At 56.0% G+C, this 57,010-nt stretch carries 54 protein-coding genes (2 of these 54 running past the window's edge); 31 read left to right on the forward strand and 23 right to left on the reverse strand.

Annotation, left to right across the window (positions count from 1 at the left end; translation table 11 throughout):
• On the reverse strand, window positions 1–459 hold the 5' portion of the coding sequence (locus LQK91_RS17550) for a DcrB family lipoprotein (RefSeq protein WP_003852180.1). Its footprint begins 96 nt before the window's first position; 459 of the gene's 555 nt are visible here — the first part of the coding sequence; the start codon lies at window positions 457–459; the stop codon falls past the left edge of the window.
• 322 nt (window positions 460–781) lie between these two features.
• Window positions 782–1,447 carry a 7-cyano-7-deazaguanine/7-aminomethyl-7-deazaguanine transporter gene (locus tag LQK91_RS17555; RefSeq protein ID WP_003852182.1) on the reverse strand — a complete coding sequence of 222 codons (666 nt, stop codon included), beginning with the start codon at window positions 1,445–1,447 and terminating at the stop codon, window positions 782–784.
• A 204-nt stretch (window positions 1,448–1,651) separates the two neighbouring features.
• Between LQK91_RS17555 and tusA the strand changes: the two genes are divergently transcribed.
• A complete protein-coding gene (tusA, locus tag LQK91_RS17560) occupies window positions 1,652–1,903 on the forward strand; it encodes a sulfurtransferase TusA (RefSeq protein ID WP_003852184.1) in 252 nt (83 codons plus the stop codon).
• Window positions 1,904–1,956: 53 nt separating this feature from the next.
• Here the strand turns inward: tusA and LQK91_RS17565 are convergent, their stop codons facing one another.
• Both LQK91_RS17565 and LQK91_RS17570 read right to left on the reverse strand, forming a co-directional pair.
• Window positions 1,957–4,242, reverse strand: coding sequence for a zinc/cadmium/mercury/lead-transporting ATPase (locus LQK91_RS17565; RefSeq protein ID WP_105099960.1), 2,286 nt, complete (start codon window positions 4,240–4,242; stop codon window positions 1,957–1,959).
• A gap of 95 nt (window positions 4,243–4,337) precedes the next feature.
• Complete coding sequence (locus LQK91_RS17570; protein ID WP_003852187.1) at window positions 4,338–4,967, reverse strand: lysoplasmalogenase; 630 nt, start codon at window positions 4,965–4,967, stop codon at window positions 4,338–4,340.
• 145 nt (window positions 4,968–5,112) lie between these two features.
• On the opposite strand from LQK91_RS17570, the gene LQK91_RS17575 reads away from it, so the two are divergent.
• On the forward strand, window positions 5,113–5,469 hold the full coding sequence (locus LQK91_RS17575) for a DUF2500 domain-containing protein (protein ID WP_039660845.1): 357 nt from the start codon (window positions 5,113–5,115) through the stop codon (window positions 5,467–5,469).
• A 26-nt stretch (window positions 5,470–5,495) separates the two neighbouring features.
• Here LQK91_RS17575 and LQK91_RS17580 read toward each other — a convergent pair whose 3' ends face one another.
• Window positions 5,496–5,768 (reverse strand): DUF1145 family protein, encoded by a 273-nt coding sequence (locus tag LQK91_RS17580; RefSeq protein ID WP_003852192.1) that lies wholly within the window; start codon window positions 5,766–5,768, stop codon window positions 5,496–5,498.
• Entirely contained in the window at window positions 5,758–6,357 is a 600-nt protein-coding gene (gene rsmD, locus LQK91_RS17585; protein WP_003852194.1) for a 16S rRNA (guanine(966)-N(2))-methyltransferase, read from the reverse strand. Before rsmD ends, LQK91_RS17580 begins: the two co-directional genes overlap by 11 nt.
• Before the next feature lie 232 nt (window positions 6,358–6,589).
• Between rsmD and ftsY the strand changes: the two genes are divergently transcribed.
• The 4 genes from ftsY (at window position 6,590) to rpoH (ending at window position 10,953) form a co-directional block, all read left to right on the forward strand.
• Entirely contained in the window at window positions 6,590–8,209 is a 1,620-nt protein-coding gene (gene ftsY / locus LQK91_RS17590; protein ID WP_105099961.1) for a signal recognition particle-docking protein FtsY, read from the forward strand.
• Window positions 8,210–8,214: 5 nt separating this feature from the next.
• Entirely contained in the window at window positions 8,215–8,883 is a 669-nt protein-coding gene (gene ftsE, locus LQK91_RS17595) for a cell division ATP-binding protein FtsE (protein ID WP_003852197.1), read from the forward strand.
• On the forward strand, window positions 8,873–9,856 hold the full coding sequence (ftsX, locus tag LQK91_RS17600; RefSeq protein ID WP_105099962.1) for a permease-like cell division protein FtsX: 984 nt from the start codon (window positions 8,873–8,875) through the stop codon (window positions 9,854–9,856). The genes ftsE and ftsX overlap by 11 nt, the downstream gene beginning before the upstream one ends.
• A gap of 239 nt (window positions 9,857–10,095) precedes the next feature.
• Complete coding sequence (rpoH, locus tag LQK91_RS17605; RefSeq protein WP_003852201.1) at window positions 10,096–10,953, forward strand: RNA polymerase sigma factor RpoH; 858 nt, start codon at window positions 10,096–10,098, stop codon at window positions 10,951–10,953.
• A gap of 60 nt (window positions 10,954–11,013) precedes the next feature.
• Here rpoH and panM read toward each other — a convergent pair whose 3' ends face one another.
• Window positions 11,014–11,409: an aspartate 1-decarboxylase autocleavage activator PanM gene (panM, locus tag LQK91_RS17610; RefSeq protein ID WP_008926293.1), complete on the reverse strand. Its 396-nt coding sequence runs from the start codon at window positions 11,407–11,409 to the stop codon at window positions 11,014–11,016.
• A gap of 395 nt (window positions 11,410–11,804) precedes the next feature.
• Here panM and LQK91_RS17615 point away from each other — a divergent pair, with 395 nt between their 5' ends.
• From LQK91_RS17615 to ugpQ, 10 genes are all read left to right on the forward strand, one after another.
• Entirely contained in the window at window positions 11,805–12,932 is a 1,128-nt protein-coding gene (locus LQK91_RS17615) for a branched-chain amino acid ABC transporter substrate-binding protein (RefSeq protein WP_003852205.1), read from the forward strand.
• Between the two features lie 71 nt (window positions 12,933–13,003).
• Entirely contained in the window at window positions 13,004–13,930 is a 927-nt protein-coding gene (gene livH / locus LQK91_RS17620) for a high-affinity branched-chain amino acid ABC transporter permease LivH (protein ID WP_008926292.1), read from the forward strand.
• Window positions 13,927–15,198 carry a high-affinity branched-chain amino acid ABC transporter permease LivM gene (locus tag LQK91_RS17625; RefSeq protein WP_003852208.1) on the forward strand — a complete coding sequence of 424 codons (1,272 nt, stop codon included), beginning with the start codon at window positions 13,927–13,929 and terminating at the stop codon, window positions 15,196–15,198. Before livH ends, LQK91_RS17625 begins: the two co-directional genes overlap by 4 nt.
• Window positions 15,195–15,962: a high-affinity branched-chain amino acid ABC transporter ATP-binding protein LivG gene (livG, locus tag LQK91_RS17630; RefSeq protein ID WP_003852209.1), complete on the forward strand. Its 768-nt coding sequence runs from the start codon at window positions 15,195–15,197 to the stop codon at window positions 15,960–15,962. Before LQK91_RS17625 ends, livG begins: the two co-directional genes overlap by 4 nt.
• 1 nt (window position 15,963) lies before the next feature.
• Window positions 15,964–16,677: a high-affinity branched-chain amino acid ABC transporter ATP-binding protein LivF gene (gene livF / locus LQK91_RS17635; RefSeq protein WP_008926291.1), complete on the forward strand. Its 714-nt coding sequence runs from the start codon at window positions 15,964–15,966 to the stop codon at window positions 16,675–16,677.
• A 615-nt stretch (window positions 16,678–17,292) separates the two neighbouring features.
• Window positions 17,293–18,609, forward strand: a complete 1,317-nt coding sequence (ugpB, locus tag LQK91_RS17640) for a sn-glycerol-3-phosphate ABC transporter substrate-binding protein UgpB (protein ID WP_105099963.1) — start codon at window positions 17,293–17,295, stop codon at window positions 18,607–18,609.
• 55 nt (window positions 18,610–18,664) lie between these two features.
• The gene (gene ugpA / locus LQK91_RS17645) at window positions 18,665–19,552 is read left to right on the forward strand and encodes a sn-glycerol-3-phosphate ABC transporter permease UgpA (RefSeq protein ID WP_003852215.1); all 888 of its coding nucleotides are present in this window, start codon (window positions 18,665–18,667) and stop codon (window positions 19,550–19,552) included.
• Window positions 19,549–20,394 (forward strand): sn-glycerol-3-phosphate ABC transporter permease UgpE, encoded by an 846-nt coding sequence (gene ugpE / locus LQK91_RS17650; protein ID WP_105099964.1) that lies wholly within the window; start codon window positions 19,549–19,551, stop codon window positions 20,392–20,394. The genes ugpA and ugpE overlap by 4 nt, the downstream gene beginning before the upstream one ends.
• A gap of 1 nt (window position 20,395) precedes the next feature.
• On the forward strand, window positions 20,396–21,469 hold the full coding sequence (locus LQK91_RS17655) for a sn-glycerol-3-phosphate import ATP-binding protein UgpC (RefSeq protein WP_003852219.1): 1,074 nt from the start codon (window positions 20,396–20,398) through the stop codon (window positions 21,467–21,469).
• Complete coding sequence (gene ugpQ, locus LQK91_RS17660) at window positions 21,466–22,209, forward strand: glycerophosphodiester phosphodiesterase (RefSeq protein WP_003852221.1); 744 nt, start codon at window positions 21,466–21,468, stop codon at window positions 22,207–22,209. The genes LQK91_RS17655 and ugpQ overlap by 4 nt, the downstream gene beginning before the upstream one ends.
• Here ugpQ and LQK91_RS17665 read toward each other — a convergent pair.
• Window positions 22,206–22,487: a DUF2756 domain-containing protein gene (locus LQK91_RS17665; RefSeq protein ID WP_003852222.1), complete on the reverse strand. Its 282-nt coding sequence runs from the start codon at window positions 22,485–22,487 to the stop codon at window positions 22,206–22,208. The genes ugpQ and LQK91_RS17665 overlap by 4 nt on opposite strands.
• 207 nt (window positions 22,488–22,694) lie before the next feature.
• Between LQK91_RS17665 and ggt the strand changes: the two genes are divergently transcribed.
• Window positions 22,695–24,446 carry a gamma-glutamyltransferase gene (gene ggt, locus LQK91_RS17670; RefSeq protein ID WP_033743311.1) on the forward strand — a complete coding sequence of 584 codons (1,752 nt, stop codon included), beginning with the start codon at window positions 22,695–22,697 and terminating at the stop codon, window positions 24,444–24,446.
• Window positions 24,447–24,696: 250 nt separating this feature from the next.
• Here ggt and LQK91_RS17675 read toward each other — a convergent pair whose 3' ends face one another.
• Window positions 24,697–25,191 (reverse strand): GNAT family N-acetyltransferase, encoded by a 495-nt coding sequence (locus LQK91_RS17675; protein ID WP_105099965.1) that lies wholly within the window; start codon window positions 25,189–25,191, stop codon window positions 24,697–24,699.
• A gap of 500 nt (window positions 25,192–25,691) precedes the next feature.
• On the opposite strand from LQK91_RS17675, the gene LQK91_RS17680 reads away from it, so the two are divergent.
• On the forward strand, window positions 25,692–26,135 hold the full coding sequence (locus LQK91_RS17680) for a helix-turn-helix domain-containing protein (RefSeq protein ID WP_003853070.1): 444 nt from the start codon (window positions 25,692–25,694) through the stop codon (window positions 26,133–26,135).
• A 78-nt stretch (window positions 26,136–26,213) separates the two neighbouring features.
• On the opposite strand, the gene LQK91_RS17685 is transcribed toward LQK91_RS17680, so the two are convergent.
• Complete coding sequence (locus tag LQK91_RS17685) at window positions 26,214–27,581, reverse strand: L-serine ammonia-lyase (protein ID WP_003853069.1); 1,368 nt, start codon at window positions 27,579–27,581, stop codon at window positions 26,214–26,216.
• A 60-nt stretch (window positions 27,582–27,641) separates the two neighbouring features.
• Window positions 27,642–28,925 (reverse strand): HAAAP family serine/threonine permease, encoded by a 1,284-nt coding sequence (locus tag LQK91_RS17690; protein ID WP_003853066.1) that lies wholly within the window; start codon window positions 28,923–28,925, stop codon window positions 27,642–27,644.
• Window positions 28,926–29,423: 498 nt separating this feature from the next.
• On the opposite strand from LQK91_RS17690, the gene LQK91_RS17695 reads away from it, so the two are divergent.
• The 4 genes from LQK91_RS17695 (at window position 29,424) to gntU (ending at window position 33,237) form a co-directional block, all read left to right on the forward strand.
• Window positions 29,424–30,119 (forward strand): pirin family protein, encoded by a 696-nt coding sequence (locus LQK91_RS17695; protein ID WP_003853063.1) that lies wholly within the window; start codon window positions 29,424–29,426, stop codon window positions 30,117–30,119.
• Between the two features lie 102 nt (window positions 30,120–30,221).
• A complete protein-coding gene (gene gntR / locus LQK91_RS17700; RefSeq protein ID WP_105099966.1) occupies window positions 30,222–31,217 on the forward strand; it encodes a gluconate operon transcriptional repressor GntR in 996 nt (331 codons plus the stop codon).
• A 140-nt stretch (window positions 31,218–31,357) separates the two neighbouring features.
• Window positions 31,358–31,894, forward strand: a complete 537-nt coding sequence (gene gntK, locus LQK91_RS17705; RefSeq protein ID WP_003853059.1) for a gluconokinase — start codon at window positions 31,358–31,360, stop codon at window positions 31,892–31,894.
• A 2-nt stretch (window positions 31,895–31,896) separates the two neighbouring features.
• Window positions 31,897–33,237 (forward strand): gluconate transporter, encoded by a 1,341-nt coding sequence (gene gntU / locus LQK91_RS17710; protein ID WP_008926287.1) that lies wholly within the window; start codon window positions 31,897–31,899, stop codon window positions 33,235–33,237.
• A gap of 24 nt (window positions 33,238–33,261) precedes the next feature.
• Here the strand turns inward: gntU and LQK91_RS17715 are convergent, their stop codons facing one another.
• The 3 genes from LQK91_RS17715 to LQK91_RS17725 all read right to left on the reverse strand — a co-directional run bounded on the left by LQK91_RS17715 (window position 33,262) and on the right by LQK91_RS17725 (window position 34,511).
• Window positions 33,262–33,579, reverse strand: coding sequence for a DUF805 domain-containing protein (locus LQK91_RS17715; RefSeq protein ID WP_003853056.1), 318 nt, complete (start codon window positions 33,577–33,579; stop codon window positions 33,262–33,264).
• Window positions 33,576–33,737 carry a hypothetical protein gene (locus tag LQK91_RS17720; RefSeq protein WP_003853055.1) on the reverse strand — a complete coding sequence of 54 codons (162 nt, stop codon included), beginning with the start codon at window positions 33,735–33,737 and terminating at the stop codon, window positions 33,576–33,578. The genes LQK91_RS17715 and LQK91_RS17720 overlap by 4 nt, the downstream gene beginning before the upstream one ends.
• A gap of 180 nt (window positions 33,738–33,917) precedes the next feature.
• Window positions 33,918–34,511, reverse strand: a complete 594-nt coding sequence (locus tag LQK91_RS17725) for a YhgN family NAAT transporter (RefSeq protein WP_003853054.1) — start codon at window positions 34,509–34,511, stop codon at window positions 33,918–33,920.
• 217 nt (window positions 34,512–34,728) lie between these two features.
• Between LQK91_RS17725 and asd the strand changes: the two genes are divergently transcribed.
• The 7 genes from asd (at window position 34,729) to LQK91_RS17760 (ending at window position 46,778) form a co-directional block, all read left to right on the forward strand.
• Window positions 34,729–35,838, forward strand: coding sequence for an aspartate-semialdehyde dehydrogenase (gene asd / locus LQK91_RS17730; protein ID WP_003853053.1), 1,110 nt, complete (start codon window positions 34,729–34,731; stop codon window positions 35,836–35,838).
• A gap of 359 nt (window positions 35,839–36,197) precedes the next feature.
• Window positions 36,198–38,381 carry a 1,4-alpha-glucan branching enzyme gene (gene glgB, locus LQK91_RS17735; protein WP_003853052.1) on the forward strand — a complete coding sequence of 728 codons (2,184 nt, stop codon included), beginning with the start codon at window positions 36,198–36,200 and terminating at the stop codon, window positions 38,379–38,381.
• A complete protein-coding gene (glgX, locus tag LQK91_RS17740; RefSeq protein WP_003853051.1) occupies window positions 38,378–40,360 on the forward strand; it encodes a glycogen debranching protein GlgX in 1,983 nt (660 codons plus the stop codon). The genes glgB and glgX overlap by 4 nt, the downstream gene beginning before the upstream one ends.
• A 10-nt stretch (window positions 40,361–40,370) precedes the next feature.
• A complete protein-coding gene (gene glgC, locus LQK91_RS17745; protein ID WP_003853050.1) occupies window positions 40,371–41,663 on the forward strand; it encodes a glucose-1-phosphate adenylyltransferase in 1,293 nt (430 codons plus the stop codon).
• Window positions 41,664–41,726: 63 nt separating this feature from the next.
• Window positions 41,727–43,160 carry a glycogen synthase GlgA gene (glgA, locus tag LQK91_RS17750; RefSeq protein ID WP_003853048.1) on the forward strand — a complete coding sequence of 478 codons (1,434 nt, stop codon included), beginning with the start codon at window positions 41,727–41,729 and terminating at the stop codon, window positions 43,158–43,160.
• 19 nt (window positions 43,161–43,179) lie between these two features.
• On the forward strand, window positions 43,180–45,627 hold the full coding sequence (glgP, locus tag LQK91_RS17755; RefSeq protein WP_008926283.1) for a glycogen phosphorylase: 2,448 nt from the start codon (window positions 43,180–43,182) through the stop codon (window positions 45,625–45,627).
• A gap of 215 nt (window positions 45,628–45,842) precedes the next feature.
• Window positions 45,843–46,778 (forward strand): LysR family transcriptional regulator, encoded by a 936-nt coding sequence (locus LQK91_RS17760; RefSeq protein WP_008926282.1) that lies wholly within the window; start codon window positions 45,843–45,845, stop codon window positions 46,776–46,778.
• Here LQK91_RS17760 and mdcH read toward each other — a convergent pair.
• From mdcH to glpD, 9 genes are all read right to left on the reverse strand, one after another.
• Complete coding sequence (gene mdcH / locus LQK91_RS17765; protein WP_008926281.1) at window positions 46,759–47,661, reverse strand: malonate decarboxylase subunit epsilon; 903 nt, start codon at window positions 47,659–47,661, stop codon at window positions 46,759–46,761. The genes LQK91_RS17760 and mdcH overlap by 20 nt on opposite strands.
• The gene (locus LQK91_RS17770) at window positions 47,658–48,275 is read right to left on the reverse strand and encodes a malonate decarboxylase holo-ACP synthase (RefSeq protein ID WP_003853042.1); all 618 of its coding nucleotides are present in this window, start codon (window positions 48,273–48,275) and stop codon (window positions 47,658–47,660) included. The genes mdcH and LQK91_RS17770 overlap by 4 nt, the downstream gene beginning before the upstream one ends.
• A 1-nt stretch (window position 48,276) precedes the next feature.
• Window positions 48,277–49,236: an AEC family transporter gene (locus LQK91_RS17775; RefSeq protein WP_039660834.1), complete on the reverse strand. Its 960-nt coding sequence runs from the start codon at window positions 49,234–49,236 to the stop codon at window positions 48,277–48,279.
• A gap of 135 nt (window positions 49,237–49,371) precedes the next feature.
• A complete protein-coding gene (gene mdcE / locus LQK91_RS17780) occupies window positions 49,372–50,172 on the reverse strand; it encodes a biotin-independent malonate decarboxylase subunit gamma (protein WP_039660833.1) in 801 nt (266 codons plus the stop codon).
• Window positions 50,172–51,005 (reverse strand): biotin-independent malonate decarboxylase subunit beta, encoded by an 834-nt coding sequence (locus tag LQK91_RS17785; RefSeq protein ID WP_003853038.1) that lies wholly within the window; start codon window positions 51,003–51,005, stop codon window positions 50,172–50,174. Before LQK91_RS17785 ends, mdcE begins: the two co-directional genes overlap by 1 nt.
• Complete coding sequence (gene mdcC / locus LQK91_RS17790) at window positions 50,998–51,297, reverse strand: malonate decarboxylase acyl carrier protein (protein WP_008926277.1); 300 nt, start codon at window positions 51,295–51,297, stop codon at window positions 50,998–51,000. Before mdcC ends, LQK91_RS17785 begins: the two co-directional genes overlap by 8 nt.
• An 8-nt stretch (window positions 51,298–51,305) precedes the next feature.
• On the reverse strand, window positions 51,306–52,166 hold the full coding sequence (locus LQK91_RS17795) for a triphosphoribosyl-dephospho-CoA synthase (protein WP_039660832.1): 861 nt from the start codon (window positions 52,164–52,166) through the stop codon (window positions 51,306–51,308).
• The gene (mdcA, locus tag LQK91_RS17800) at window positions 52,166–53,821 is read right to left on the reverse strand and encodes a malonate decarboxylase subunit alpha (RefSeq protein WP_003853034.1); all 1,656 of its coding nucleotides are present in this window, start codon (window positions 53,819–53,821) and stop codon (window positions 52,166–52,168) included. The genes LQK91_RS17795 and mdcA overlap by 1 nt, the downstream gene beginning before the upstream one ends.
• Before the next feature lie 358 nt (window positions 53,822–54,179).
• Window positions 54,180–55,685 carry a glycerol-3-phosphate dehydrogenase gene (gene glpD, locus LQK91_RS17805; protein ID WP_003853033.1) on the reverse strand — a complete coding sequence of 502 codons (1,506 nt, stop codon included), beginning with the start codon at window positions 55,683–55,685 and terminating at the stop codon, window positions 54,180–54,182.
• A 227-nt stretch (window positions 55,686–55,912) separates the two neighbouring features.
• Between glpD and glpE the strand changes: the two genes are divergently transcribed.
• Entirely contained in the window at window positions 55,913–56,239 is a 327-nt protein-coding gene (gene glpE, locus LQK91_RS17810; protein WP_039660831.1) for a thiosulfate sulfurtransferase GlpE, read from the forward strand.
• A 29-nt stretch (window positions 56,240–56,268) separates the two neighbouring features.
• Window positions 56,269–57,010, forward strand: the 5' portion of a protein-coding gene (gene glpG / locus LQK91_RS17815) for a rhomboid family intramembrane serine protease GlpG (RefSeq protein WP_033743324.1). 80 nt of this gene lie beyond the right edge of the window; only the first 742 of its 822 coding nucleotides appear in the window; it begins with the start codon at window positions 56,269–56,271; the stop codon falls past the right edge of the window.

A 57,010-nucleotide genomic window follows, 5' to 3' on the forward strand; every position in this document is an offset into this window, starting at 1 on the left:
GCCATCGACTTTAGCCAGCACCACGGAAGACCATGAGGTCTGATTGTTGGCAGAAATCACCGTATCCAGCTGCTGTGCGGGCTGATCTTTCAGCGTCACAGATTTGTTCGACACCACCTGCAGCTGCGGGTCGCGGTTACGCTGCTGCTGTTCCATGCGCTTCGACAGCACATCCAGCCCATCACTGGTCGGGTCGCCGGCAATCACAATGATGGCGCGGGCACCGGTTTCATCTGCGTAAACGTGCATGTTCGTGGTCTGCGAACCCAGTTTACCGCTTTTATCTGACATGCCTGGTGGCAGTGAGAAGCTCAGTTTGCCATCCATCAGCGTGACAGTCTGCGCCGACTGACTGGCGCTGACGCCGTTGTCATTCGCCGCTTCATCTTTCTTCTGGTCACAGGCGGCTAAGCCCAATACCAGTAAACCCATTCCTACATATTTCACCAGATTGCGCATCAGAATCCCTTTTTAAGTTTCCAGTCAGGCAGTAATACAACAGGAATCAGGCTGCAAACGCAACCTGATGATTGTCAGAAGATCTTAGCGGGTAATGGCGGAAATGGTATGGGCTCTTAGCGCCTGGCCAATCAGACTATTTTTTTGTCATTCTGAACCTGGGCAGTGCTCACACAGGCTGCTTTAGCAACCTGAACGCCCGTCAGGGCGGCCCTGAAGGGGCGAGCGCAGCGAGTAATCCTCACGAACTACGTGTACTACGGATTGTTCCGCGCTGTCCGTGTCCAGACAGCCTGCAACAATAACGTCTGATAAACCCGGCTCAGCCGAAATTGACCTGGCGGGCGGTCTGGCGTTCCGCCAGACGCTTCAGCGCGGCGTTGAGCAATACGCCGTAGGCGGGCAGGAAGAAGACCATGCAGATAAGCACTTTGAAGCTGTAATCCACCAGTGCAATCTCAACCCAGTGCTGCGCCATAAAGGCATCAGGACTTTTGTAGAAGGCGATGAAGAAGAAGGCCAGCGTATCGCTGATATTTCCCAGGAACATGGCACAGCCGGGTGCTATCCACCACTGTGGCAGACGACGCAGACGGTTGAATACATGAACGTCGAGGATCTGACCCAGCGCGTAAGCCATGAAGCTGGCGCAGGCGATACGGGCAACAAAGAGATTCATGACTTCCAGTGCCTGCCAGCCCTGCCATTCACCCTGATAAAACAGTGCCGAAACGCCGTAAGAGATAAACAGCGCCGGGATCATCACAGCCAGAATAATGCGTCGGGCCAGCGGTGCGCCAAAAATACGCACGGTGAGATCGGTCGCCAGGAAGATAAAGGGAAAGCTGAATGCACCCCAGGTGGTGTGGAAACCAAAGACAGAAATTGGCAGCTGTACCAGATAGTTACTTGATGTGATCACCAGCAGGTGAAACAGCGACAACCAGAAAAGCGCATGCATGCGCTGACGTGAAGAAAATGCGAGCATATTCAACCTTTTTAATGTTGGGGTGAGGGAACCCATTGCGGGACGCCGTTCGGGCAGCGCCTGGCAGTTTTATGAGCAAAAAGCGGCGGCATCTTACCGCGTTGTGCTTTTTATGCAATGGTTAATTTTAACGCAATCGTTATCGCCTTGCTTCACCGCCAGCACGCGCTAGAATAGGCGCCCTTTTGCTGAACCGAGTTGATTATGAGCGATGCTTTTTCCTCTGCCGATCATCAGCTGGATGCCCGTGGCCTGCGTTGCCCGGAGCCGGTGATGATGGTGCGCAAAACCGTACGCGGCCTGCAGGATGGCGAGACGTTGCTGATTATCGCCGACGATCCGGCGACGACGCGCGACATTCCCGGCTTCTGCCGCTTTATGGAACATGGCCTGCTGGCGCAGCAGACCGACACGCTGCCTTATCAGTTTCTGATCCGTAAAGGCATGGCGGGTTAACGACAGCCGTTCGGGCCGTCGTTAACTTTACTCATCGATCAGAAGCCTCACACTCAGGCGCGACGACGCAGTAACCGCAAGGCGTTGGCAGTGACCAGCGCGGTCGCACCGGAATCTGCCAGCACCGCCAGCCACAGTCCGGTCAGGCCCATCAGGGTAGTGACCAGGAAAATCGCCTTCAGACCCAGCGCAATACCGATATTCTGGCGGATGATGCGCCGTGTCCGGCGTGCCAGCGCAATCATCGGGGCCAGATTGCTGAGCTGATTTCGCGTCAGGGCCGCATCGGCTGCTTCCAGCGCGACATCAGTGCCGCTGCCCATGGCAATGCCCAGCGTCGCCGCTTTCATCGCCGGGGCGTCGTTAATACCATCTCCGACCATCGCCAGCGGCTGCTGCTGACTCAGTTCACGGATGGCCGCCACCTTATCGGCGGGCAGCAGGCTGGCGCGATAATCGATATCGAGCTGGCGGGCAATGGTTGCTGCGGCGCGAGGATTGTCACCCGTCAGCATCAGGCTCTCAATGCCCAGCTTTTTCAGCGCCTTTAACGCCTCCACGGCGTCGTCGCGCAGTTGATCGCGCAGGGCCAGCGCACCCAGCGCGTCGCCATCGCGCATCAGCACTACCAGCGTTTCACCTTCGGCTTCCTGTTGCGCTATCTGCGCATTTTGCTTCGGCGTCAGACCGGGAGCATGGCCTGGCGTCAGCAGCTGAATCTGCTGGCCTGAGACCTGCGCACGGATACCACGTCCGGCCTGCACCTGCTGATCCTGCGCGTCAGGAATCACCAGCTCACGCGCCTGCGCGGCCGCCACGATGGCGCTGGCCAGTGGATGGGTCGCACCCTGTTCCGCAGCGGCGCTCAGCGCCAGCATCTCTGATTCGCTGGCCTCGCCAAATCGCAGGATCTGCGTCAGTTGTGGCTTGCCCAGCGTCAGTGTGCCGGTTTTATCAAACGCCATTCTGCGCAGCGAACTCAGCCGCTCCAGCGCCGCACCGCCTTTAATCAGCGCGCCCTGTCGCGCCGCCGCCGCCAGCCCGGAGGTAATCGCGGCGGGCGTGGAGATCACCAGCGCACAGGGGCAGCCAATCAGCAGCAGCGTCAGACCTTTGTAGATCCACGGCTGCCAGTCGCCTGCGAAAAGCAGGGGCGGCACCACCATCACCAGCAGCGACAGCAGCATCACCAGTGGCGTATAGATGCGACTGAACTGATCGATAAAGCGTTCTACCGGCGCACGGTGCGTTTCCGCCTCCTCAATCAGCTGCAGGATACGGTCAATCGCGCTTTCACCCGGCTTCGACACCACTTCCAGCATTACCTGCCGATCCACGCTGGTGGCGCCGGCGAGAATCTTTTCGCCGCTGGCCCGCGTGACCGGTAATGATTCTCCGGTCAGCGCGCTCTCATCGAAACTGGCAAGCGGGCTGATTAAACGGCCGTCGACCGGCAGGCGGCTGCCCGCCGCGACTTCAATCACATCGCCGGGTTGCAGCGCCGCCAGCGGTACTTCACGACGTTTGCCCTGTTCAAGGCGAATAGCCGACTCAGGCCGCAAGGCCATCAGGCTGGTGACGCCGCTGCGCGCCCTGGAAGCGGCATAGCTTTCCAGCTGTTCGCCCAGTTGAAACAGCACCAGCACCATCGCGGCTTCAGCGTGCGCGCCAATAATCAGCGCACCGGCTGACGCCAGTGTCATTAATGTCTCAATGGTAAAAGGCGATCCGCTGCGAATGCGCTGCCATGCACCGCGTGCGACCGGGATCAGGCCGACCAGCGTGGTCAGCACAAACAGCCGATCGCCCCAGGCGGGTGCGAACTGGCTGACGACGCTGCTGACGAGTACCAGCAATGCCAGCAAAATCAGCATCCGGTTCTGTTGCCAGCCCGGAGTGGCTGCCGTGGCGGGTGACGAGGCTGATGGAATGGCGAGCTGAAAACCGGCTTTTTTCACCGCCTGTTCAACGGCGTTTTGCACATCCTGATCGGCGTTGACGACCAGCTTTTCGCTGCTGAACAGCACGCGGGCGTCGGTCACGCCTTTTACCTGACGGACGGCGGTTTCAATGGTGCGGGCGCAGCTCGGGCAATCCATCCCGCTGACCTGCCAGCTAAAGGGCCAGGAGCCTCGCCGGTCACTTTCCTCAGCGGCGTCGGCGTCATTGCCAGGGCTGCTGTTACTGTCACAGCAACAGCCCGCTGTATCCGCCGTTACGGGTGTAGCAGCATGAATAGAAAGGGAGAGGGGACGGGCCTGACGAACCTGGCACAGCGGTTTCGCTGCGGCGTGGCTGGCACGCGGTTTGCCGCAGCCACAGGCGTGATGTTGATGCATATGACCTCCAGAGTGTAAAAAAAAGCGGGATGAGCAACCCGGCTCATCCCGCTATCCTACACTCTGGAGTGAACTCCAGAGTCAAGGCTATTTTCTCAGACGACCCACAATGAGCGCACGATCATAAAATGACCGGCAAAGTAGCAGGCGGCGACGATCGCGCTGTCAGCGGTGAAGCGACGGCGATAGTGCGAGATAAACCAGACGGCGTTTGCCAGCAGCAGCAGGCCGGCACCGACCATGATAGAGAAGCTGTAATCAGTTGGACGGAAGAAGTACTGCTCGGTCGCTATCCAGGTCATCACCAGCGTCATGCCGATAAACGTACAGACAGGCCAGCGAAGATCTTCCAGTCGGCTCCAGATGATGCCAGTCAGGGCGGCACCGATAATGAGCAACGTTAGCGGAATCGGCCAGAAGAAGGTCATGGTCATGCTGGCGGCGAAGCAGAGCGTATAAAGCAGGTGCGACAGGAAGAAAGCCCCGACGGCATAGAGCATCTGCTGACGCGGCAGCAGCGTTAACGCATCACCGACCAGTGTCGCGACCAGACCGGCCAGAATCAGGTAGTCCGTGGTCTGCAGCACCGGCGCCTGCCAGGCCAGCCCGACAAGCAGCAGCAGTGTGACCGGTTTAAACAGCCAGCGTTGCCACTGAGGGCCGCGATAGGTGGCGTCGACATAGAGCCAGCCGGAGAAAAGTACAGCGAGGAAAGACCAGAGCATTGTTTCTCCCTTTTTTACTCAAAGTGGTGAAAGATCCCAAAATATCCCTTCCAGTTTAGGTTAAGCCCCTGAGATGTGACAATCGGTCAACTCTGGTTGTATGCTTTACCGCCTGATTAATTTTCCCCGCAGGCACAAGAGCACTATGAGCAAACCGCCGCTAATCTTTATCATTGTCCTGGCGATAATCGCCGTGCTGGCGACCCGTCAGTTCATTAAGCAACGCCGTGAAGTGGCGGTCAATGATGCCTCACCGGTGCGTTCTCTGCAGGCCGAGGTCAAAACTAAACGTGAATTTCCTTCTCCCAATCGCCGTTCACGGCAGCGTGAGGTGATCGCCGGAGAAGAGATGCGGTATGAGGTGCTGTTTCATCCACTGAACGGGGCCAGCGACATCAAGGTGCAGCTGAAAGAGGCGGAATATCATCAGCTGGATAAAGGCGCGAGAGGCGAGTTGAAGATGCAGGGCACGCGCTTTATCAGCTTCACGCCCCTGCAGTGACCGGCGGGCATGGCGCCCGCACGGCACTATTTCTTGCGTGGGAAGTTTTTCTTCTGCCAGGCGACCAGTTCGAACACCCCGAACAGAAACACTTTGGCCTGGGTGACGCGGTCAATTGGCGGCGCATCTTTGGTCTGCGTGGTGCGCAGTAAAACCAGCTGCAGGCCATGCATCAGGATCATGAAAATCAGCGCAACGTTGATAAAATACGTCAGCGGTTTCGGGTAGGGATGAACCAGATTAGCCAGTAAAAATCCCCACACGCATAGCATCAACAGACGCCCCAAATTAAGTAACATCCTGCGTCTCCTGTTGACGTTGATACAAACGATAAGCCACTTGTCCGGCTATTTTCTCGCGATAAAGATCCCACTCGGGCGGCACCGGCGGTGCGCCATTTTCCACTTCACTTTCGACGTAAATCAGTGCCTGGTCGGCCAGCCAGTGATTCTGCTCCAGCAACTGCAACGTCTGCTCCAGCAATCCCTGACGAAACGGCGGATCAATAAACACCACATCGAACGGGGTACCCGGCTGTGCCAGCCAGTTTAACGCATTGGTCTGAATCACAGTGCCATTGCTCGCGCGCAGCGTCTGCAGATTTTTTGTGAGCTGTTGTGCCACAGGCCGTTCCAGCTCCAGTAGCGTAGCCGATCCCGCGTAACGCGATAGCGCCTCCAGTCCTAATGCACCGCTACCGGCAAAGCAGTCGAGGCATCGCGCCTCTGGCAGCACCGGGGCCAGCCAGTTAAACAGTGTCTCACGCACCCGATCGGTGGTCGGGCGGAGTCCGGCACTGTCCGGCACCGGCAATTTACGTCCGCGCCACTGGCCGCCAATGATGCGAATCTGCCCGGCACCGCCTGTACTGCGGGGGTTTTTATTCATCTTGCTCACAACTCGTCATAATTTGTTGCGTAGTTTAACGGGCGAATCGGTGAGAAGAAACGTTAAAAAAGGGTGCTGTGGTGAGCTGGCTGGAAAGTGTTAGACTACTGAGTTGCTGAAGTCATGCATTATTCTGCGGTTTACGCCGGTCTGGCGCTGACCGACTTTCATTGATTTACCCCTGGAAACCACGCGCGACCGGGACAAAGCCATCGAGGAGTGTCGTCACACAATGGCAAAAGAGAAAAAACGTGGCTTTTTTTCCTGGCTGGGATTTGGCAAAGAGGAAGAGAAACAACCTGTAGCGGAGGAGCAGACACACGAGGTCGCAGAACCCGCACAGCAGCAGACTGAACAGGAAGCGCCGGCATTAAGCCAGGCTGAAGCGCAAGCGGAAGAGACTGTCGCTATCACCGAAACGGTGGCCGAACAGCAGCGTGAGGCGGACGTCACCGCGGCTGCGCCGCACGAATCAGCACCGGCGGTGCTCGATGAGGCTGAGCCGATTGAGGCCGATCCTGAAGCATTACTGGACGTCTCCGCACCTGAACATGACGCGACGCCGGTTATCGATGCCGACGATGTGGTCACGCCGATCGCGGACGACGCATCAGCAGACGCGCCGTTAAGCGAAGAAGAGCTGACCGCGCTGGCGCTGGGCGACGCTCCGATCATTGAAATCCCGGACAGTGAAGCAGACGCGCCGTTAAGCGACGAAGAGCTGACAGCGCTGGCGCTGGGCGATGCTCCTATCGTTGAAACGCCACACAGTGAAGCAGACGCGCCATTAAGCGAAGAAGAGCTGACCGCGCTGGCACTGGGCGAAGCCGACGTCACTGACGCGGAACCGGCAGATACATTATCCGACACCGTCAGCGATCTTCCGCTGGCCGCCGCGCCACTCATCGTGCAGGAGCAGGAACGTCCCAGCAAAGAGGGCTTCTTTGCCCGCCTGAAGCGCAGCCTGGTCAAAACCCGTCAGAACCTCGGTTCCGGTTTTATCAGTCTGTTCCGTGGCAAAAAGATTGATGATGACCTGTTTGATGAGCTGGAAGAGCAGCTGCTGATTGCGGATGTCGGTGTGGATACCACGCGCCGCATCATTACCCATCTTACTCAGCAGGCAAACCGCAAGCAGCTGCGTGACGCCGAAGCGCTCTACGGCCTGCTGAAAGCGGAAATGGCCTCGATTCTGGCAAAAGTGGATGCGCCACTGGAAGTCTCAGGCAAAACGCCGTTTGTCATCCTGATGGTTGGCGTCAATGGCGTGGGTAAAACTACGACCATCGGTAAGCTGGCGCGCCAGTATCAGGCCGAAGGCAAAACGGTGATGTTAGCGGCTGGTGATACCTTCCGTGCAGCGGCGGTTGAGCAGCTGCAGGTGTGGGGCCAGCGTAATAACATTCCTGTGATTGCTCAGCACACGGGTGCAGATTCGGCGTCGGTGATCTTCGATGCCATTCAGGCAGCTAAATCGCGCGGCGTTGACGTGCTGATTGCTGATACGGCCGGTCGTCTGCAGAACAAATCGCACCTGATGGAAGAGCTGAAAAAAATCACCCGCGTGATGAAAAAACTGGATGATTCAGCGCCACACGAAGTGATGCTGACGCTGGATGCCAGCACCGGACAGAATGCGGTCAGCCAGGCCCGACTGTTTAACGAAGCGGTTGGCGTGACCGGTATCGCGCTCACCAAGCTGGATGGCACCGCTAAAGGCGGCGTCATCTTCTCGGTGGCCGATCAGTTCGGTATTCCGATTCGCTACATCGGCGTCGGTGAAGGCATTGAAGATTTACGGCCGTTTAAGGCGGAAGATTTTATTGAGGCATTGTTTGCCCGAGAGGACTAATTAGGATGATTCGCTTTGAAGAGGTCAGTAAGGCATATCTCGGCGGACGTCAGGCGCTACAGGGAGTAGATTTCCGTCTGCGTCCTGGCGAAATGGCGTTTCTGACCGGCCACTCCGGTGCCGGTAAAAGTACCTTGCTGAAGCTGATTTGTGGCATTGAGCGCCCGAGTGCCGGAAAAATCTGGTTCAGCGGCCATGACATTTCCCGCCTGCGCAACAGTGAGGTGCCTTTCCTGCGTCGTCAGATTGGCATGATCTTCCAGGATCACCACCTGCTGATGGATCGCTCTGTTTACGACAATGTGGCTATCCCACTGATTATTTCCGGTGCCAGCGGCGAAGATATTCGTCGTCGCGTCTCGGCGGCGCTGGATAAAGTCGGCCTGCTCGACAAAGCGAAAAGTTATCCGATTCAGCTTTCGGGTGGTGAACAGCAGCGTGTGGGCATCGCCCGGGCGGTGGTGAACAAGCCAGCCGTGCTGCTGGCAGATGAACCGACCGGTAACCTTGATGACGCGCTGTCAGAAGACATTCTGCGCCTGTTCGAAGAGTTTAACCGCGTTGGCGTCACCGTTCTGATGGCAACGCATGACAGCGGCCTGATCGCCCGGCGTAATTACCGGATGATGACGCTGAATCAGGGACGTCTGCACGGAGGCCACGATGGTCAATAAACGCATTAAACGTCCGGCTGCACCGAAAGCGAAGCAGCCATCGAAGAGTAAAGCGCTGAAGGGCGGCTGGCAGGAGCAGTGGCGCTATGCACTGCGTGGTACGCTCTCAGACATGTGGCGTCAGCCGCTGGCCACGCTGCTGACGGTGATGGTTATTGCCATCTCCCTGACGCTGCCCAGCGTCTGCTACATGGTGTGGAAAAACGTTAGCCAGGCGGCCACGCAATGGTATCCGGCGCCGCAGTTAACCGTTTATCTCTCCAAAACGCTTGATGACACGGCAGCAGAAAACGTCGTGGCGCAGCTCAAGCAGGTCGAAGGCGTGGATAACGTTAACTACCTGACACGGGAAGAGGCGCTGAATGAGTTCCGCAACTGGTCAGGCTTTGGCGGCGCAATGGATATGCTGGAGCAGAATCCGCTGCCTGCGGTAGCCATCATTACGCCGAAACTCAATTTCCAGAACTCTGACACCATGCAGAGCCTGCGCGATCGGGTCACCAAAGTGCAGGGCGTGGATGAAGTGCGGATGGATGACAGCTGGTTTGCGCGGCTGGCTGCACTGACCGGACTGGTGGGGCAAATCGCGTCGATGGTTGGTGTGCTGATGATCGTGGCGGTGTTCCTGGTGATCGGTAACAGTGTTCGTCTCAGTATCTTTGCCCGACGCGACACGATTAACGTGCAGAAGCTGATTGGTGCGACTGACGGCTTTATCCTGCGTCCTTTCCTCTACGGCGGGGCGCTGCTGGGGTTCAGCGGCGCGGTGCTGTCGCTGCTGCTGTCGGAAGTGCTGGTGCTGCGTCTCCAGTCTGTCGTCGCCAGTGTGGCGACCGTATTTGGTACCACCTTCTCGCTGGAAGGCTTCTCCTGGGATGAGGCGCTGCTGCTTTTACTGATTGCAGCAATCATCGGCTGGGTGGCTGCGTGGCTGGCAACGGTACAACATTTACGTCGATTTACGCCGCAGTAAACGCCTGCAACATTTTTTTGTTATAATGGTCCTCTGCTACCGATGGTGGGTGCAGAGGATTTCTCCCTCTTCCCTTCCTGTCATCTGTGTGTAAAATATTCACCGCTATAATTGAACTTGTGGATAACTTTAGCACTCTAAGTAGCACAGATTGCTTTCGGATTTCGCGCGACGTTGACGTAATGTATCGTCTGCGCAGGGAAATGTGCGGCAATTCCACTAAATTTGTGAGGGTTTGAATGACCAAAGAAATGCAAACTTTAGCTATTGCTCCTCTTGGCAACCTGGAGTCTTACGTCCGGGCTGCGAATACCTGGCCGATGCTCTCGGCTGAAGAGGAAAAAGCGTTGGCTGAACGGCTGCATTACCAGGGCGATCTGGAAGCAGCAAAGACGCTGATCCTGTCTCACCTACGCTTTGTAGTTCATATCGCTCGTAATTACTCCGGCTACGGTCTGCCACAGGCTGACCTGGTCCAGGAAGGCAACATCGGTCTGATGAAAGCGGTGCGTCGCTTCAATCCTGAAGTGGGCGTGCGTCTGGTTTCATTTGCCGTGCACTGGATTAAAGCGGAGATTCACGAATACGTGCTGCGTAACTGGCGTATCGTGAAAGTCGCGACCACCAAAGCACAGCGTAAGCTGTTCTTTAACCTGCGTAAAACCAAGCAGCGTCTGGGCTGGTTCAATCAGGACGAAGTCGAGATGGTTGCGCGTGAGCTGGGCGTAAGCAGCAAAGATGTGCGTGAAATGGAATCGCGTATGGCCGCGCAGGACATGACCTTTGATATGTCTGCCGACGATGAGAGCAGCGAAGGCCGTTCGATGGCGCCGGTGCTTTATCTCCAGGATAAAACCTCTGACTTTGCTGACGGCATTGAAGAGGATAACTGGGACGCGCATGCCGCTGACAAGCTGAGCTATGCGATGGAAGGTCTGGATGAGCGCAGTCAGCATATCATTCGCGCCCGCTGGCTGGATGAAGACAACAAAACCACGCTACAGGAGCTGGCCGATCAATACGGCGTATCAGCGGAACGTGTCCGGCAGCTGGAAAAGAACGCCATGAAGAAACTGCGTATGGCGATCGAAGCGTAACGCACTTCGACACCTCAAGGGGCGACAGATGATGTCGCCCTTTTTGTTTTCTGCGTCAGGCTACTCTACCGCCAGTATCCACCCATCACTCTGCGCCCTGAAACCACACGCCTGCATAAATGCCGCCCGCACCTGCTGATCGTCACTGCCATCATCGGCAATCCACCAGTCTGATATCGACCCGTTCTGCCTGATCGTCTCCTCAAGCAAATATTGTCCCACACCGCGTCGCCGGGTGACATCGCGCACCGTCAGCCGGTGGACCTTGCCATGCATCCCTGAGATTTCCAGCTGCAGACCCGCCAGCAGCCGATCGTTAAAGCGTGCGGCATAAAGACGATGACGCTCATCCAGGTGCTGCTCCAGTTTTTCAATCTCCAGATCCGGCCAGACTTTGCCCAGATCGATGCGGTCCTGCGCGGTCAGCGTGGTTAAACGCTGAATAGTGAGCTTCATAACAAAAACCTCTGTAATAGGGGAAAGTGCAGCGAAAGTATACAACCAGAGTGCCACCACATTTTCATCAATAAAACAGGTCAAAAGATGGCCTGGATGCCAGGATGATAGTTGTAAACAGGGAAATCAGACGATCAATCCAGCACAACGCGCTGGCAAAATGGTGAAAAACCGGCCATTGCCTCCAGTGTATTATGCTGTTTCACTCAGTCAATTCTGAATATGTCAGTTGATTTAAAGAAGAAAATTCCTGTTTAATAACCTGAAAAATAAAGCCTTATTATCAAAAAATACCGGAAAAGTGCGCTAAACCATTCATAAACATCATTTTTCGGCTTTATCCGGTAGCAACAGCAAACCACAACTCACAGTCACAACAAGATGGGGAAGTCCGCATGAAAATGAGTAAAGGCCGCGCATTACTGGCGGGTTGCGTTGCGCTGGCAATGAGCCACGCCGCCCTGGCTGCCGACATTAAAATCGCTATCGTTGGTGCCGTAACTGGCCCGGTCGCGCAGTACGGTGATATGCAGTTCACTGGTGCCGCGCAGGCGATTAAGGACATTAACGCCAAAGGCGGCATAAACGGTAACAAGCTGGTCGGCGTAGAGTATGACGATGCCTGCGATCCGAAACAGGCCGTGGCGGTGGCAAACAAGGTTGTTAACGACGGCATTAAATACGTTATCGGCCATCTTTGCTCCTCTTCTACCCAGCCTGCGTCCGACATCTATAACGATGAAGGTGTGCTGATGATTACCCCGGCAGCCACGGCACCGGAGCTGACGGCACGCGGTTACGAAACCATTATGCGTACAACCGGCCTGGACTCCGATCAGGGCCCGACTGCCGCGAACTATATTCTTGATCAGATCAAGCCTAAGCGTATCGCCGTGGTGCATGACAAGCAGCAGTATGGTCAGGGTCTGGCGGAATCAGTACAGAAAACGCTGAAAGCGAAAGGCGGCAACGTGGTGCTGTTTGAAGGCATCACTGCAGGCGATAAAGATTTCTCTACGCTGATTACGCGCCTGAAGAAAGAGAACGTCGACTTCGTTTATTACGGTGGCTACTACCCGGAAATGGGTCAGATTCTGCGTCAGGCGAAAGCGGCTGGCCTGAAAGCGGGCTTTATGGGACCGGAAGGCGTGGGTAACGCTTCACTCTCCAATATCGCGGGTGATGCATCAGAAGGTATCTATGTGACGCTGCCGAAGCGCTACGACCAGTTGCCGGAGAACAAGGCGATTGTTGAGGCCATCAAAACCAACAGCGCACAGAATCGCAAGGATCCGACCGGTCCGTTCGTCTGGACCACTTATGCGGCAATCCAGTCGCTGGTAGCGGGTATCGAACGCAGTAAGAGCGACGAGCCAGACGCGATCGCGAAAAACCTGAAAACCGGTGAGCCGGTACCAACAGTGATGGGCAACCTGAGCTGGGATCAGAAAGGCGATCTGAAAGGCTTCGAGTTCGGCGTATTCAAATGGCACAAAGACGGTTCGTCTACCGCAGTTAAGTAATCGTTCCATCGACAGACCAATCCTCTGCCGCGTCGGCAGAGGATTTTCCCGTTCTCATGCAGGTCTTCACTATGTCCGAGCAGTTTCTTTATTTCATTCAGCAGATGCTTAACGGGGTCACTCTCGGCAGCACCTACGCGCTGATCGCCATTGGTTACACCATGGTTTACGGCATTATCGGCATGATCAACTTCGCCCACGGCGAAGTCTATATGATCGGCAGCTATGTCTCTTTTATCGTGATTGCCGCCCTGATGATGATGGGTATCGACACGGGCTGGCTGATGATTGCCGCTGGCTTCGTGATGGCGATACTGATCTCCAGCGCCTACGGCTGGAGCATAGAGCGCGTCGCCTATAAGCCGGTGCGATCGTCGAAGCGTCTGATCGCACTGATCTCCGCCATCGGCATGTCGATCTTTCTGCAAAACTACGTCAGCCTGACGCAGGGTTCACGCGACCTGGCGCTGCCGAGCCTGATCACCGGACAGTGGACGGTAGGCGAGAGCAACGGTTTTGCCGCCACAATTTCTACCATGCAGGTTGTGATCTGGGTGGTGACGTTCCTGGCGATGCTGGCGCTGACCACCTTTATCCGTTATTCCCGCATGGGCCGCGCCTGTCGCGCCTGCGCTGAAGACCTGAAAATGGCCAGCCTGCTGGGAATTAACACCGACCGCGTCATCTCGCTGACCTTTGTGATTGGTGCTGCCATGGCGGCGGTAGCGGGCGTGCTGCTGGGCCAGTTCTACGGCTCCATCAACCCCTTCATCGGCTTTATGGCGGGCATGAAAGCCTTTACCGCTGCCGTGCTGGGCGGCATTGGCAGTATTCCGGGCGCGATGATTGGCGGCCTGGTTCTGGGCATTGCTGAAGCACTGACCTCCGCATATCTCAGCACGGAATACAAAGATGTGGTGTCGTTTGCTCTGCTGATCGTGGTGTTGCTGGTAATGCCGACCGGGATTCTGGGTCGCCCGGAGGTTGAGAAAGTATGAAATCTTCCTTTATCAACGCGCTGCTCTCTTCTGTCATGCTGCTGGTGCTGGCCAGCTTCTTTATGGGCATGCGTCTCGGCCTCGACGGCACCCGACTGGTGGTGCAGAGCGCGGGTGACGTGCGCTGGAACTGGATTTTCGTCGGCTGTGCCGTGGTCTTTCTGTTTCAGCTGCTGCGTCCGTTCTGGCAGCGCGGTCTGAAAAAGATTTCCGGTCCGGCGCTGGTGCTGCCTGGCATCGACGGCTCAACGCCGAAGCAGAAGCTGTTTATGCTGGCGCTGATCCTGGTCGCTGTGGCCTGGCCCTTTTTCGTGTCGCGCGGCACGGTAGACATCGCCACGCTGACGCTGATCTACGTGATGCTCGGTCTGGGCCTGAATGTGGTGGTCGGCCTGTCGGGGCTGCTGGTGCTCGGCTATGGTGGCTTCTATGCCATTGGCGCTTACACCTTTGCTCTTCTGAACCACTATTTTGGTCTCGGCTTCTGGGAGTGTCTGCCGCTGGCGGGCATTGTCTCGGCGCTGTTCGGGCTGCTGCTCGGCTTTCCGGTGCTGCGCCTGCGCGGAGACTATCTGGCGATCGTCACGCTGGGCTTCGGCGAGATTGTGCGTATTTTGCTGCTGAATAACACGGCGATTACCGGCGGTCCCAACGGCATTGCGCAGATCCCCAAACCGTCACTGTTCGGCCTTGAGTTTGGCCGCAAAGTCTCTGAAGGGGGCTGGAACACCTTCCACGATTTCTTTGGCCTGAAATACGATCCCAGCGACCGCGTGATTTATCTCTACCTGGTGGCGCTGCTGCTGGTGGTGCTGACGCTGTTCGTGATCAACCGGCTGCTGCGGATGCCGCTGGGCCGTGCCTGGGAAGCATTGCGTGAGGATGAGATTGCCTGCCGTTCACTGGGCCTGAGCCCGACCCGCATCAAGCTGACCGCCTTTACCATCAGTGCCGCGTTTGCTGGTTTCGCGGGCACGCTGTTTGCTGCGCGCCAGGGCTTTGTCAGCCCGGAGTCCTTTACCTTTGTCGAATCGGCTTTTGTGCTGGCGATTGTGGTTCTGGGCGGAATGGGTTCGCAGTTTGCAGTGATTCTGGCGGCCATTCTGCTGGTGGTGTCGCGCGAGCTGATGCGTGATCTGAATGAATACAGCATGCTGGTGCTGGGTGGCCTGATGGTGCTGATGATGATCTGGCGTCCGCAGGGATTATTGCCGATGAAGCGTCCGCATCTGAAGCTCAGAACCGGTAAAAAAGGAGAGCAGGCATGATCCAGCCTTTATTAGCCGTTGAAGGCCTGATGATGCGCTTCGGCGGTTTGTTAGCCGTGAACAATGTGGCGCTGGAGCTGCGTCCGCAGGAGATCGTTTCGCTGATTGGCCCTAACGGTGCCGGTAAAACCACCGTGTTTAACTGCCTGACCGGTTTTTATAAGCCCACTGGCGGCACGATTAAACTGCGTGAACAGCATCTGGAAGGATTGACGGGTCAGAAGATTGCGCAGATGGGCATTGTGCGTACTTTCCAGCATGTGCGTCTGTTCCGTGAGATGACGGTAATTGAAAACCTGCTGGTCGCTCAGCATCAGCATCTGAAAAGCGGCGTGTTTTCCGGCCTGCTGAAAACACCTGCGTTTCGCCGTAGTGAGAGCGAGGCGCTGGATCGCGCGGCGACCTGGCTGGAGCGGGTCGGTCTGCTGGAGCTGGCTAACCGTCAGGCGGGCAATCTGGCCTATGGTCAGCAGCGTCGGCTGGAGATTGCACGCTGCATGGTGACGCGCCCGGAGATCCTGATGCTGGATGAACCGGCAGCAGGCCTTAACCCTAAAGAGACCCACGAGCTGGATGCGCTGATTGCGGAGCTGCGTGGCGAACATAAGGTATCAGTGCTGCTGATTGAACATGATATGAAGCTGGTGATGGGCATTTCTGACCGTATTTATGTGGTTAATCAGGGAACGCCGCTGGCTAACGGAACGCCGGAAGAGATTCGTAATAATCCGGATGTCATCCGTGCCTATTTAGGAGAGGCCTGAGATGGCAAATGCGATGTTAACCATTGAGAACGTCAGCGCCCACTACGGCAAAATTCAGGCGCTGCACAATGTCAGCCTCTATATCAATCAGGGTGAAATCGTTACCCTGATTGGCGCTAACGGCGCCGGAAAAACCACGCTGCTGGGTACGCTGTGCGGTGAGCCACGCGCCACGCAGGGCACCATTACCTTTGATGGCAAAGCCATCACCGACTGGCAAACGGCGCGCATTATGCGTGAAGCGATTGCCATCGTGCCGGAAGGCCGGCGGGTGTTTTCACGCATGACGGTGGAAGAGAACCTGGCGATGGGCGGTTTTTTTGCCAGCCGTCCGGATTATCTGACGCGGATCAAACGCGTTTATGAACTCTTCCCGCGTCTGGAAGAGCGTAAAATCCAGCGCGCTGGCACCATGTCAGGCGGCGAACAGCAGATGCTGGCAATTGGCCGTGCACTGATGAGCCAGCCGCGACTGCTGCTGCTGGATGAGCCGTCACTGGGGCTGGCACCGATCATTATTCAGCAGATCTTCGACACTATTGAGCAACTGCGTAGCGAGGGGATGACGATCTTCCTGGTGGAGCAGAATGCGAACCAGGCGCTGAAGCTGGCGGACAGGGGCTATGTGCTGGAGAACGGGCATGTGGTGCTCGAAGACACAGGTGCAGCGCTACTCTCCAACGAAGCCGTCCGCAGCGCTTACCTGGGTGCCTGATGGGGCACGGCCTAGCTTGCTTGCCAGGTTCCGGTTGGGCAGTGCTCGCCATCCTCACGTACTACGTGTACGCTCCGGTGGCTGCGCGCTGTCCGCCCGCAACCTGCCTGCGCCGCCGACGGCCTTGTGTGTCGGTGTGGGTGGTGGTGCCGACGGCCTTTAAATTTGCCTGAAAGTAGGGGCAAGTTCTGCCATTGCCAGAGGCCGTTGCAGCTTCTGGTAATAAATTCGACGTAATAATGATGTATAGCAGCTCAGGTTGCTGACAAACTCAAATCAGGTGAATCTGGCCGCAACACATAAACTTAACGCGCAGGGAACACGGGCAGAAGAGGAAAGCGTCCCGCGCCATGGACGGTGCGGGCCGAGCGTGTCATGGATGACGGATTTTGCGTCTTTCCGATCTGACCGTGTTCTCTGCGCAGGGCACAGTCTTAAAGCAAGCCAGACTTTGTCAACAATCTCAACAATAGTTAGCTGCTCCGCTTTTCCTCTTTTTCGCCTGTCATCCGGCTGTCATCTCCCTGTTATTAATCCGTCATTTCCCCGTGTCATGTTACTTCGCGAAACAGAAATCCGTGATTTCACGCGTATTTACCTGCACAGGAAAATTCTATGTCCGTCGTTACCTTTCGTCGTAGCCTGATGAGCGCGCTGCTCGGTCTGATGCTCAGCAGCCATGCCATGGCCGCCACTGAGATCCCTTTCTGGCACTCCATGGAAGGCGAGCTTGGCAAAGAAGTGGATTCGCTGGCACAGCGTTTTAACGAGACGCATCCCGATTACAAAATTGTTCCGACCTACAAAGGTAACTACGAGCAGAGCCTGGCAGCAGGGATTGCGGCCGTGCGCAGCGGCAAAGCGCCAGCGGTGCTGCAGGTCTATGAAGTCGGTACGGCGACCATGATGGCCTCAAAGGCGATTGTGCCGGTGCATCAGGTATTCAAAGACGCCGGCATTCCCTTCGATGAAAAACAGTTCGTGCCAACGGTGGCGGGCTACTACAGCGACAGCAAAGGTCAGCTGATCTCTCAGCCGTTCAACAGCTCGACGCCGGTGCTCTACTACAACAAAGACGCTTTTAAAAAAGCGGGCCTGAACCCGGACCAGCCGCCTAAAACCTGGCAGGAGCTGGCGACAGATGCCGCCGCACTGCGTAAATCGGGCATGAGCTGTGGCTACGCCAGCGGCTGGCAGGGCTGGATCCAGATTGAAAACTTCAGTGCCTGGCATGCTCTGCCGGTCGCGACGGAAAACAACGGATTTGACGGACTCGATGCGGTGCTGGAGTTCAACAAGCCGGTGCAGGTTCGTCATATCGAACTGCTGGAAGCGATGAACAAGAAAGGGGACTTCACCTACTTTGGCCGCAAAGATGAATCCACCGCCAAGTTCTACAACGGCGACTGCGGTATCACCACTGCCTCATCCGGTTCGCTGGCCGATATCCGTCACTACGCCAAATTCAACTTCGGCGTTGGCATGATGCCGTATGACGACACCGTACCGAATGCGCCACAGAACGCCCTGATTGGCGGAGCCAGCCTGTGGGTAATGAAAGGCAAAGATGCAGCAACGTACAAAGGCGTAGCTGAGTTCATGCAGTTCCTGGCTAAACCGGAAATCGCTGCGGAATGGCACCAGAAAACCGGCTATCTGCCGATTACGACCGCCGCCTACGAGCTGACGAAACAGCAGGGCTTCTACGACAAAAATCCGGGTGCGGATATCGCCACTCGCCAGATGATGAACAAGCCGCCATTGCCCTTCACTAAAGGCATGCGTCTGGGCAATATGCCGCAGATTCGTACCGTGATCGACGAAGAGCTGGAAAGTGTCTGGACCGGCAAACAGTCGCCACAAAGCGCACTGGATAACGCCGTGAAACGCGGCAACGAGCTGTTGCGCCGCTTTCAGCAGCAGGTGAAGTAATCTCTTCCTGCGGGCCCGCTCAGGCTGGCCCGCTCTTTCTGACGCCAGGTATGCCATGTCTTCATCCCGTCCGGTCTTTCGCACCAGTCTGTTGCCCTATCTTCTGGTACTGCCGCAACTGCTGATTACCGCCATCTTCTTTCTCTGGCCTGCGGGTGAAGCGCTGTGGTACTCGCTGCAAAGCCTCGATCCTTTTGGCATCTCCAGCAGCTTTGTCGGGCTGGAAAACTTCAGACGGCTATTTGCCGATCCTTACTATCTGGATTCCTTCTGGACCACGATAAAATTCAGTGGCATGGTCACGGTGTTTGGCATGGTCTTCTCGCTGCTGCTGGCGGCGCTGGTGGATTATGTGGTACGACTCCGCCGCCTCTATCAGACCCTGCTGCTACTGCCTTACGCCGTTGCGCCGGTGGTGGCTGCGGTGCTGTGGATGTTTCTGTTTAACCCTGGCCTGGGTCTGTTCAGCTACCTGCTGAACCACGTCGGCTACAACTGGAACTTCGCGCAGAACAGCGGTCAGGCGATGTTCCTGGTGGTGCTGGCCTCGATCTGGCAGCAGATGAGCTACAACTTCCTGTTTTTCTTTGCCGCACTGCAATCTATCCCTAAATCGCTGGTGGAAGCCGCTGCCATCGACGGAGCCGGACCGGTGCGTCGCTTCTTCAACCTCTCACTGCCGCTGATCACGCCGGTCAGCTTCTTCCTGCTGGTGGTGAACCTGATCTACGCCTTCTTCGATACCTTCCCGGTGATCGATGCCGCAACCGGCGGCGGGCCGGTGCAGGCGACCACCACGCTGATCTACAAAATCTATCGCGAAGGCTTTACCGGTCTGGATCTCTCCTCTTCCGCGGCGCAGTCGGTGGTGCTGATGTTGCTGGTGATCGGGCTGACGGTGCTTCAGTTCCGCTTTGTTGAACGTAAGGTGCAATACCAATGATTGAGAATCGACGCGGGCTGGATATCTTCAGCCACATCGTGCTGGTGCTGGGCGTGCTCACTATCCTCTTTCCGCTCTATTTCGCCTTTGTGGCGGCAACGCTGGATAACGAGGCGGTCTATCAGGTGCCGATGACCCTGGTGCCCGGCACGCACCTGTGGGAGAACATCTCGCGCATCTGGACGCAGGGCGTCAACGGCAGCGGACCAGCGTTTGGCCTGATGCTGCTCAACAGCATGATCATGGCGCTGGGTATCACCTTCGGCAAAATTACCGTCTCAATGCTGTCGGCGTTTGCGCTGGTCTGGTTTCGCTTTCCGCTGCGCACGCTCTTTTTCTGGCTGATCTTCATCACCCTGATGTTGCCGGTTGAAGTGCGTATCTTCCCCACGGTGCAGGTGATAGCCGACCTTAATATGCTCGACAGCTACAGCGGATTAACTCTGCCGCTGATGGCGTCGGCCACCGCGACTTTCCTGTTCCGTCAGTTTTTTATGTCGCTGCCGGATGAGCTGGTAGAAGCGGCGCGTATCGACGGTGCCAGCGCAATGCGCTTCTTTATCGACATTGTTCTGCCGCTGTCGAAAACCAATCTGGCGGCGCTGTTTGTCATCACCTTTATCTACGGCTGGAACCAGTATCTCTGGCCGCTGCTGATCATCAATGACGCCAGCCTCGGCACAGCGGTGGCGGGGATCAAAAGTATGATCTCCACCAGTGGATCGCCGACCCAGTGGAATGAAGTGATGGCGGCAATGTTATTAACCCTGATCCCGCCGCTGGTGGTGGTGTTAGTCATGCAGCGTGCCTTTGTGCGCGGTCTGGTTGAGAGTGAGAAATAAGATGGCAGGCGTAACCCTTCAGGCAGTAACCAAGTCCTACGATGGCAAAAATCAGATCATTCAGCCGCTGAACGTCACCATCAATGACGGCGAGTTTATGGTGATGGTGGGGCCATCCGGCTGCGGTAAATCGACGCTGCTGCGCATGGTAGCCGGACTGGAGCGCGTCAGCTCCGGTGATATCTACATCGACAACCGGCGCGTCACTCAGGAAGAGCCAAAAGATCGCGGCATTGCGATGGTGTTCCAGAATTACGCGCTTTATCCCCACATGTCGGTGGAGGAGAACATGGCCTATGGCCTGAAAATCCGCGGCATGGGCAAAGAGCAGATTCGCCAGCGGGTGCTGGACGCAGCGCGCAGCCTGGAACTGGATCACCTGCTGATGCGTCGGCCTCGCGAACTCTCGGGCGGTCAGCGCCAGCGCGTGGCGATGGGTCGCGCCATCGTACGTGAACCGGCGGTGTTTCTGTTCGATGAGCCGCTGTCGAATCTTGATGCCCGCCTGCGGGTGCAGATGCGGCTGGAGCTGCAGCAGCTGCACCGCCGCTTACAGACCACCAGTCTCTATGTGACGCACGATCAGGTCGAGGCGATGACGCTGGCACAGCGGGTGATGGTGATGAACAAAGGCGTGGTCGAGCAGCTTGGCACGCCGGTCGACGTATATGAACGTCCTGCCAGCCAGTTTGTGGCCTCGTTTATCGGTGCGCCCGCCATGAACCTGCTGAAAGGACAGTTCAGCAGTGACGGCTCGCGCTTCCAGCTTGATGCCTCACACGCGCTGCCACTCAGCGACACAAAAGCGAAATGGGCTAACCGCCCGGTGGTGCTGGGCATCCGGCCAGAGCATATTCAACTCAGTAGCCGCGAGCAGGGCGGCGTGCCTTTGCGGGTCGATACACTGGAGATGCTGGGTGCCGATAATCTGGCACATGGTCGCATCGGGGAGACGCCACTGGTGGTACGCTTAGCCCACAGCGAACGGCCGCAGCCAGGCAGTACGCTGTGGCTGCATCTGCCGTCAGATGCGTTACACTTCTTCGATTCAACCCATGGAAAGCGTCTGGAATGAGCACACAACACTGGCCTTATCCCCGCATCGTCGCTCATCGCGGCGGCGGTAAACTGGCACCGGAAAATACCCTGGCAGCCATCGACACGGGTGCGAAATATGGCCATCAAATGATTGAGTTTGATGCCAAATTATCAATGGATGCCCAAATCTTCCTGCTGCATGACGACACACTGGATCGCACCAGCAACGGCTGGGGCGTGGCAGGTCAGTTGCCCTGGGAGAAGCTGTCGCAGCTCGATGCAGGCAGCTGGTTTGACAAGGCGTTTACCGGCGAGAAGCTGGCGCGGCTGGATGAGGTGGCAGCACGCTGCCGTCAGCATCAGATGATGGCAAACATCGAAATCAAACCGACCACCGGCAGTGATGCCGAAACCGGACGTGCGGTGGCGCAGGCAGCCGCAATCCTGTGGCAGGGACAGACCGCGCCGTTGCTCTCTTCATTCTCGTTTGAGGCGCTGGAGGCAGCAATGCAGGCCGAACCACAACTGCCGCGTGGTCTGTTGTCGCACAGCTGGGATCCCGAGTGGCAGGCAAAAACAACAGCGCTGGCCTGCGTCTCGATCCATCTGAATCACAAGGTGCTGACCGCTGAGCGGGTCGCCGAACTGAAAGCGGCCGGACTGAAAATTCTGGTTTATACCGTGAACAACCCGGATCGGGCGCGGGAATTGCTGAAATGGGGCGTCGATGCCATCTGTACTGACAGCATCGACATCATTGGCCCCGATTTTCATTAGTTCTGGTTTTGATTCTGCTGGCCCGGCTGCGAGGTAATAACCCGCTGCTGGGCGCTATTTCGCTGTTCCTGCATTTTGCGCTGCATATCCTGCGTCTGACGCTGCTGATCCTGGCGCAGCTTCAGCTGCTGCTGCTGCTGATCGGTCTGCATCTGCGACTGCATCCGCTGCTGGCTCGGGTTATAGCCCGGTTTATTGGGATCATTGGTGCTGTTGAGCGTGTTCGCCTGGCTGGCGAATGGCAGCAGGGCCGCTAAAACAATTATCCACTTTTTCATCACTCCTCCTTCCGTAAACGCGACAGGGTTTTGGGTGCACAATCGCGCACCCCGATATCAGGGTCGCATCCATAAGTTTACCCGATATCACAGACCTTACTTTCAGATGTATTCCTGATTTGACTTAACCCCGGTTATTTTGCTGTATTTGTAGAGACTTGCAGAAATGATAAAAAAATGTAAATAACTATACGGGATGGTGGCAGGATGAAAATGCAGCAAACAGTGCGTCAGCTTAGCTGGTCGCTGGTGATGAGTTTCACCGTGGTGGCAGGGGCGAACGCCGCACCCACTCAGGCACCGCCGGTCTCTTACGGCGTGGACAGTGACACCTTTCATCCGGTAAAAGCGCAGCACGGCATGGTGGCGTCGGTGGATGCGATGGCAACCCAGGTCGGCGTGGAGATCCTGCGTCAGGGCGGGAATGCAGTGGATGCCGCGGTCGCTGTGGGCTTTGCGCTGGCCGTGACCCATCCGCAGGCAGGCAATCTGGGCGGCGGCGGGTTTATGCTGCTGCGCACCGCATCGGGACGCGCGACGGCTATTGATTTCCGTGAAATGGCACCGGGCCACGCGTCGCGCGATATGTTCCTGGATAAGCAGGGTAATGCCGACAGTAAGCTGTCGCTGACATCACATCTTGCCTCAGGTACGCCGGGCACTGTGGCCGGACTGGCGCTGGCTGCGCAGAAATATGGCACCCTGCCGCTGAGCACTCTGCTGGCACCGGCGATCAAACTGGCGCGTGACGGTATTCCGGTCAATGACGCACTGGCGGATGACCTGAAAACCTACGGCAAAGAGGTCCTGATTACCCATCCCAACAGCAAAGCGATCTTCTATAAACCGGACGGCACGCCGTGGCAGAAGGGTGACCGGCTGGTGCAGAAGAACCTGGCGCACAGCCTGCAATTGATTGCCCGTCAGGGACCGGATGCCTTTTACAAAGGTGAAATTGCAGATGAGATTGCCGGAGAGATGGCGCAACACGGCGGCCTGATCAACAAAGCTGACCTGGCAGCCTATCGCGCGGTCGAGCGTAAGCCCGTCAGCGGGACATACCGTGGCTATGAAGTCTTCTCAATGCCGCCTCCCTCATCCGGTGGTATCCATATCGTGCAGATTCTGAATATCCTGGAGAACTTCGATCTGGCGAAGATGGGCTTTGGCAGTGCAGACGCCATGCAGGTGATGGCTGAAGCGGAAAAATATGCCTACGCGGACCGCTCGGAATATCTCGGCGATCCCGATTTCGTGAAGGTACCGTGGCAGGCGCTGACCAGTAAAGCCTATGCTAAAAGCCTGGCACAGCAGATCGATGTGGCGAAAGCGCGGCCTTCCAGTGAGATCAAACCCGGCAAGCTCGAACCTTATGAAAGCAATCAGACGACCCATTTCTCGGTGGTCGACAAGCAGGGAAATGCGGTTGCGGTGACTTACACGCTGAACACCTATTTCGGCAGCGGAATTGTGGCGGGCAAAAGCGGCATCCTGATGAATAACGAGATGGATGACTTCTCTGCCAAGCCAGGCACGCCAAATGTCTACGGACTGGTGGGCGGTGAGGCGAATGCGGTGCAACCGGCGAAGCGTCCGTTGTCATCGATGTCACCGACCATCGTCGCCAAAGGCGGCAAAACCTGGCTGGTCACCGGCAGTCCTGGCGGCAGCCGCATTATCACTACGGTGTTGCAGATGGTGGTAAATAGTATCGATTTCGGGATGAATGTGGCGGAAGCCACTAATGCGCCGCGCTTCCATCATCAGTGGCTGCCGGACCAGCTGCGGGTGGAGAAGGGCTTCAGTCCCGATACGCTGCGTCTGCTGGAAGCCAAAGGTCAGCATGTGAAGGTGCTGCCGTCGATGGGCAGTACACAGAGCATCATGATCGGGCCGGATGGCATGCTGTATGGCGCGTCTGATCCGCGTAGCATTGATGATTTGAGTGCGGGTTATTAATTTCCAGCACTGCTGACAAACCTAAACCCAGGTGAATCTGACAGCAATAAATAAGCTCAATGTGCAGGGAACTGGGTCAGAAGAGGAAAGCGTCCCGCGGCAGGACGGCGCGGGCCGAGCGTGTCATGGATGACAGCTTTTGCGTCTTTCCGATCTGACCCTGTTTCCTGCGCAGGCGCTAACTGACAGCGAATCCTGGCAGGTTTATCAGCATAAAGGGCACCTTCGGTGCCCTTTATGCTTCCAATCGTCAGGCTTTAACCCGCGCCATATAATGCGCGTCGATCAGTTCACCGTGTCGCATAGCGAAGCCTTTAGCCGTTCCCTCAATCTCAAAACCGAAACGCTGATAAAGGGCGATGGCCGGGCCATTATCGACAAACACCGTCAGCTCCATCCGGCTCACCTGCAGCCAGTTGTCGCACAACGAGACCATTTCACGCATCAGCGCCGTGCCGACGCCGCGCTGCCGGTAGCGATCATCCACGCCCATCCCTAAAGAGGCAGCGTGACGGCGTCTGGCGCGATCTTCTACGTGCAGCGCACACTGACCAACAACCTCTTCGTCGATACAGGCGACCAGCAGATGCGCATTGGGCTGTGGCGTAGCGAGACGGGCATGCCACATTTGCAGGGATGCGTTAGGCAGATGCAATGTGCTGGCCTGAGTATCTGGCTGACCATAAATTCTGTGCAGTGCAGCGGCATCTTCTGGCGTAACGTGGCGGATAACGATGTCACTCATGTGCTCTCCTTTTGCCGATAAAAACCCTTTAAACATCAAGGTATTCACCACAATAATCAAGCGAAAAAAACGTGAAAACAGCTTTACAGATACGAATGATAATGATTATTATTGTCATGCGTTCCCGGGCAGTCATCGACAGTCTGAGAAAGCACGACATTGCTCACATTGCTTCCAGTATTATTTAGCCAGCTTATCCGCTGGCTTTTTTTTGCCTGCCACTCACTGACTGGAAAAGAGAGGCGGTAAGCTCACTCATCATTTGGTTTTAAGCCGGTAATATGAGCCTGACCGACAGCGGAACAGGTTTCCCTTTTCGCCCCTTTTCAGACATAGCCATAATTCAATAAAAATAAAGCCTGAAGGTTATATTTCATCGCTTACGTTGTTAATAAATAACTTACTTTGATGCAGGTGCTGTTATTTTAAAATTATCTTCTTTATTTGCCGGCGGGTTTACTCAATAATTTATTCTGTATATCCCGCAATGAGATATTGCTATGCGTTTTAATACTCTTTCCGATGGCGCAATAATTGCTGAATTGTGCTGCAGAATTAAAGAAACCCGTATGCAGCTTGGGATCTCTCAGATTGAACTGGCTGAACGTGCACGCGTTGGTACGGCCACCATTAAACGGGCAGAGTTAGGTGAGTCCGTTACGCTGAGCACCTTAATAGGAATATTGCGGGGTCTTGGACGGTTGCATCAGCTGGAGTCCATTTTGTCCGATTCTCATATGCGAACCTTTAATGCGCAGTTTACCGACTCGCCACCTGCACGTATTCGCATCCGAAAAAAACAGCGCAGCCAGTCACCGGCGGCGAATAACACTGAAGCTGTTGCTGAGCAGTCTGTCAGCGCAACGATAAATGAGTGGTACACCTCCTCTGAAATGCGGAGTATGGTCTGGTCCAGTCTGCCCCGCGAAAACGAATCAAAATAATCCTGCTCAAAGCCCATCTTCAGCAAAACCGGAGCAATGAAGAAACCGCCAGCCTCACAGCCAGCGGTTTTCAGATCGTTACGATTCACATATCGCCACTTTGATCGCCAGACCGCCGCGGGCGGTTTCACGGTATTTGGCGTTCATGTCTTTGCCGGTTTCAAACATGGTTTCGATAATCTTATCCAGTGACACTTTGGGATCGCTGGTGCGGTACATCGCCATACTGGTTGAGTTAATGGCTTTGACGGCAGCAATCGCATTCCGCTCAATACAGGGCACCTGAACCTGACCCGCAACGGGATCGCAGGTCAGACCCAGATTATGCTCCATGCCAATTTCAGCGGCGATGCAGACTTTCTCCGCATCGGCCCCCAGCAGTTCAGCCAGACCCGCCGCCGCCATGGAACAGGCCACGCCGACCTCTCCCTGACAGCCGACTTCAGCGCCAGAAATTGACGCATTCATCTTATAAAGAATGCCGATTGCGCCTGCTGTGAGGAAATAGCGCATATAGAGTTCAGGCGTTACTGGCTTGATGAAGCGATCATAATAAGCCAGCACTGCCGGGATAATCCCGCATGCGCCATTGGTGGGTGCGGTGACCACACGTCCTCCAGCGGCATTCTCTTCACTCACTGCCATCGCGAACATATTCACCCAATCCATGGCACTCAGGGGATTAATGGACTGGCTCAGTGGCGCCAGGATGCGATGCAGGGAAGAAGCCCGCCGTGGCACCTTCAGCGGACCGGGTAAGACGCCCTCAGTGCTAATGCCTCGTGTTATCGCATTGCGCATGGTTTGCCACAGTTGTGCCATGTTCTCTTCGACCTCACGGCGACCATGACGCGCTATCTCGTTCTTCATCATGACGGCCGAAACCGAAAGGTTATTGCTATGGCAATGTGCCAGCAGGTTACGGGCGGAATAGAAGGGGAAGGGAATATCGATTTCGCTATCCAGGCTTTTACCAAAATCGTCTTCGGTGACAATAAAGCCGCCTCCGACAGAATAATAGGTCTGGGTGTAAACGCTTTTTCCATCACAAAAGGCGGTTATGCTCATGCCATTTTCATGTAACGGCAGAAACTCGCTGTGAAAGCGTATGCACTCTGCCACCGGGAAGGCAATCTCCCGGTGCCCTTCTTCGATACGTAACTGTTGCTGCGTATTCACGTCGCGAATGATGGCGGGGATCTGATCGATATTTACCGTGTCAGGCAGATAACCACTCAGGCCGAGAATAATCGCAATATCTGTATGGTGGCCTTTTCCCGTCAGGGAAAGAGAGCCATAAATATCCACGACCAGCCGGCTCACACTATCCAGCAGGCCTTTTTCCTTTAGCGTATCAACAAAATGTTTACCCGCTTTCATGGGGCCCACCGTGTGCGAACTGGATGGCCCGATGCTGATTTTAAAAATATCGAAAACGCTAATCATGATTCACCCATGCGGATTGCAATATGAAAGAGGCGCTGACCGGTATGGCAAGCGACGGCATCAGTTAAGTAAAGAAAAGGCGATGGCGGAGATAGCAATCAGGCCAATGATGACGACGAAAAGATTGCTCAAATGACCGCTATATTTACGCATCGCCGGGACTTTATTAATGGCGTACATCGGCATCAGGAACAGGATCATGGCGATAACCGGTCCGCCCAGGGTTTCAATCATGCCCAGAATGCTGGGGTTTAGGGTGGCGACAATCCAGGTGGTGATCAGCATAAAAAGGGCGGTGATGCGGTTCAGTTTATTGATTTCTATCGACTTGCCTTTGCTGCGAAGCGATTTGATCACCATGCCATTGAAACCTTCACGCGCCCCCAGATAGTGGCCGAGAAAAGATTTGGTGATCGCGATAATTGCGATGATGGGGGCCATCCAGGCAATTAACGGCGCGTTAAAATGGTTAGCGAGGTAGGAAAGGATAGAAATATTCTGCGCCTTTGCCTCCGCCAGGTGTTCCGGAGAGAGACTCAGCACACAACTGAAAACGAAAAACATGACGGTGAGCACCATCATGATATGAGCACAGGCCAGAATGCGTGAACATTTTGACGCCGCTTGATCGCCGTACTCCTGACGCTTGGCTACTGCAAATGATGAAATAATGGGAGAATGATTAAAGGAGAAGACCATGACGGGAATAGCCAGCCATAGTGTGAGCCATAATCCGCTACCGGTCGTTTCAGAACCCCTCATTGAGAGCGTATCCAGAATAGCGCCGTTCCATTGTGGAATCAGATACAGCGCGAGCAGCATCAGTGCGGCCACGAACGGAAACACCAGAATACTCATCGCCTTCACGATAGCTTTTTCGCCGAAGCGTACGATAGCCATCATGCCGACAATAAGAATGAAAGCCAGTACCGCACGCGGCGGCGATATCAGATGAAGCTGGTGGGTGAGAAAACTGTCGACGGTGTTGGTAATCGCGACGCTATACACCAGCAGGATAGGGTATATAGCAAAAAAGTAGAGCAGAGTGATGAGTTTTCCCGCGCCGATACCAAAATGTTCTTCCACCACTTCAGTAATATCTCCCCCCGGATTTTTGCCGGAAAGAACAAAACGGGTGAGCCCGCGATGGGCAAAGAATGTCATCGGAAAAGCCAGCACAGCCATAATGATTAACGGCAGCAAACCGCCAGTGCCTGCATTTATCGGCAAAAACAAAACGCCAGCACCAATTGCAGTTCCATATAATCCCAGCATCCAGACGGTATCACTTCTTCTCCAGCGTGGCGTTTCATCTGATATCAGCGTATTTTGAACGGCATCCATAATCGGGCTCCTGATAATAATTTAAAATAAAATGAATCGGAGGGTGTTTAAAACGAAAGGTTTTTATTTATCGGCTATTTTAGTAGGATTTATGAAGTCGGGTTATTTACGGCGATCACATTCTTTAATTTACAGGTGAAGTTTTAAGGCATCAAAAGTAATACCTTATTGACTCTATTTTTTAAGGTATCATTTTTAATGCGTTAATCACGTTGTGTGTGTCAAATCCAGAGGCTAAATTAGCATGGGCTGATGACACGGAAAATAAAGTAACCGCGGATTATCCGGCTTTCATTATTTTACGGGTTTATCAGATTAACCTTTATTTCAGGCTTTCCCTTAATATCTTTCATTCCTGCATCACCTCCTTTTCCTTCGATCTGTTTCAGTGAGAAGCCCGATTTTGTTCAACGAATTTGAACAGAGAAGTGAAGTTTTTCAGCTATCAATCATACCGCCTCAGGAACACACTATAAAAAACATTGAGGAGAATTGAACATGATCTATGTACGCAAAGCTGAAGAACGCGGTCACGCAAACCATGGCTGGCTGGATAGCTGGCATACCTTCTCTTTCGCCAGCTATCACGATGCGAACTTCATGGGTTTCTCCGCGCTGCGTGTCATCAATGAAGATGTGATCGATGGTGGTCAGGGGTTTGGCACCCATCCTCATAAAGATATGGAAATCCTGACCTACGTGCTTTCCGGTACCGTTGAGCATCAGGACAGCATGGGTAACAAAGAGCAGATCCCGGCAGGGGAGTTCCAGATCATGAGCGCCGGCACGGGTGTACGTCACTCTGAGTACAACGCCAGTGAAAGCGAGCCATTGCACCTTTATCAGATCTGGATCATTCCTGAGCGTACCGGCATTGAGCCACGCTACGATCAGCGCCGCTTCCCGGATGTTACAGGGCGTCAGCTGGTGTTAAGCCCGGATGCCCGTGAAGGGTCGCTGAAAGTTTATCAGGACATGACCTTATCGCGCTGGGTACTGGCTGCTGGTGAGCAGGACAATGTCGCCGTTGAGGCAGGACGTCGTATCTGGATTCAGGTGGTCAAAGGCAATGTGACTGTTAACGGTAACGCGGTGACAACCAGTGACGCCCTGGCGATCTGGGACGAAAGCGCGCTGACGATTGAAGCCAGCACGGCTGCAGAAGTCCTGCTGTTTGATCTGCCACCGGTCTAAGCAGATTACGGGCGCGCATCATCGCGCCCGGTTGGCAATTTTGTGACAGAAAAGTGATAGACTCATCGTACTTTAGCTTTCAGGGCGATCCCAGGCGCTACGATGAAGAAGAAAAGACCGGTATTACAGGACGTTGCCGATCGCGTCGGCATTACTAAAATGACCGTCAGCCGTTACCTGCGTAATCCTGAGCAGGTCTCTGTTGCCCTGCGGGACAAGATTGCAGTGGCACTGGATGAGCTGGGTTATATCCCCAATCGCGCCCCCGATATGCTTTCTAACGCCACCAGTCGCGCCATTGGCGTGCTGCTGCCGTCACTCACCAACCAGGTTTTCGCCGACGTATTGCGCGGCATTGAAGCCGTCACCGACGAAGCGAACTATCAGACGCTGGTCGCCCACTTTGGTTACAACCCGCAAAAAGAGGAGCTGCAACTGCGCTCGCTGCTGGGCTGGAACATCGATGGCGTGATTCTCACCGAACGTACCCATACGCCAGGCACGCTGCGCATGCTGGAAGTGGCCGGTATTCCGGTGATAGAGATGATGGACAGCGTCACACCCTGCCTGGATATGGCCGTCGGCTTTGATAACGTCGAAGCAGCCCGGCAGATGACACGGACTATCCTGAGTAAAGGCCATCGTCACACTGTCTACCTCGGCGCACGCCTTGATGAACGTACGTTGCAGAAGCAGCAGGGTTATGAAATCGCCATGCGCGAAGCGGGGCTGACGCCGCGCAGCGTGATGATGGAAGAGGCTTCTTCATTCAGCGCCGGTGGCGATCTGCTGCGTGAGGCGCAGCGTCTTTATCCTGAAACGGATAGCCTGTTCTGTACCAATGACGATCTGGCCGTCGGGGCGATGTTTGAGTGCCAGCGGCAGGGATTACAGGTGCCCTCGCAGATGGCCATTGCCGGTTTCCACGGCCATGACATCAGCCAGGTGGTGACGCCACAACTGGCGACCGTGCTCACGCCACGTGACCGCATGGGGCGTGAAGCGGCGACGCGGCTACTGGCGCGCATTGCCGGTGAAAGCAGCGATAATCGGCTTCTGGATGTCGGTTTTGAAATCAATGAAGGTGGCAGCATCTGATTGTGGCGTTTTTATGAGTCAGCTCACACTTTCATGCTTTTCCTGGTAAAAAGGTTGCCAGGCTGTTAACCGGCCAGGAGAATGAGAAACGACATTGTTATCGGTAACATTGGCAAATTCTCACCTGCCGGAGCAGAAAAATGACAACGCAATCCCCGTCACATCACGTCTTCATCCTGATGGGCGTTTCAGGCAGCGGAAAGTCTGCCGTCGCCAACCAGGTTTCTCACCAGCTCAACACGGCCTTTCTTGACGGTGATTTTCTCCATCCGCGCGCCAACATCCTGAAAATGGCCGATGGTCATCCACTGGATGACAGCGATCGTCAGCCTTGGTTACAGGCGCTGAACGATGCCGCGTTTGCCATGCAACGCACCCAGGCGATCTCTATCATTGTCTGTTCAGCCCTGAAGAAAAGTTATCGCGACATTCTGCGTCAGGGAAATGACAACCTGCGTTTTGTTTACCTGAAAGGCGATTTCGACACTATCGAAGCCCGTCTGAAAGCGCGTAAAGGCCACTTCTTCAAGCCGCAGATGCTGGTAACTCAGTTTGCCACGCTGGAAGAGCCAGGCAGCGATGAGTCGGATGTACTGGTGGTGGATATCGCGCATTCACTGGACGATGTGGTGGCAGCTACGGTTGCCACTATCCAGGACGCTATCAGCCAGGGTTAGAGATGAATACCGCAACACTCGTTTTGACCGCAGCAGGCTCTGTCCTGCTGCTGCTTTTTCTGGTGATGAAGGCGCGCATGCACGCTTTTGTCGCGCTGATGTTAGTCTCCATTGGTGCCGGACTTTTCTCCGGCATGCCACTCAACAAAATCGCGGAAACCATGCAAAAGGGGATGGGCGGCACGCTCGGCTTCCTTGCCATTGTGGTTGCGCTGGGCGCGATGTTCGGCAAAATCCTGCATGAAACCGGCGCCGTCGATCAGATTGCCATCCGGATGCTGAAAACCTTTGGTCAGAGTCGTGCCCATTATGCGATGGGCATTGCCGGTCTGATCTGCGCGCTGCCGCTCTTCTTTGAAGTTGCCGTGGTGCTGCTGATCAGCATTGCGTTTGCGGTGGCGCGGCGTACCGGCGGCAATCTGGTGAAACTGGTGATCCCGCTGTTTGCGGGCGTTGCGGCATCGGCGGCCTTCCTGCTGCCCGGACCGGCCCCGATGCTGCTGGCCTCGCAGATGCACGCGGACTTTGGCTGGATGATCCTGCTGGGTCTGTGTGCGGCGATTCCCGGCATGCTGATTGCCGGACCACTGTTTGGCAACTTTATCGGCAACCACGTCACGTTCAGCGCGCCGCCGGAAGATCATCAGCCGGATGTCGATGAGAGCAAGCTGCCGTCATTTGGCTTCAGCCTCTCATTAATTCTGTTTCCGCTGGTGCTGGTTGGCCTGAAAACCATCGGCGCACGCTTCACGACCGAAGGCACCACCCTTTATGAGTGGCTGGAATTTATCGGTCATCCGTTTACCGCCATTCTGCTGGCGCTGCTGGTAGCGATTTATGGCCTGGCTTATCGTCAGGGCATGGATAAAGAGCGGGTGATGCAGGTGTGCGGCAGCGCGCTGCAACCGGCCGGGATTATCCTGCTGGTGATTGGTGCGGGCGGGGTGTTTAAGCAGGTGCTGGTGGATTCCGGCGTTGGCCCGGTGCTGGGTAATGCGCTGACCGGCGCAGGACTGCCAATTGCGCTGGCCTGCTTTATCCTGTCAGGCGCGGTGCGGGTGATTCAGGGGTCGGCAACGGTTGCCTGTCTGACCACCGTCGGGCTAATCATGCCGGTGATTGAACCGCTGCACTACAGCGGTGCTCAGCTGGCAGCGCTGTCGATCTGCATCGGCGGTGGCTCAATCATTATCAGCCATGTGAACGATGCCGGCTTCTGGCTGTTTGGCCGCTTCACCGGGGCCAGCGAAGCGGAAACGCTGAAGACCTGGACGCTGATGGAGACCATTCTTGGCACTGTTGGCGCGGTTGTCGGGATGATTGCTTTCGAACTGCTTTCCTGACCAACCTGACGGGCTAACTGCCCGTCAGTTTTTTTCCCGCGAGCGGGGGAAGAGTAAAAAAGGGAACAGCAGATAAGGCGCTACTACCAAAAGGACAATGACGCCGGATGAATAGCCAGCGTCATTTATTCTTCTCACCCCGCAGGAAAAAACAGGCAAAATAAACAGCAGCAGCGCGATTAAGCCAATTTCATGCAATGGCCCGGTAAACCATTGCAGATAACTGCAGAACCAGGCCAGCTGGAACAGCAGGAAAATAAAATAGCTCGTCCTGCCTTCACGCCCTTGATAATTAAAGGTGCGCAAAAAACAGCTTTTGATGATCTGCAGCAGACTGTTCATGCCCATTTTCTTCTTATCAGAGCAAAAAGAACCAGCGTGATGGCGGCGGCAGATAAGTAAACCCAGGCAAAATCAGTAACGTCAACCTGCATCAGCTGCGCGTCATTCAGCGCCGCTTTCTGGCCCGGGAAGGATAGTACGGTCAGGCCCAACCTCATTGCATTTCCCCCGCGTTTTCAGACGCTGCATCTAATTTTCGATACTGCCTGCCATGGATATCTCTTTTTGCGGCATTATATAAATATTATTATTCATTTCAATGCCGTAACGTTGTGATAAGCCGGCTGAATGAAGGCGGCAGCCTGCTCGCCTGCCAGGATAAAAGGACACAGGTGCGCTTACAACTTCAGATAAGCCCGAATGCCATCCAGGAACATCTGGGTGGCCAGCATAATCAGTATCAATCCCATCAGCCGCTCCAGCGCATTCACGCCTTTATCACCCAGCAGACGCAGGAACAGTCCTGACATCAGCAGAATGCCGACCGTCACGCCCCAGGCGATCAACAGCGCACCGACCAGATGCGACATCTGATGTGGATACTGATGCGATAGCAGCATCAGCGTTGCCAGCAGCGATGGCCCGGCGACCAGCGGAATCGCCAGCGGTACCAGGAATGGCTCTTCACCCGCCGGTAAGCCTGAACTGCTGCTTTCCGCCGACGGAAAAATCATTTTGATGGCGATCAGAAACAGAATGATCCCGCCAGAAATCGATACCGTTTCGGTGCGCAGATTTAAAAATGCCAGAATGCGTTCGCCGGTAAACAGGAACAGCAGCATGATGATCAGGGCAATCAGCATTTCACGGATTAGCACAACCCGCCGCCGTTTCGGCTCCAGATGCTTTAAAACCGACATAAAAATCGGCAGATTGCCCAGCGGATCCATAATTAACAACAATAATATTGTCGCCGAAATCATTTCAGTCATCGGTTTTACGCCATGTTGTTCGCGAAAAAGCAGAGTTATTAGTTACGCTGCTGAAAAAGTTAGCGTAATCGAATTAATTCACTTGCTACCCGGCCTGCATTTTGTAGAGTGAGGGGACACAGGTAAATCTTATTATTACGCAGAGCGGCGTGAAAATAGCACGCCGCTCTCTCCTCTGAAATGAAAAGCAGGTGTAACTGCCTTAGACGGACACGACATGAAGAATGTAGGTTTTGTTGGTTGGCGCGGCATGGTCGGCTCAGTGCTGATGTCCCGCATGAGTGAAGAGCGTGATTTTGATGCAATCAATCCGGTCTTCTTCTCGACGTCGCAGCATGGTCAGGCGGCACCCGCGTTTGCGGGCAAACAGCAGGGCACACTGCAGGATGCGTTTGATATTGAGGCGCTGCGCGCGCTGGATATCATTATTACCTGCCAGGGTGGCGACTACACCAGTGACGTCTATCCTAAGCTGCGCGCCAGCGGCTGGCAGGGATACTGGATTGATGCGGCCTCCACGCTGCGCATGAAAGAGGATGCCATCATCATCCTCGATCCGGTTAACCACGCGGTTATTCGTGACGGCATCGACCGTGGCATCAAAACCTTTGTTGGCGGTAACTGTACCGTCAGCCTGATGCTGATGTCACTGGGCGGTTTGTTTGCTCAGGATCTGGTTGAGTGGGCCTCAGTTGCCACCTATCAGGCAGCCTCGGGTGGCGGTGCGCGCCACATGCGCGAATTGCTGACCCAGATGGGCATGCTGCACGATCACGTTGCGCCTGCATTGCAGAACCCGGCTTCCGCCATTCTCGACATTGAGCGTAGCGTGACCGACTTCACCCGTTCCGGCACGTTACCGACCGACAACTTCGGCGTACCGCTGGCGGGCAGCCTGATTCCGTGGATTGATAAGCAGCTGGACAACGGCCAGAGCCGCGAAGAGTGGAAAGGCCAGGCAGAGACCAACAAAATCCTTGCCACCTCTAAAGTCATCCCGGTTGATGGCTTGTGCGTACGTGTCGGTGCGCTGCGCTGTCACAGCCAGGCCTTTACGCTGAAACTGAAACGCGATCTGCCGCTGGCGGAAATCGAACAGCTGCTGGCCTCTCACAATGAGTGGGTCAAGGTGGTGCCAAATGACCGTGAGCTGACGATGCGTGAACTGACGCCTGCCGCTGTCACCGGCACGCTCACCACACCCGTTGGCCGGTTACGGAAACTCAATATGGGGCCGGAATATCTCTCGGCCTTCACGGTGGGCGACCAGTTGTTATGGGGCGCAGCCGAACCGCTACGTCGCATGCTGCGGTTGTTAATCAGCTAAACAGAAATAGCACCAAAGGCCGGATTTACCCGGCCTTTTTTGTTTTTGTCGTATGCAAAACAACCTGCCGTTTCGCTTACTCAGTGATCAGCTTCCCTTTTTTGCCAGCCGTTAAAGAATATTTTGCTTAAGTCCATGGCAACTGCCGTGACCAAGCTATGATTTAACCATGATGTGCCACAGGTAACCCTTGTGCTTTCCGGATTAAATGGTTGTGGTACGCGACAAAAACACTTTTCCCATGGAATGGCCTGACTGCTTTGTCGTTGTACGTATGGCTCAATGAAGAGCAGCGCAGGTGAAGCGCGACAGGCTATGTTGCGTTCATTTCGGCTGCCAATTATCACAGGAAGAAAGTCATGTCAGAGCTTCCCGATCGCGATGCGATCAATGCCCTGTTTGCGGGTAATTATGCCGACCCTTTTTCGTTACTAGGGATGCACCGAACTCAGCAAGGCCTTGAGGTCAGGGCATTGCTCCCCGAAGCGCTTGAAGTGTGGGTCATTGAAACCTCCACCGGGCGTAAACTGGCTCAGCTGGTGTGTGAAGATGCACGCGGCTTCTTCAGTGGCGTCATTCCACGCCGTAAAAATCCATTCCGTTATCAACTGGCGGTCAACTGGCATGGTCAGCAAAACCTTGTCGATGATGCCTATCGTTTCGGGCCTCTGCTGCAGGAGATGGATCTGTGGCTGCTGGCGGAAGGGACGCATCTGCGCCCTTATGAGACGCTGGGCGCGCACGGCGACGTGATTGATGGCGTCTTCGGCACCCGCTTCTGCGTCTGGGCACCCAATGCCCGTCGCGTTTCCGTGGTTGGCGATTTCAACTTCTGGGATGGCCGCCGTCATCCGATGCGTCTGCGTCAGGAGTTAGGTATCTGGGAACTGTTTGTGCCAGGTGCGGTTAACGGCCAGCTCTACAAATATGAAATTATCGATGCCAATGGTGAGCTGCGCATCAAAGCGGACCCGTACGCCTTTGAGGCACAGATGCGTCCGCAGACGGCGTCGATGATTTGTGGTCTGCCGGAGCCGGTTGAGATGAAAGAGGAGCGCAAGGCCGCCAACGCTTTCGACGCGCCCATCTCAATCTATGAAGTCCACCTGGGTTCCTGGCGTCGTCACACCGACAACAACTTCTGGCTGAGCTACAAAGAGCTGGCTGAACAGCTGGTGCCTTACGTTAAAGAGATGGGCTTTACCCATATCGAACTGCTGCCCGTTAACGAACATCCGTTTGACGGCAGCTGGGGCTATCAGCCGCTGGGCATGTATGCGCCGACCCGCCGTTTTGGTACGCGTGACGAGTTTCGCGCCTTCATTGACGCTGCCCATGAAGCGGGCCTCAACGTGCTGCTCGACTGGGTGCCAGGCCACTTCCCCAGCGATGATTTCGGTCTGGCGAAGTACGACGGAACAGAGCTCTATGAGCACAGCGATCCGCGTGAAGGCTTCCACCAGGACTGGAACACCCTGATCTACAACTTTGGCCGCCGCGAAGTGAGCAACTACCTGTCGGGTAATGCGCTCTACTGGACGGAGCGCTTTGGCATCGATGGCCTGCGTGTGGATGCGGTCGCGTCGATGATTTACCGCGACTACAGCCGCAGTGAAGGGGAGTGGGTGCCAAATCAGTACGGTGGCCGTGAGAACCTGGAAGCGATTGAGTTCCTGCGCTACACCAACCGCACGCTCGGCACGGTAGCATCCGGGTCGGTGACAATGGCTGAAGAGTCTACAGACTATCCTGGCGTGACGCGTCCAACTGAAGGTGGCGGGCTGGGCTTCTGGTTCAAATGGAATCTGGGCTGGATGCACGACACCCTCGACTACATGAAAGTCGATCCCATTTACCGCAAGCATCATCACAATTTGATGAGCTTCGGCATGATGTACAACTACACTGAAAACTTTGTGCTGCCGCTATCGCATGATGAAGTGGTGCACGGTAAACGCTCGATTCTGGATCGTATGCCGGGCGATGCCTGGCAGAAGTTCGCCAACCTGCGTGCCTACTACGGCTGGATGTGGGCCTTCCCGGGCAAAAAATTGCTGTTTATGGGCAATGAATTTGCCCAGGGCCGTGAGTGGAACCATGACGTCAGTCTCGACTGGCATTTGCTGGAAGGGGAGGATAACTGGCACAACGGCGTTCAGCGTCTGGTGCGTGATCTCAACCATACCTATCAATACTACACGCCGCTGCATCAGCTCGACTTCGATCCGGCAGGCTTTGAGTGGTTAGTGGTAGACGACGCAGAGCATTCCGTCTTCGCCTTTGTGCGCCGCGATCGTGAAGGCAACGAAGTGATCGTGGTCAGTAACTTTACGCCGGTGCCGCGCCCGGGTTATCGCTTTGGCGTCAACCAGCCGGGCTACTGGCGCGAGGTGCTGAATACCGACCAGCATGATTATCACGGCAGTGACGTGCGAAATCAGCGGGTACATACCGATGAGCAGGAGAGCCACGGACGACCGCAGTCGCTGAGTCTCAATCTGCCACCGCTGGCAACAGTATGGCTGGTGCGGGAGGCTGAATGACCATCACTGCCGGCGATCCCGAACCGCTGGGTGCCAGTTACGATGGCAAAGGCGTTAACTTCACCCTGTTCTCACAGCATGCAGAGCGCGTAGAGCTCTGCCTGTTTGATGAACAGGGCGCGGAACAGCGTCTTGACCTGCCTGGCCGCAGTGGGGATATCTGGCACGGTTATGTTCCGGCGTTAAAACCGGGACAGCGCTATGGCTACCGGGTGCATGGCCCCTGGGCGCCGCAGCAGGGACACCGTTTTAATCCGGCGAAGTTGCTGGTTGACCCCTGCGCCCGCGCCGTGGAAGGCGATGTGCCTGATGATCCGCTGTTTCATGGCGGTGAAGCGCAGCCCGATCCGCATGACAACGCGGCGATTGCGCCGAAGTCCCGGGTCGTCGCGGAGGATTTTGACTGGCAGGGCGATGTCGCACCACGTATCCCGTGGGGTAACACAGTGATTTATGAAGCCCACGTGCGCGGCCTGACGCAGCAGCATCCGGAAATTCCGGAAACGTTACGCGGGACTTACGCGGCGCTGGGTCATCCTGTTATGGTGAATTACCTGCGCGATCTGGGGATTACCACTCTTGAGCTGCTGCCGGTTGCCCATTTCGCCAGTGAACCGCGACTGCTGCAGCTTGGCCTGAGTAACTACTGGGGCTACAACCCCTTTGCACTTTGGGCGGTGGATCCCCGGTACGCCTCCGGTCAGCCGGGCGTAACGCCGCTTCAGGAGTTCCAGCAGGCGGTTAAAAACCTGCATGCTGCGGGTATCGAAGTGGTGCTGGATGTGGTGTTTAACCACACAGCCGAACTGGATGTGATTGGCCCGACGATTTCAATGCGCGGCATCGATAACGCCAGCTACTACTGGCTGGATGAGCAGGGTGAGTATCAGAACTGGACCGGCTGCGGCAACACACTGAATATCCACCATCCGCAGGTGATGACGTGGGCCCTGGAGGCGCTGCGCTACTGGGTGCGGGTCTGCCACGTCGACGGCTTCCGCTTTGACCTTGCGCCGGTGCTGGGCCGCACGCCCGATTACCAGCGTGATGCGCCCTTTTTTGACGCGATACGCGCCTGTCCGCTGCTCTCTCAGGTCAAGCTGATTGCGGAACCCTGGGATATCGGCCCTGACGGCTATCAGGTTGGCCGCTTTCCGCCACCGTTTGCCGAATGGAACGATAAGTTTCGCGACACCGCGCGTCAATACTGGCTCCATGGTGGCTTAAGCAATGGCGAGTTCGTTCGCCGCTTTGCCGCCTCCAGCGATCTCTACCAGCACGACGACCGGCCGCCACACGCCACGGTTAATCTCATCACCGCCCACGACGGCTTTACGCTGTGGGATGTGGTGAGCTTTGAACGTAAACACAATGAGGCGAACGGGGAAGATAACCGCGATGGCCATGGTGATAACTACAGTCACAACCACGGCAAAGAGGGGCTGAACGTCAGCTTTGACGTCATTGAACGCCGTCGCCGCAGCGTACGGGCACTGCTGACGACGCTGCTGCTGTCACAGGGCACGCCGATGCTGCTGGCAGGTGACGAGCGTGGCCACACCCAGCGCGGTAATAACAACGCTTACTGTCAGGACAACGCGCTGAGCTGGCTTGACTGGCAGGCGGATGAGAAAGGATTAGTCGGATTCACCGCAGCACTGATTGCTCTGCGCCAGCGCATTCCGGCGCTGACCGCAGATCGCTGGTGGCAGGACGGTGACGGCAATGTTCAGTGGCTCAATGCCGGTGGCCAGCCACTGCAACACGATGAATGGGCACAGGGAATGCACAGATTGCAGATCCTGCTGTCCGGCCGCTGGTTAATAACAATAAACGCCACGGATACGGTGAATGACATCGTGTTACCAGACGGAGAATGGCGTGCCCTTCCTCCTTTCGCCGGGGACGACAACCCCATCCTGTTAACTGTCTGGCATGGTCCCGCACACGGTGTGTGCGTGTTCCAAAAGCAATCATAAGGAGTCAGACATGGTTAAGTTAGATAGAACAGATCACCTGATGCTGGCCCGCCAGCTCCCTACACAGACGGTTGCTCTGATCCTCGCCGGCGGACGCGGCACGCGACTGGTCGATTTAACGGCTAAGCGTGCCAAACCTGCGGTGCATTTCGGCGGCAAGTTCCGCATTATCGACTTTGCCCTCTCCAACTGCGTTAACTCCGGTATCCGACGGATTGGCGTAATTACGCAGTATCAGTCCCATACCCTGACTCAGCATATCCAGCGTGGCTGGTCCATCTTCAATGAAGAGATGAATGAGTTTGTCGATTTGCTGCCAGCGCAGCAGCGCTTTTCGACCGAACAGTGGTATCGCGGTACGGCCGATGCCGTGACGCAAAACCTTGATGTGATTCGCCGCTATCAGGCGCAGTACATCGTGATCCTTGCCGGGGACCACATTTATAAGATGGATTATTCACGCATGCTGCTGGATCACGTGGTCAACGAGGCGAAATGTACCATTGCCTGTTTGCCCGTGCCGGTACATGAAGCCACGGCGTTTGGTGTGATGGCGGTGAACGAAGAGAACATGGTGATCGACTTCGTGGAAAAACCTGCGAAGCCGCCTACCATGCCAGGTGATGACACGCAGGCGCTGGCCAGCATGGGGATCTACGTTTTTAACGCGGACTATCTCTATGCGTTGCTGGAGGAAGATCTGCAGACGCCAGGCTCTAACCATGACTTTGGCAAAGATATTCTGCCGAAAATTGTGGCAAGTGGCGAAGGCTATGCACACTCTTTCGCGCTCTCCTGCGTTCAGAACGACGACAACGCGCCACCTTACTGGCGTGATGTCGGGACGCTGGAAGCCTACTGGCGCGCCAATCTCGACCTGGCATCGGTGATGCCGGAACTCGATATGTATGACGTCACCTGGCCGATTCGTACCCATATGGAGCCGCTGCCGCCAGCCAAATTTGTTCAGGATCGTTCCGGCAGTCACGGGATGACCATGAATTCATTGGTTTCAGGCGGCTGCATCATCTCCGGTTCGGTGGTGGTCAACTCGGTGCTGTTCCCACGGGTACGCGTTAACTCGTTTTGCAATATCGATTCAACTGTACTGCTGCCTGATGTGGTCGTTGGCCGATCGTGTCGTCTGCGTCGCTGCGTGATTGATCGCGCCTGCGAACTGCCGGAAGGCATGGTGATTGGCGAAAACCCCGATGAAGACAGTCGCCGGTTTCATCGTTCGGATGAAGGGATCGTACTGGTAACCCGCGCCATGCTGGCCAGACTGGCCAAAGCGGGGCTGTAAGCGATAAGCGGAACTTACGCAATCGGCACGCGGAGCGTGCCGGATAACTTAATGAGGTCGAGGATGCAGGTTTTACATGTCTGTTCAGAACTTTTCCCGCTGCTGAAAACGGGCGGACTGGCTGATGTAGTCGGGGCATTACCTCAGGCGCAAATTGCGGGCGGTACGGATACGCGGGTGCTGTTGCCTGCTTTTCCCGCATTGCGCAAAGGCATACCTGATCTCCAGGTAGTGACGGAGCGAGAGACATTTGCTGGTCATATACGTCTGTTATTTGGTGAATTTAACGGTGTGGGCATCTACTTAATTGATGCGCCCGGCCTCTACGATCGTCCTGGTAGTCCTTATCATGATGAGTCGCAGTTTGCGTATGTCGACAACTATCTGCGCTTTGCGCTGCTGGGCTGGGTTGGCTGCGAACTGGCGTGTGGCATGGATTCCATGTGGCGTCCCGATATCGTGCATGCGCATGACTGGCATGCAGGCCTGACCTGCGCCTATCTGGAAGCGCGAGGACGTCCGGCTAAGTCGGTGTTCACGGTGCACAACCTGGCGTATCAGGGCCTGTTCATGGCGCATCATATGGATGAGATTGGCCTGCCATGGTCATTCTTTAACATGCATGGGCTGGAGTTCTTCGGTCAGATCTCTTTCCTGAAAGCGGGGCTCTTTTACGCCGACCATATCACGGCGGTCAGTCCGACTTACGCCCATGAAATTACCTCTGCTGAATATGCTTACGGCATGGAAACCCTGCTGGCGCAGCGGATGCGGGAAGGTCGTCTTAGCGGGATTCTTAATGGCGTTGATCCCTCTATCTGGGATCCGGCGCACGACCTGCTGCTGAGCGCACGCTATAACCGCGACACGCTGGAAGCAAAAGCAGAAAATAAACGTCAGCTGCAGGTTGCGATGGGCCTGAAAGTGGATGATAAAGCGCCGGTGTTCTGCGTGATCAGCCGCCTGACTAAACAGAAAGGTCTGGACCTGGTTTTAGAGGCGCTGCCTGGCTTGCTGGCGCAGGGCGGACAGCTGGTGCTGCTGGGTCAGGGCGATGCCGAACTGCAACAGGGATTCCTGGCGGCGGCGGCAGAACATCCCGGAAGTGTAGGCGTGCAGATTGGCTATCACGAAGCATTTTCACACCGCATTGTGGGTGGCGCGGACGTCATTGTGGTGCCGAGTCGCTTTGAGCCCTGCGGTCTGACACAACTTTATGGCCTGAAGTATGGTACGTTGCCGTTAGTGCGACGTACGGGTGGACTGGCCGATACCGTTAATGACAGCTCGTTAGAGAATCTGGCCGACGGTATCGCCAGTGGATTCAGTTTCGAAGATGCCAATGCCTGGTCGCTGTTACGGGCCATCCGACGTGCGTTCGTATTGTGGTCCCGTCCTTCGTTATGGCGCTATGTTCAGCGCCAGGCGATGGCAATGGACTTTAGCTGGCAGGTGGCAGCAACAGCCTACCGTGATCTCTACCAACGTTTGATGTAACGGATTGGGAAAACTGGATATGAACGCACCTTTCACTTACGCCTCACCAACGTTGACGGTTGATGCCTTAAAGCATTCGATTGCCTACAAACTGATGTTTACCATTGGCAAAGATCCCTCTATCGCCAACAAGCACGAGTGGCTCAACGCCTCGCTGCTGGCGGTGCGTGATCGGATGGTTGAGCGCTGGCTGCGTTCCAGCCGTGCCCAGCTCTCTCAGGATGTCCGCCAGGTTTATTACCTGTCGATGGAGTTCCTGATGGGCCGCACGCTGGGGAATGCGCTGCTGGCGATGGGGATTTATGACGATCTCAACCAGGCGCTGGATGAGATGGGGCTGGATCTGGCCGAGCTGATGGAAGAGGAGAACGATCCGGGACTGGGCAACGGCGGTCTCGGTCGCCTGGCGGCCTGTTTCCTCGATTCGCTGGCGACGCTGGGCATGCCGGGCCGTGGCTACGGCATCCGCTATGACTATGGCATGTTCAAACAGAACATCGTGGAAGGTGAGCAGAAAGAGTCTCCGGATTACTGGCTTGAGTATGGTAATCCGTGGGAATTCCAGCGTTTCAATACCCGTTACAAAGTGCGTTTCGGCGGTCGCGTGCAGCATGAAGGCACGAAAGTGCGCTGGCTGGAGACCGAAGAGATTCTGGCGATGGCTTATGACCAGATCATCCCGGGCTTCGACACCGACGCCACCAACACCTTACGACTGTGGGGTGCGCAGGCCAGCAACGAAATCAACCTCGGTAAGTTTAACCAGGGTGATTATTTCGCGGCAGTGGAAGATAAAAACCACTCTGAGAACGTGTCGCGCGTACTCTATCCGGATGACTCTACCTATTCCGGCCGTGAACTGCGTCTGCGTCAGGAATATTTCCTGGTCTCCGCCACGGTGCAGGACATCCTGAATCGTCACTGGCGGATGCATCAGACCTGGGACAACCTGGCGGACAAAATCGCCATTCACCTCAACGATACCCATCCGGTATTGGCGATCCCTGAACTGATGCGCCTGCTGATTGACGACCATAAGTTCAGCTGGGACAGCGCTTTTGACGTTTGCTGTCAGGTCTTCTCCTATACCAACCATACCCTGATGACCGAAGCGCTGGAGACCTGGCCGGTTGATATGATCGGTAAGATCCTGCCGCGCCACCTCAGCATTATTTTCGAGATTAACGACTTCTTCCTCAAGACCATTCAGGATCACTATCCGGATGACCTGGATCTGCTGTCGCGCATTTCGATCATTGATGAGAACGACGGCCGCCGGATTCGCATGGGCTGGCTGGCGGTTGTGGTCAGTCACAAAGTGAACGGCGTGTCTGAGCTGCACTCCAATCTGATGGTGCAGTCTCTGTTTGCCGATTTCTCGCGCCTCTTCCCAGGGCGTTTCTGTAACAAAACCAACGGTGTGACGCCACGTCGCTGGCTGGCGCTGGCCAACCCGGCGCTGTCAGAGGTGCTGGATGAGGAGATTGGTCGTAACTGGCGCACCGATCTCAGTCAGCTGAGCGAACTGAAAGCGCAGATCGACTATCCGGCGTTTATTGAAAAAGTGGCGGTCGCCAAGCATCAGAATAAGCGCCGCCTGGCTGACTGGGTCGCGAAGAATCTGGACGTGGTGCTCGACCCGAACGCGCTATTCGATGTGCAGATCAAGCGTATTCACGAGTACAAACGCCAGTTACTCAATGTGCTGCATGTGATCACCCGCTACAACCGAATCAAGGCCGATCCGCAGGCGAACTGGGTGCCGCGCGTGAATATCTTTGCCGGTAAAGCGGCATCAGCGTATTACGTTGCCAAGCACATTATTCACCTGATCAACGATGTCGCGAATGTGATCAACAATGATCCGCAGGTGAAGAACAAGCTGAAGGTCGTTTTCATCCCGAACTACAGCGTGAGTCTGGCGCAGATCATCATTCCGGCGGCCGATCTTTCTGAACAGATCTCCACCGCAGGCACTGAAGCCTCCGGCACCAGTAACATGAAGTTTGCGCTGAATGGCGCGCTGACTATCGGTACGCTGGATGGGGCTAACGTTGAGATGCTGGATCACGTTGGTGAAGAGAACATCTTTATCTTCGGGAATACCACGCCACAGGTCGAAGCGCTGCGTAAGAACGGCTATAACCCGCGTGACTATTACGAAGGCGATGAGGAACTGCACCAGGTGCTGACCCAGATTGCTTCAGGTCTGTTTAGTCCGCAGGATCCGGGCCGCTACCGCAATCTGTTCGATTCACTGGTTAACTTCGGCGATCACTATCAGTTACTGGCGGATTATCGCAGCTACGTAGATACCCAGGATAAGGTGGATGCGCTCTACCGTAAGCCGGATGAGTGGCAGCGCCGCGCGGCGAAAAACATTGCCGGAATGGGCTACTTCTCGTCGGACCGTACTATTCAGGAGTACGCTGACGAGATCTGGAATATCTCGCCGGTAAGGTTGTAAGGCTCCTGCAGTAAATTTTGTTTTCTCTGCGGCCGAGGGATCGGCCGCACTCTTCCTCTTTCTGCTTCTCTCCCACGCCACACACCTCTAAAAAATTCAGCCGCTTATCGACTCCGGGCCTGTAAATGCCCGTTGTGCGAGCGTGATCATTACACCCTGGTGAAGAATCGTTACTATGCGGACATGCAAAACGACCCTACAGGCAACCGCAGCCAATGAGTGACAACATTAACCAGGAAATTACCTTCCGTAAGCTCAGCGTCTTCATGATGTTTATGAGCAAAGGCAATATCGCCCGCACGGCGGAAGCGCTGGAGCTGAGCAGCGTCAGCGTGCATCGCGCCCTGCACACGCTGGAAGAGGGCATCGACTGCCCGCTGTTTATTCATAAAGGCCGCAACCTGGTGCCGCTGCCGGCTGCCTGGACGCTGCTGGACTATTGTCGCGACGTGACCACACTGATGGGCAAAGGCATTGAAGAGGCGCGCAAAGTGGCGGGTATCGGCGGGGGTCGCCTGCGGCTTGGCACACTCTACTCGCTGACGCTTGAAACCATTCCCCGCCTGATCATGGGCATGAAGCTGCGTCGTCCAGCCCTGGAGCTTGACCTGACTATGGGGTCGAATCAGATGCTGCTCAATATGCTGGAAGATGACGCGCTGGATGCGATTCTGATCGCCACCGATGAGGGCGAACTCAGTGATGCGCAATTTGAAGTGATTCCGCTGTTCACAGACAGCATCTTTCTGGCCATGCCGGCTGGAGAATCGCAGAGCGCAACCGGACCGGTGGATCTGCGTGATTATGCTGACCGTGATTTTGTCTCACTGGCAGAGGGATTCGCCACTTATGCCGGTTCACAGGAGGCATTTCAGATTGCCGGATTTGAACCGCGCATGGTTACCCAGGTAAATGACATCTTCTCGATGATAAGCCTGGTGCAGGCGGGCGTGGGTCTGGCGCTGATTCCGGGACGGATGAAGAAGGTGTATGAAAATAACATCCAGCTGCTGAGGCTGGCTGAGCCTTACCAGATGCGTCAGCAGATCTCGATTGTCTACTCACATCACCGCGAACGTGACAATGACCTGCTGGCCCTGGCGGCAGAAGGGCGAATGTACGCCCGCAGCCTTACTGATGTAACCGTTTAACGAGATGCAGTGCCACCTCCACGCTGTTACGTTCCAGACAAATCGCTTCGCCCTGCCAGTTCGCCTGACGCGTCAGACCGGTCAGCACACTGCCAGGCGGCATCTCAATGGCCAGTCGGGCGTCACGCTGATTCGCTGCAACCATCGCATCATTCCACTGCACTGTGCGCGCCATATTAAAGGCAAGATCGTCGGCAATTTTCTCCGGCTCCCAAATCACCCGCGCGGTTGAGCCGCTGAGGTAGGCACAATCGGGGCGGGAGAGGGTGACGGACGCAAAGGCGCGAGCCAGTTCGGCGGCGGGTTTATCCAGCAGCGCGCAGTGCGATGGCACGCTCACCGCGAGCTTAATCGCTTTACTGGCTCCCGCATCCAGCGCCCTCTGCGCGACCACTGCCATATCCTCGTCGCGGCCAGCAATCACAATCTGCGTTTCCGCATTGAGGTTCGCGATGTAGGTGTTACTGCCGGGCAGCAGTTTCTCCAGCTGGCTCAGCGTTAAGCCAGTGATCGCGGTCAGGCCATATCCCTGCGGATACGCCTGCTCCATCAGATCGCCGCGCAGCGCAACCAGCCGCAGGGCGTCGCTGAAATCCAGCGCGCCGGAAATCACCGCCGCAGGAAACGCGCCAATCGATAAACCGCTGACGATATCGGGTTTCACCCCACGGCGGATCAGTTCGCGCGCCCAGGCAACACCTGAAATCAGCAGACAGAGCTGCACGGCTCGGGTGTGGCGCAGTGCATCGGCACTGTCGAGCCGGTCAGCTTCGTCGCCCAGCACCGCACGCACGCGGCTTTTCAGCGCATCCCCCTCAGGCAGATGTTGCAGCATCCCGGCACGCTGGGTGCCCTGGCCGGGGAAGGTAAAGAGTATTTTCATGGATTCTCCCTGCTCCAGGGTGAAGCGGTCAGTATCGGTCCGGTGTCGGTTTTTAACAGCACGCGCTCCTCGCGTAGCCACTCGTTCAGGGCAAAGGCGCCAGACGGCGTTTCCACCTGCGTATCCACCCGGCAGCTCAGCGCGTCGGTTGCTGTCTGCCAGCGTTGCAGCGCATCGCGTGGCAGTGGCTGCGGGGCGCGGATGATGACATCCAGATCGCTGGCGGCGTGCAACACAGGGCATTGCGTTGCCAGCGCATAACCGGTGCTGCCGGTAATGCCCCAGCGCCACGGCCAGGCGGTCTCGCTGAGCGAAATCGCCGCGCTGACAGGCGCATAAGCCGTAAAGGGCGAATCCAGCAGCCGTGTGCGTTCAGCCAGCCATTCTGGCGTCACCACGCGGATAATAGTGTCTGACGTGATCCAGCCAGCGGCGCGTTGCTCACGTCGCTCACCGCGCACGCCAATCGGGATCAAACCGGATTCATGGCGATCGCGCCGCACCACCACCGGCATGTCGGGATGCCAGAACGGGCTGACCCAGCTCTCCTGAATCGTGGCTAAAGCACTGCTGTGTCGCAGCCAGAGCAAATCGTGGGGACGCGGCGCACGCATATTACATTCCTGATGTCAGCGTAATGAACAACGGTAAAGATAAAATACACAGAATTGAGCTTAGCAGCAGCACGGCCTCAGCATCGGGTGACTGCACGCCAAAGCGGTTGCCGAACACCACGCCAAAGAAACCGGCTGACAGCGCTATCATCAGAATAGCGGTGATTGCCACTGACCCGTGAAGTCCCAGCGCCAGCACCAGACCCCAGGCGATAAAGGGCTGAATCAGCAGTTTGGCAACCGTCCCGACGCCGACGATGGCGTTGAGTTTCAGCTGACGTGCGGAGAGGATCACGCCGGTCAGGAACAGCGCGGCGGCGGTGGCTGCCAGCCCCAGCGGCTTAATCGCTGAGATGACCAGCTCCGGCATTCTGAAGCCCAGCGCCGACAACACCACACCCAGCAGCGGGCCAAGAACGATCGGCTTTTTGAGCGAGCGCCACATCAGCACCGGCAGCATGGTCACTGTCGAACCCACATTCTCACCGGCAATGCGCGCTTTTTCCCGTTCCAGAATCAGCAGACAGAAGGGTGTCATCAGCACCGAGCCGCAGGCAATTGAAACCGCAACAGAAAGTGAGGTTGATGAACCTTCTCCCAGTACGCTGCCCAGAATCGGCAGCCCCAGCGCGGCGTAATTGGGCAGGGCGACAGTCAGCGTTAATACCGCAGCATCCTGAGGCGACTTTTTAAACAGGCGGGTCGCCAGGAAATAGAGCGCCACATAGGTTATCCACATCGCCCCGGTTAAGACGACAATCAATGGCGACTGCGCCACGATACCCGACCAGGGTGTCTGAACGGTGGCACTGAACAGCGCAGCGGGCAGCGCAAAATCCATCACGAAAATATTGAGCAGGGAGACATCTCTGTTATTGACCATTCCGGCCTTACCGGCCCAGAAACCTAACAGCATAATGATAAAAATTGGAGCAAGGGCATGAACAATTATGTAAATCATAAATCACCTGTAATTAAGAGAAAAATTCTTTAAAAACAGCGATGTTTATAATTCTGAACACGGCCACTGCTCCGGGGCGCACGTCGCTATGCGCCCCGTCAGACCGGTTTCGGCAGGTTGGTTTTTTTTATGTCATTACCAGGTCGCGCGCATACGTTCGCGAACCAGGGAGGAGCTTTGACGATTAGAGGCGCCAAGGCGGTTTTTCAGGGTAGGATCCTGACGCGCGTCACTGATCGCCTTCTGTAATGCAATCTCAACCATCGCCACATCGGCGTCAGACGGCGTATCAGGATTGGCAACGTTCAGCAGATCAGAGAGCAGACCCAGCGTGGCGAAGTTATTCACATCATATGCCATTGGGGGAATGGTGGCGGCCAGTTTCTCCAGCGCCTCTAACGAACGCAGTGTGATGCGCGCCGCTGACGCTTTGCCCATGGCATGGACCAGCACGCCCTGATCGTTGAGCGCAATCAGGCGGTTGGCCTGATATCCGTGTGCCAGGAACGCACCGGACATTGCTTTACCCACAATCAGACCAATCACCGGATGACCGTCAAGGCGCGCATTCGCATAGGCGCCTGCTGCACCTGCCAGCGCCTGGTGAATGCCAAACGCCTCTTCGCGGCGACCGTAGGCCTGACTGGGGACGTCGATCACCGCCACAATCGGACGTTTCACAGCGCTGTTTTTGTCAGCTTCCCGCGTTTCATTCACCACTTTCGCCAGCGTCCAGCCTTCCAGCAGACCCACTTCACCCTGCGCGGCGCGCGGATAGTGGTTTTGGGCATCGGGCACGACGGCGATAAAGCGGACATCTTCGCCATTAAGCTGGCCGTCAGCCACCTGAACAGAGGCGCACAGACCGCTCAGGCGCTGTGCATCAGGTGCAAGTTTTTCCAGCCAGGTTGCACCACGGCTGCTTGTCTGTGTCATTATTTCTCCTCCTGGGCGAAAAGCTGTTTAATCTGCGCGGTGTCCGCCTGCTGGCGGGTATCGAACTGCGTCAGACGTGACAGGAAGTCGTCATACTTATCACTGCGGTTCTGCGCCGGAACGCCCCTGGCAATAAAATCATGCATCGCGGTTTTCACGGCATTGATACCGTCATTCACCAGCGCATCGACCAGGCCACTTGCGTAGCGGATTTCGCCGCCGGTCATGCTCCAGATAAACGGACGATCGCGAGAGTCGTACTCTTCAATTCCCGCTTCCTGCTCAATCACCTGCGGGCCGTTCAGGCCCAGACGGGCTTCACGGGTCACAATCAGGTAGCTGCAGAGCGCGGCGGCGATAGACATCCCACCGAAGCAGCCAACGGTGCCGCTGACGATGCCGATCACCGGGGTGTAGCGGCGCAGGTCGACAATCGCCGCATGAATATCGGCAATCGCTGCCAGCCCCAGGTTGGCTTCCTGTAACCTCACGCCACCGGTCTCAAGGCAGAGCACCGCCTGTGTCGGGATGCCGTTGCGATTGTCTTCTGCCGCCAGCTCCAGCGCTGCGGCCATTTTCGCCCCGGAGACTTCACCCATGCTGCCGCCCTGGAAGGTGCCTTCGATGGCGATCACCACCGCAGACTGACCGTTCAGCGTGCCGCGTGCCACGACCATGCCATCATCGGACTGGGGCACCACGCCCTGCGGAGCCAGCCACGGCGACATGATGCCCTCAAAAGGATCCAGCAGTTCGCGGTAGCTGCCCGCATCCAGCAGCGCATGAGCACGTTCGCGGGCCCGTAATTCAATAAAACTGGCATCGTTACGCATGACTCACCTCTTCAAAAACCTGTTCAATACGGATACGCGCCACGCCGGGTGTCGCACCGAAATCGTGGATAATCATCTCTCCGGCGGGCAGGCCGTTGATTAAGTTCAGGCGGTCAAACAGCGCTTTCCAGCGGGCGTCGCTGTTATCCAGTGAGGTGGTGATATTGACGTTCAGTGTCTGGCCTTCAGTTGCGGTGTACAGCACTTCCATATCACCGGAACCAACGACCCCGGCCAGCGCTCTGCCACTGAGCAGGCGGTTAGCAGGTAGAGATAATGTGATGTGTTCCATAATGGCCTCTAAAAATAAGAATGTTCAGGCGAACAGACCCGATCGATAAACAGCGTTGCGGCCAGCAAATCGGCGGCTCCGCCCGGCGAGGCGTTGAGCGCCAGCATCCGGCGGTCAAGCTGCTGAAGCGCCCTCTGACCCGCCGCTGTACGGCAGCCGCCTGCCAGCAGCACGGCGCGTGCGCCCTGTTGCATGGCGTCGAGTCCGGTCATGCCTGCACGTGACAGCACGCAGGTATCGCTGAGTGAAGTCATGATTGCCATCAGCGCATCCAGCCGGGCTTCGCTCTCACTGGCACCCACCGCACGGCTGATCAGCAACTGCGGCAGCGCCAGCTTCATCACGTGAGGAAATGCCTGTTGCGCCTCTTCGCGTGCGCCGGGTACCTGATAGCGGTGCGTCGCTTTTAACCCTTTGCTGAACACTCTGGGGGCGTGGCTGTCGGGCAGGCTCGCCAGCGCGGCAGCGGTGCGGGCCAGCGTGTCAGCCGTGGCTGTGCCACCCTGCATGGCAGCGGCACTGACCAGCAATCCCAGCGCCCAGATCGCGCCCCGATGGGTGTTCACGCCGCCGGTTGCTGCCATCATCTGCTGTTCGCCATCGCGGCCGAGCCGACCGACTGTTTCGCGCAGGGCGATGTCGGCGGGACGAAGCCAGCTGTGACGGGCCAGCGCCAGAAAGGTGGGCATCAGGCTGTGGGCAGAACGCTCCATCAGCGCCAGCGTCAGATCCCGATGTGCGCCGTTTCCCCGACTGTCTACCAGACCCGGCTTGGGGCTCAGGCGTGCTTCATCAATCAGGCAATCGCGCGCAATCGTCGCCAGATGACTGGCCTGCGCCTCGGCATGAGTCTGTGACAGGAGTTTCATTACCAGCTCCGGAATTTAGCAGGCGGGTTGTACAGGCCATCTGACCATTCAACCAGGTCAGCGACGCTGCCAGCGGCAAGCAGTGAGCGGGTGGCATCGGAGCGACGAATACCCATATCCTCCGGGTAAACCACTTTGCCGCTTTTACGCAGGGCAGCGACGCGTGCTGCATCCACGCCCAGACCGATATCGGTAATTCCGGCGACTGCGGCGACCATGGCGCGACGTTCCTCAAGGCTTTCTGCCCGATAGAGATAGGCGATACCTTCCTCGGTCAGCACGTGCGTCACGTCATCGCCGTAGATCATCACCGGCGCCAGTGGCATACCGGAGGATTTCGCCACCTCAACCGCATCGAGGGTTTCAACGAAGGTTGGTTTTGCACCGGCCTGGAAGGTCTCGACCATCTGCACCACCAGTTTTTTACCGCGCTGCATCGGGTCTGGCTCGGTGATCATATTCAGCCAGGCGGGTGTTGCGTGGCGGCGGCCATGGGGATCGTGACCCATGTTTGGCGCGCCACCGAAGCCGGAAAGACGACCACGGGTGACGGTAGAGGAGTTGGCCAGGCCATCAACCTGCAGGGTGGCACCGATAAACATATCGACCGCGTACTGACCTGCCAGCTGACAGAACGCACGGTTAGAGCGCATTGAACCGTCGCTGCCGGTAAAGAAGATGTCGGGACGGGCGCGGATATACTCTTCCATCCCCAGCTCGCCGCCGAAACAGTGCACGCTCTCCACCCAGCCGCTCTCGATGGCCGGGATCAGCGTCGGATGCGGGTTCAGCGCCCAGTGCTTACAGATTTTGCCTTTCAGACCAAGCTGTTCGCCGTAGGTGGGCAGCAGCAGTTCGATCGCGGCGGTGTTAAAACCGATACCGTGGTTAAGCGACTGCACCTGATGCTCGGCGTAGATGCCTTTAATCGCCATCATCGCCATCAGGATATGCTCCTGCTTAATCAGGCGCGGATCGCGGGTAAACAGCGGTTCGATAAAGAACGGTTTATCTGCCACCACGATGTAGTCAATCCAGGAGCCAGGAATATCGACGCGCGGCAGGTCGGTTTCGTCATCGACCAGTTCGTTGACCTGGGCTATCACGATACCGTCACGAAATGCGGCGGCCTCCACCAGCGCCGGGGTATCTTCGGTACTCGGGCCGGTATAAAGGTTGCCTTTGCGGTCGGCTTTATAGCCGGCAATCAGCGCCACATTCGGACTGAGGTCAACGTAGAGACGGGAATAGAGTTCGATATAGGTGTGAATCGCGCCGATTTCCAGCTGACCATCCTGCAACAGCTGAGACATGCGCAGGCTCTGGGGACCGGAGAAGGAGAAGTCGAGTTTGCGGGCAATGCCTTTTTCAAAAATATCGAGATGTTCGCTGCGGCCGACGCTGGGCATAATCATATGCAGGTCGTGAATTTTCGCCGGATTCACCGCCGCAAGGGTGCGGGATAAAAAGTCAGCCTGCTTCTGGTTGTTGCCTTCCAGTACCACGCGGTCGCCTGGTGCGATTAACTGTTCAAATGCTTCAACGGCTCTTTCAGCAGGAATAACTTTGCCATCAAGGGGAAAGGAGGCCAGACGACGCGCTTTTTCACTGCGGCGTGTGTTCCACTCCCGGGCAGGCGTTTGGCCTGTGTTCATTTCAACCTCCGGATTTGAATCGCTCTGTTGACGTTTATGCTGAGGGAAGTCTGAGCTTTCTTAAAACGGTGTTCAATTAAGCAAAAAAACGGAACGTTAGATTTAAGGTAACAATGGCGAAAAGGGGGATACGCAGTCAGGATGCGTTGAGTTTACGCGGGGAAGCATGAAGAAAAGGTTGCAGGGGGCAAAAGCCTGAATCGGTATTCATGATGAACAAAGCCAGTCATACCGGTTTGCTCGCTGACAGGCGTTTCTTCTGATGAGGTGTGAGGATGCGGCTGGCCTGAATATTAACCGAATAAGCAGCCAATAAAAAAGCAGGCCGAAGCCTGCTTTCTGTTGTTGTATTGCTCGCTTATGACGCCAGGGACAGTGCCGGTTTGGCTTTCGCCGCCAGCCACTCTGCCACCCGGGCCTGCTGCTCTTTGGTCAGCCACATACCCTGTTTGGTACGACGCCAGATAGCATCGTCAAGCTCACGTACCCATTCATGCTGCACCAGGTAGCGTAACTCCGCCTCATAGAAGTCGTGACCGAAGTTCTCACCCAGATCGTCCAGACTTTTCGCACCCGCCAGCAGGGTTTCAGTGCTGCTGCCGTAAGTGCGTGAGAAGTGGCGCGCCATGTTTTCGGTGATGAACGGATAACGACGACGCAGGCTGACCGCGTAATCATCGCTGGTGCCGTTGATATTACCGCCCGGCAACACGCAGTTTTTGGTCCAGGCTGGGCCGGCTTTCGGATAGTACTTCGCCAGTTTCTCCAGCGCATGTTCTGCCAGCTTGCGATAAGTGGTCAGCTTGCCACCAAACACGGAAAGCAGCGGTGCCTGACCGTTATCATCGCGCACATCCAGCGTGTAATCGCGAGTGATCGCCTGCGGCGAATCAGACTCGTCATCGCACAGCGGACGGACACCCGAGTAAGACCAGACGATATCGTCGGCGGTCAGCTGCTTTTTAAAGTGTCCGTTGAACACTTTCAGCAGGTACTCGGTCTCGCTGTCGTCGATATGGACGCTTTTCGGATCGCCTTTGTATTCCACATCGGTGGTGCCGATGATTGAGAACTCATCCATCCAGGGAATGACAAACACGATGCGGTTATCTTCGTTCTGCAGGATATAAGCCTGTTTCTCGGTATGGACGCGCGGCACGACGATGTGGCTGCCTTTGATCAGACGGATACCGTAAGGCGATTTCAGCTTCAGGCTGTCGTCGAACAGCTGTTTGACCCACGGGCCTGCCGCGTTGACCAGACCTTTTGCCTGCCAGGTAAAGGTTTTGCCGGTATCAACATCTTCGGCTTCGACCATCCACAGGCCACCTTCACGCCAGGCGCGGGTGACACGAGTACGGGTACGCACTTCGCCACCATGCTTAACCACTTCCTGCGCATTCAGAACGACCATGCGGGCATCATCTACCCAGCAGTCGGAGTATTCGAATCCGCGCGTGATTTCTGGCTTCAGGGCCGAATCCGCGCCAAATCGCAAACTTTTGCTGCCTGGCAGGCTGGTACGCTTGCCAAGATGGTCATACATGAACAGGCCGGTACGAATCATCCACGCCGGACGCAGATGCGGACGGTGCGGCAAGCGGAAGCGCATCGGAAACGCCAGATGCGGCGCCATTTTCAGCAGGACTTCACGCTCGGCCAGTGCTTCACTGACCAGGCGGAATTCGTAGTGTTCAAGGTAGCGCAAGCCGCCATGAATCAGTTTTGAGCTGGCTGAAGAGGTCGCGCAAGCCAAATCCCGCGCCTCCAGCATTAACACCGACAGTCCGCGTCCTGCAGCGTCTGCTGCAATGCCGGCACCGTTGATGCCGCCGCCGATCACGATCAGGTCTTTGGTTTCCACGTCATCTCCTCCGATGTTCGGAATAGTTCTCTTATGTTCGTTTTCGAGCATAATCATAATCGCAAACCAACATTTACGCCAGTCTTTAACCCGGTAAAAACATTTTTGCGTGATATAGCTAACATTCTGCCCACCAAAAAAACAGATAGCCGTAACGATTGTCAGGTTATCGGCGCGGATTATCGGGTTACACTACGCGCTATTGTGATGCTGTTATGAGAGATCCCATGGAAACGTTTGAATGTATTGATGTGCAGCAGGCGCAGGCGCGTCTGGCGCAGGGTGCGCTGCTGGTGGATATCCGTGATCCGCAAAGTTATGTCCTTGGCCATGCGGCGGGCGCGCTGCATCTGACCAACGCCAACCTCAGCGAGTTTGTCAGTGGCGCGGATCAAAGCCTGCCCGTGCTGGTGATGTGCTATCACGGTAATAGCAGCAAAAGTGCGGCGCAGTATCTTCTGGGACAGGGCTTCAGCGCGGCGTACAGCATTGATGGCGGCTTTGATGCCTGGCGTGCCGCCTTCCCTCAGCAGGTTGCCTCTGGCAGTGAATAGCTTGCTGCTCGTCACATGGAGAGTTAATGATGCGCATTACCCAATTTAATCAGCCGCGCATGGCGCAGGCGTTTGTTGACTACATGGCGACGCAGGGCATCACGTTGCGTATTGAGCATGAAAATCACTACGTCATCATGCTGGATGATGAGAGCAAGATTGCAGTGGTCGAAAACGAACTTCAGCAGTTTCTGCATGACCCTAACCATCCGCGCTATCAGGCCGCCAGCTGGCACAGCGGCAAGACTGACAGCGGTTTGCGCTATGAGCGTAGCAATATCTGGGCGAACATCCGCGAGCGTGCCGGTCCGCTGACCATGACCCTGATGGTGCTCTGCATCGCGGTCTTTATTCTGATGCAGGTCATGGGCGATCAGGCCGTGATGGCGTGGCTCTCCTGGCCGGATGCCGACCAGCATCTTCAGGTCTGGCGCTGGTTCAGTCATGCGCTGCTGCACTTTTCACTGCTGCACATCCTGTTTAATCTGATGTGGTGGTGGTATCTCGGCGGCGCGGTTGAAAAGCGTCTGGGCAGCGGCAAACTGTTTGTAATTATGCTGATTTCGGCGCTGCTCAGCGGCTGGCTGCAGGCGAAGTTCAGTGGCATCTGGTTTGGTGGTCTGTCGGGCGTGGTCTATGCCCTGATGGGTTACTGCTGGCTACGCGGTGAGCGCGATCCCGACAGCGGCGTCTATCTTGAACGGGGATTGATCGGTTTTGCGGTGGTCTGGCTGGTGATTGGCTGGTTCGGCGTCTTTGGTCTGGCGATTG

This window comes from Pantoea sp. MHSD4, assembly GCF_021043305.1.
Taxonomy (GTDB): Bacteria; Pseudomonadota; Gammaproteobacteria; order Enterobacterales; family Enterobacteriaceae; genus Pantoea; species Pantoea eucalypti.

Coding starts and splice junctions, on each gene's coding strand:
- ugpQ (WP_003852221.1), top strand. CDS start 21,466: ATGAGCACACAACACTGGCCTTATCCCCGCATCGTCGCTCATCGCGGC.
- ugpE (WP_105099964.1), top strand. CDS start 19,549: ATGATTGAGAATCGACGCGGGCTGGATATCTTCAGCCACATCGTGCTG.
- glgX (WP_003853051.1), top strand. CDS start 38,378: ATGACCATCACTGCCGGCGATCCCGAACCGCTGGGTGCCAGTTACGAT.
- LQK91_RS17565 (WP_105099960.1), bottom strand. CDS start 4,242: ATGCATCAACATCACGCCTGTGGCTGCGGCAAACCGCGTGCCAGCCAC.
- LQK91_RS17625 (WP_003852208.1), top strand. CDS start 13,927: ATGAAATCTTCCTTTATCAACGCGCTGCTCTCTTCTGTCATGCTGCTG.
- LQK91_RS17685 (WP_003853069.1), bottom strand. CDS start 27,581: ATGATTAGCGTTTTCGATATTTTTAAAATCAGCATCGGGCCATCCAGT.
- LQK91_RS17575 (WP_039660845.1), top strand. CDS start 5,113: ATGAGCAAACCGCCGCTAATCTTTATCATTGTCCTGGCGATAATCGCC.
- mdcH (WP_008926281.1), bottom strand. CDS start 47,661: ATGAAAATACTCTTTACCTTCCCCGGCCAGGGCACCCAGCGTGCCGGG.
- panM (WP_008926293.1), bottom strand. CDS start 11,409: ATGAAGCTCACTATTCAGCGTTTAACCACGCTGACCGCGCAGGACCGC.
- livG (WP_003852209.1), top strand. CDS start 15,195: ATGATCCAGCCTTTATTAGCCGTTGAAGGCCTGATGATGCGCTTCGGC.
- LQK91_RS17555 (WP_003852182.1), bottom strand. CDS start 1,447: ATGCTCGCATTTTCTTCACGTCAGCGCATGCATGCGCTTTTCTGGTTG.
- ggt (WP_033743311.1), top strand. CDS start 22,695: ATGAAAATGCAGCAAACAGTGCGTCAGCTTAGCTGGTCGCTGGTGATG.
- rsmD (WP_003852194.1), bottom strand. CDS start 6,357: ATGAATAAAAACCCCCGCAGTACAGGCGGTGCCGGGCAGATTCGCATC.
- LQK91_RS17775 (WP_039660834.1), bottom strand. CDS start 49,236: ATGATTTACATAATTGTTCATGCCCTTGCTCCAATTTTTATCATTATG.
- tusA (WP_003852184.1), top strand. CDS start 1,652: ATGAGCGATGCTTTTTCCTCTGCCGATCATCAGCTGGATGCCCGTGGC.
- glpE (WP_039660831.1), top strand. CDS start 55,913: ATGGAAACGTTTGAATGTATTGATGTGCAGCAGGCGCAGGCGCGTCTG.
- LQK91_RS17580 (WP_003852192.1), bottom strand. CDS start 5,768: ATGTTACTTAATTTGGGGCGTCTGTTGATGCTATGCGTGTGGGGATTT.
- livF (WP_008926291.1), top strand. CDS start 15,964: ATGGCAAATGCGATGTTAACCATTGAGAACGTCAGCGCCCACTACGGC.
- rpoH (WP_003852201.1), top strand. CDS start 10,096: ATGACCAAAGAAATGCAAACTTTAGCTATTGCTCCTCTTGGCAACCTG.
- LQK91_RS17570 (WP_003852187.1), bottom strand. CDS start 4,967: ATGCTCTGGTCTTTCCTCGCTGTACTTTTCTCCGGCTGGCTCTATGTC.
- glgB (WP_003853052.1), top strand. CDS start 36,198: ATGTCAGAGCTTCCCGATCGCGATGCGATCAATGCCCTGTTTGCGGGT.
- mdcA (WP_003853034.1), bottom strand. CDS start 53,821: ATGAACACAGGCCAAACGCCTGCCCGGGAGTGGAACACACGCCGCAGT.
- ftsY (WP_105099961.1), top strand. CDS start 6,590: ATGGCAAAAGAGAAAAAACGTGGCTTTTTTTCCTGGCTGGGATTTGGC.
- LQK91_RS17690 (WP_003853066.1), bottom strand. CDS start 28,925: ATGGATGCCGTTCAAAATACGCTGATATCAGATGAAACGCCACGCTGG.
- ftsX (WP_105099962.1), top strand. CDS start 8,873: ATGGTCAATAAACGCATTAAACGTCCGGCTGCACCGAAAGCGAAGCAG.
- ugpB (WP_105099963.1), top strand. CDS start 17,293: ATGTCCGTCGTTACCTTTCGTCGTAGCCTGATGAGCGCGCTGCTCGGT.
- LQK91_RS17655 (WP_003852219.1), top strand. CDS start 20,396: ATGGCAGGCGTAACCCTTCAGGCAGTAACCAAGTCCTACGATGGCAAA.
- livH (WP_008926292.1), top strand. CDS start 13,004: ATGTCCGAGCAGTTTCTTTATTTCATTCAGCAGATGCTTAACGGGGTC.
- glgP (WP_008926283.1), top strand. CDS start 43,180: ATGAACGCACCTTTCACTTACGCCTCACCAACGTTGACGGTTGATGCC.
- LQK91_RS17715 (WP_003853056.1), bottom strand. CDS start 33,579: ATGAACAGTCTGCTGCAGATCATCAAAAGCTGTTTTTTGCGCACCTTT.
- gntU (WP_008926287.1), top strand. CDS start 31,897: ATGAATACCGCAACACTCGTTTTGACCGCAGCAGGCTCTGTCCTGCTG.
- asd (WP_003853053.1), top strand. CDS start 34,729: ATGAAGAATGTAGGTTTTGTTGGTTGGCGCGGCATGGTCGGCTCAGTG.
- LQK91_RS17720 (WP_003853055.1), bottom strand. CDS start 33,737: ATGAGGTTGGGCCTGACCGTACTATCCTTCCCGGGCCAGAAAGCGGCG.
- gntR (WP_105099966.1), top strand. CDS start 30,222: ATGAAGAAGAAAAGACCGGTATTACAGGACGTTGCCGATCGCGTCGGC.
- mdcE (WP_039660833.1), bottom strand. CDS start 50,172: ATGACACAGACAAGCAGCCGTGGTGCAACCTGGCTGGAAAAACTTGCA.
- LQK91_RS17785 (WP_003853038.1), bottom strand. CDS start 51,005: ATGCGTAACGATGCCAGTTTTATTGAATTACGGGCCCGCGAACGTGCT.
- LQK91_RS17675 (WP_105099965.1), bottom strand. CDS start 25,191: ATGAGTGACATCGTTATCCGCCACGTTACGCCAGAAGATGCCGCTGCA.
- LQK91_RS17695 (WP_003853063.1), top strand. CDS start 29,424: ATGATCTATGTACGCAAAGCTGAAGAACGCGGTCACGCAAACCATGGC.
- glgC (WP_003853050.1), top strand. CDS start 40,371: ATGGTTAAGTTAGATAGAACAGATCACCTGATGCTGGCCCGCCAGCTC.
- glgA (WP_003853048.1), top strand. CDS start 41,727: ATGCAGGTTTTACATGTCTGTTCAGAACTTTTCCCGCTGCTGAAAACG.
- LQK91_RS17760 (WP_008926282.1), top strand. CDS start 45,843: ATGAGTGACAACATTAACCAGGAAATTACCTTCCGTAAGCTCAGCGTC.
- gntK (WP_003853059.1), top strand. CDS start 31,358: ATGACAACGCAATCCCCGTCACATCACGTCTTCATCCTGATGGGCGTT.
- LQK91_RS17795 (WP_039660832.1), bottom strand. CDS start 52,166: ATGAAACTCCTGTCACAGACTCATGCCGAGGCGCAGGCCAGTCATCTG.
- ftsE (WP_003852197.1), top strand. CDS start 8,215: ATGATTCGCTTTGAAGAGGTCAGTAAGGCATATCTCGGCGGACGTCAG.
- LQK91_RS17725 (WP_003853054.1), bottom strand. CDS start 34,511: ATGACTGAAATGATTTCGGCGACAATATTATTGTTGTTAATTATGGAT.
- mdcC (WP_008926277.1), bottom strand. CDS start 51,297: ATGGAACACATCACATTATCTCTACCTGCTAACCGCCTGCTCAGTGGC.
- LQK91_RS17680 (WP_003853070.1), top strand. CDS start 25,692: ATGCGTTTTAATACTCTTTCCGATGGCGCAATAATTGCTGAATTGTGC.
- LQK91_RS17615 (WP_003852205.1), top strand. CDS start 11,805: ATGAAAATGAGTAAAGGCCGCGCATTACTGGCGGGTTGCGTTGCGCTG.
- LQK91_RS17665 (WP_003852222.1), bottom strand. CDS start 22,487: ATGAAAAAGTGGATAATTGTTTTAGCGGCCCTGCTGCCATTCGCCAGC.
- LQK91_RS17770 (WP_003853042.1), bottom strand. CDS start 48,275: ATGCGTGCGCCGCGTCCCCACGATTTGCTCTGGCTGCGACACAGCAGT.
- ugpA (WP_003852215.1), top strand. CDS start 18,665: ATGTCTTCATCCCGTCCGGTCTTTCGCACCAGTCTGTTGCCCTATCTT.